The sequence below is a fragment of the Nostoc sp. UIC 10630 genome (assembly GCF_010747425.1).
Taxonomy (GTDB): domain Bacteria; phylum Cyanobacteriota; class Cyanobacteriia; order Cyanobacteriales; family Nostocaceae; genus Nostoc.
Genome location: NZ_JAAGOG010000022.1, coordinates 1 through 57,671, shown reverse-complemented (window position 1 = coordinate 57,671; position 57,671 = coordinate 1). Strand labels below are relative to the sequence as shown.

The 57,671-nt window shown below is 41.0% G+C and carries 46 protein-coding genes, 1 tRNA gene and 1 pseudogene; 25 read left to right on the top strand and 23 right to left on the bottom strand.

The annotated features are described in order from the left end of the window. Window positions 1-207: 207 nt before the first annotated feature. Window positions 208-1,830: a tetratricopeptide repeat protein gene (locus G1O98_RS08575; RefSeq protein ID WP_163928425.1), complete on the bottom strand. Its 1,623-nt coding sequence runs from the start codon at window positions 1,828-1,830 to the stop codon at window positions 208-210. A gap of 92 nt (window positions 1,831-1,922) precedes the next feature. Further along, window positions 1,923-2,174, bottom strand: a complete 252-nt coding sequence (locus G1O98_RS08570) for a hypothetical protein (RefSeq protein ID WP_163928424.1) — start codon at window positions 2,172-2,174, stop codon at window positions 1,923-1,925. Window positions 2,175-2,346: 172 nt separating this feature from the next. Here G1O98_RS08570 and G1O98_RS08565 point away from each other — a divergent pair, with 172 nt between their 5' ends. From G1O98_RS08565 to G1O98_RS08555, 3 genes are all read left to right on the top strand, one after another. Beyond that, complete coding sequence (locus G1O98_RS08565) at window positions 2,347-3,255, top strand: polyphosphate kinase 2 family protein (protein ID WP_163928423.1); 909 nt, start codon at window positions 2,347-2,349, stop codon at window positions 3,253-3,255. Window positions 3,256-3,355: 100 nt separating this feature from the next. Further along, window positions 3,356-3,982, top strand: coding sequence for a chemotaxis protein CheB (locus G1O98_RS08560; protein WP_163928422.1), 627 nt, complete (start codon window positions 3,356-3,358; stop codon window positions 3,980-3,982). A gap of 279 nt (window positions 3,983-4,261) precedes the next feature. After that, window positions 4,262-6,157, top strand: a complete 1,896-nt coding sequence (locus G1O98_RS08555; RefSeq protein WP_163928421.1) for a CheR family methyltransferase — start codon at window positions 4,262-4,264, stop codon at window positions 6,155-6,157. A gap of 163 nt (window positions 6,158-6,320) precedes the next feature. Here G1O98_RS08555 and G1O98_RS08550 read toward each other — a convergent pair whose 3' ends face one another. From G1O98_RS08550 to G1O98_RS08540, 3 genes are read right to left on the bottom strand one after another with little or no spacing between them, the layout of a single operon-like run. Beyond that, entirely contained in the window at window positions 6,321-7,403 is a 1,083-nt protein-coding gene (locus tag G1O98_RS08550; RefSeq protein ID WP_163928420.1) for an ATP-binding protein, read from the bottom strand. A 3-nt stretch (window positions 7,404-7,406) separates the two neighbouring features. Next, window positions 7,407-9,602, bottom strand: coding sequence for a WD40 repeat domain-containing protein (locus G1O98_RS08545; protein ID WP_163928419.1), 2,196 nt, complete (start codon window positions 9,600-9,602; stop codon window positions 7,407-7,409). Window position 9,603: 1 nt separating this feature from the next. Beyond that, a complete protein-coding gene (locus G1O98_RS08540) occupies window positions 9,604-11,304 on the bottom strand; it encodes an ATP-binding protein (protein WP_345940535.1) in 1,701 nt (566 codons plus the stop codon). A gap of 177 nt (window positions 11,305-11,481) precedes the next feature. Between G1O98_RS08540 and miaE the strand changes: the two genes are divergently transcribed. From miaE to G1O98_RS08510, 6 genes are all read left to right on the top strand, one after another. Continuing rightward, window positions 11,482-12,078, top strand: a complete 597-nt coding sequence (gene miaE, locus G1O98_RS08535) for a tRNA isopentenyl-2-thiomethyl-A-37 hydroxylase MiaE (RefSeq protein WP_163928418.1) — start codon at window positions 11,482-11,484, stop codon at window positions 12,076-12,078. Between the two features lie 18 nt (window positions 12,079-12,096). Beyond that, complete coding sequence (locus tag G1O98_RS08530; RefSeq protein WP_163928417.1) at window positions 12,097-12,501, top strand: VOC family protein; 405 nt, start codon at window positions 12,097-12,099, stop codon at window positions 12,499-12,501. Window positions 12,502-12,778: 277 nt separating this feature from the next. Next, window positions 12,779-13,576, top strand: a complete 798-nt coding sequence (locus tag G1O98_RS08525) for an alkaline phosphatase PhoX (RefSeq protein ID WP_345940534.1) — start codon at window positions 12,779-12,781, stop codon at window positions 13,574-13,576. A 219-nt stretch (window positions 13,577-13,795) separates the two neighbouring features. Beyond that, window positions 13,796-14,287 carry a GNAT family N-acetyltransferase gene (locus tag G1O98_RS08520; protein ID WP_163928435.1) on the top strand — a complete coding sequence of 164 codons (492 nt, stop codon included), beginning with the start codon at window positions 13,796-13,798 and terminating at the stop codon, window positions 14,285-14,287. A 79-nt stretch (window positions 14,288-14,366) separates the two neighbouring features. Further along, window positions 14,367-15,044, top strand: coding sequence for a ComF family protein (locus G1O98_RS08515; RefSeq protein WP_163928416.1), 678 nt, complete (start codon window positions 14,367-14,369; stop codon window positions 15,042-15,044). A gap of 87 nt (window positions 15,045-15,131) precedes the next feature. After that, the gene (locus G1O98_RS08510; protein ID WP_163928415.1) at window positions 15,132-15,587 is read left to right on the top strand and encodes a PPC domain-containing protein; all 456 of its coding nucleotides are present in this window, start codon (window positions 15,132-15,134) and stop codon (window positions 15,585-15,587) included. Between the two features lie 101 nt (window positions 15,588-15,688). Here G1O98_RS08510 and cobS read toward each other — a convergent pair whose 3' ends face one another. Further along, window positions 15,689-16,462, bottom strand: a complete 774-nt coding sequence (gene cobS / locus G1O98_RS08505; protein ID WP_163928414.1) for an adenosylcobinamide-GDP ribazoletransferase — start codon at window positions 16,460-16,462, stop codon at window positions 15,689-15,691. Between the two features lie 378 nt (window positions 16,463-16,840). Here cobS and G1O98_RS08500 point away from each other — a divergent pair, with 378 nt between their 5' ends. The 5 genes from G1O98_RS08500 (at window position 16,841) to psbM (ending at window position 19,511) form a co-directional block, all read left to right on the top strand. Beyond that, entirely contained in the window at window positions 16,841-17,293 is a 453-nt protein-coding gene (locus tag G1O98_RS08500; RefSeq protein ID WP_012407086.1) for a hypothetical protein, read from the top strand. Between the two features lie 134 nt (window positions 17,294-17,427). Continuing rightward, window positions 17,428-18,567, top strand: a complete 1,140-nt coding sequence (tgt, locus tag G1O98_RS08495) for a tRNA guanosine(34) transglycosylase Tgt (RefSeq protein WP_163928413.1) — start codon at window positions 17,428-17,430, stop codon at window positions 18,565-18,567. Between the two features lie 89 nt (window positions 18,568-18,656). Continuing rightward, entirely contained in the window at window positions 18,657-18,794 is a 138-nt protein-coding gene (locus G1O98_RS08490) for a photosystem II reaction center protein K (protein WP_006195022.1), read from the top strand. Window positions 18,795-18,980: 186 nt separating this feature from the next. Further along, entirely contained in the window at window positions 18,981-19,277 is a 297-nt protein-coding gene (locus G1O98_RS08485; RefSeq protein ID WP_114083568.1) for a 2Fe-2S iron-sulfur cluster-binding protein, read from the top strand. Between the two features lie 117 nt (window positions 19,278-19,394). Then, window positions 19,395-19,511 (top strand): photosystem II reaction center protein PsbM, encoded by a 117-nt coding sequence (gene psbM / locus G1O98_RS08480; RefSeq protein ID WP_012407089.1) that lies wholly within the window; start codon window positions 19,395-19,397, stop codon window positions 19,509-19,511. A gap of 365 nt (window positions 19,512-19,876) precedes the next feature. On the opposite strand, the gene G1O98_RS08475 is transcribed toward psbM, so the two are convergent. The 7 genes from G1O98_RS08475 to psbZ all read right to left on the bottom strand — a co-directional run bounded on the left by G1O98_RS08475 (window position 19,877) and on the right by psbZ (window position 26,654). After that, entirely contained in the window at window positions 19,877-20,728 is an 852-nt protein-coding gene (locus tag G1O98_RS08475; protein WP_163928412.1) for a universal stress protein, read from the bottom strand. A gap of 535 nt (window positions 20,729-21,263) precedes the next feature. Beyond that, window positions 21,264-22,832, bottom strand: coding sequence for an alkaline phosphatase (locus G1O98_RS08470; RefSeq protein ID WP_163928411.1), 1,569 nt, complete (start codon window positions 22,830-22,832; stop codon window positions 21,264-21,266). A gap of 292 nt (window positions 22,833-23,124) precedes the next feature. After that, window positions 23,125-24,390: a glutamate-5-semialdehyde dehydrogenase gene (locus G1O98_RS08465; protein WP_163928410.1), complete on the bottom strand. Its 1,266-nt coding sequence runs from the start codon at window positions 24,388-24,390 to the stop codon at window positions 23,125-23,127. A gap of 4 nt (window positions 24,391-24,394) precedes the next feature. Continuing rightward, window positions 24,395-24,802 (bottom strand): hypothetical protein, encoded by a 408-nt coding sequence (locus G1O98_RS08460; protein ID WP_041565838.1) that lies wholly within the window; start codon window positions 24,800-24,802, stop codon window positions 24,395-24,397. Between the two features lie 688 nt (window positions 24,803-25,490). Continuing rightward, window positions 25,491-25,562 (bottom strand) — tRNA-Gly (locus tag G1O98_RS08455). A 135-nt stretch (window positions 25,563-25,697) separates the two neighbouring features. Next, a complete protein-coding gene (ribH, locus tag G1O98_RS08450) occupies window positions 25,698-26,276 on the bottom strand; it encodes a 6,7-dimethyl-8-ribityllumazine synthase (RefSeq protein ID WP_094346524.1) in 579 nt (192 codons plus the stop codon). A gap of 189 nt (window positions 26,277-26,465) precedes the next feature. Next, window positions 26,466-26,654 (bottom strand): photosystem II reaction center protein PsbZ, encoded by a 189-nt coding sequence (gene psbZ, locus G1O98_RS08445; protein ID WP_012407095.1) that lies wholly within the window; start codon window positions 26,652-26,654, stop codon window positions 26,466-26,468. Between the two features lie 151 nt (window positions 26,655-26,805). On the opposite strand from psbZ, the gene G1O98_RS08440 reads away from it, so the two are divergent. Beyond that, a complete protein-coding gene (locus tag G1O98_RS08440) occupies window positions 26,806-29,520 on the top strand; it encodes a CBS domain-containing protein (protein ID WP_163928409.1) in 2,715 nt (904 codons plus the stop codon). A gap of 12 nt (window positions 29,521-29,532) precedes the next feature. On the opposite strand, the gene G1O98_RS08435 is transcribed toward G1O98_RS08440, so the two are convergent. Beyond that, entirely contained in the window at window positions 29,533-30,213 is a 681-nt protein-coding gene (locus G1O98_RS08435; protein WP_163928408.1) for a Uma2 family endonuclease, read from the bottom strand. A 522-nt stretch (window positions 30,214-30,735) separates the two neighbouring features. On the opposite strand from G1O98_RS08435, the gene abc-f reads away from it, so the two are divergent. From abc-f to G1O98_RS08410, 5 genes are all read left to right on the top strand, one after another. Next, complete coding sequence (abc-f, locus tag G1O98_RS08430; RefSeq protein ID WP_163928407.1) at window positions 30,736-32,370, top strand: ribosomal protection-like ABC-F family protein; 1,635 nt, start codon at window positions 30,736-30,738, stop codon at window positions 32,368-32,370. 138 nt (window positions 32,371-32,508) lie between these two features. Continuing rightward, entirely contained in the window at window positions 32,509-32,835 is a 327-nt protein-coding gene (locus G1O98_RS08425) for a DUF6825 family protein (protein WP_163928406.1), read from the top strand. A gap of 144 nt (window positions 32,836-32,979) precedes the next feature. Beyond that, a complete protein-coding gene (locus G1O98_RS08420) occupies window positions 32,980-34,665 on the top strand; it encodes an AarF/ABC1/UbiB kinase family protein (protein WP_163928434.1) in 1,686 nt (561 codons plus the stop codon). A gap of 18 nt (window positions 34,666-34,683) precedes the next feature. Further along, window positions 34,684-35,409 (top strand): Stp1/IreP family PP2C-type Ser/Thr phosphatase, encoded by a 726-nt coding sequence (locus G1O98_RS08415; protein ID WP_163928404.1) that lies wholly within the window; start codon window positions 34,684-34,686, stop codon window positions 35,407-35,409. Between the two features lie 665 nt (window positions 35,410-36,074). Next, window positions 36,075-36,272, top strand: a complete 198-nt coding sequence (locus G1O98_RS08410) for an NblA/ycf18 family protein (protein WP_041565841.1) — start codon at window positions 36,075-36,077, stop codon at window positions 36,270-36,272. Window positions 36,273-36,749: 477 nt separating this feature from the next. Here G1O98_RS08410 and G1O98_RS08405 read toward each other — a convergent pair whose 3' ends face one another. The 4 genes from G1O98_RS08405 to G1O98_RS08390 all read right to left on the bottom strand — a co-directional run bounded on the left by G1O98_RS08405 (window position 36,750) and on the right by G1O98_RS08390 (window position 42,503). After that, window positions 36,750-38,303, bottom strand: a complete 1,554-nt coding sequence (locus tag G1O98_RS08405; protein ID WP_163928402.1) for a serine/threonine-protein kinase — start codon at window positions 38,301-38,303, stop codon at window positions 36,750-36,752. Between the two features lie 880 nt (window positions 38,304-39,183). Further along, on the bottom strand, window positions 39,184-40,197 hold the full coding sequence (locus G1O98_RS08400; RefSeq protein WP_163928400.1) for a glycosyltransferase family 2 protein: 1,014 nt from the start codon (window positions 40,195-40,197) through the stop codon (window positions 39,184-39,186). A 485-nt stretch (window positions 40,198-40,682) separates the two neighbouring features. Continuing rightward, window positions 40,683-41,129, bottom strand: a complete 447-nt coding sequence (locus G1O98_RS08395) for a hypothetical protein (protein ID WP_114083579.1) — start codon at window positions 41,127-41,129, stop codon at window positions 40,683-40,685. A gap of 135 nt (window positions 41,130-41,264) precedes the next feature. Next, the gene (locus G1O98_RS08390) at window positions 41,265-42,503 is read right to left on the bottom strand and encodes an anhydro-N-acetylmuramic acid kinase (RefSeq protein ID WP_163928398.1); all 1,239 of its coding nucleotides are present in this window, start codon (window positions 42,501-42,503) and stop codon (window positions 41,265-41,267) included. Window positions 42,504-43,209: 706 nt separating this feature from the next. Here G1O98_RS08390 and G1O98_RS08385 point away from each other — a divergent pair. The 3 genes from G1O98_RS08385 (at window position 43,210) to G1O98_RS08375 (ending at window position 47,524) form a co-directional block, all read left to right on the top strand. After that, entirely contained in the window at window positions 43,210-44,013 is an 804-nt protein-coding gene (locus tag G1O98_RS08385) for a hypothetical protein (protein WP_163928396.1), read from the top strand. A gap of 482 nt (window positions 44,014-44,495) precedes the next feature. Then, a complete protein-coding gene (locus G1O98_RS08380) occupies window positions 44,496-45,911 on the top strand; it encodes a folate/biopterin family MFS transporter (protein WP_163928394.1) in 1,416 nt (471 codons plus the stop codon). 116 nt (window positions 45,912-46,027) lie between these two features. Continuing rightward, window positions 46,028-47,524 (top strand): carotenoid oxygenase family protein, encoded by a 1,497-nt coding sequence (locus G1O98_RS08375; protein ID WP_163928392.1) that lies wholly within the window; start codon window positions 46,028-46,030, stop codon window positions 47,522-47,524. A gap of 4 nt (window positions 47,525-47,528) precedes the next feature. Here the strand turns inward: G1O98_RS08375 and G1O98_RS08370 are convergent, their stop codons facing one another. From G1O98_RS08370 to kdpA, 4 genes are all read right to left on the bottom strand, one after another. After that, window positions 47,529-48,683: a universal stress protein gene (locus tag G1O98_RS08370; RefSeq protein ID WP_175586589.1), complete on the bottom strand. Its 1,155-nt coding sequence runs from the start codon at window positions 48,681-48,683 to the stop codon at window positions 47,529-47,531. A gap of 195 nt (window positions 48,684-48,878) precedes the next feature. After that, the gene (gene kdpC, locus G1O98_RS08365; RefSeq protein WP_012407111.1) at window positions 48,879-49,481 is read right to left on the bottom strand and encodes a K(+)-transporting ATPase subunit C; all 603 of its coding nucleotides are present in this window, start codon (window positions 49,479-49,481) and stop codon (window positions 48,879-48,881) included. A gap of 343 nt (window positions 49,482-49,824) precedes the next feature. Further along, complete coding sequence (kdpB, locus tag G1O98_RS08360; protein ID WP_163928390.1) at window positions 49,825-51,930, bottom strand: potassium-transporting ATPase subunit KdpB; 2,106 nt, start codon at window positions 51,928-51,930, stop codon at window positions 49,825-49,827. A gap of 350 nt (window positions 51,931-52,280) precedes the next feature. After that, complete coding sequence (gene kdpA, locus G1O98_RS08355) at window positions 52,281-53,966, bottom strand: potassium-transporting ATPase subunit KdpA (RefSeq protein WP_163928388.1); 1,686 nt, start codon at window positions 53,964-53,966, stop codon at window positions 52,281-52,283. A gap of 522 nt (window positions 53,967-54,488) precedes the next feature. On the opposite strand from kdpA, the gene G1O98_RS08350 reads away from it, so the two are divergent. Beyond that, window positions 54,489-55,631: a HAMP domain-containing sensor histidine kinase gene (locus tag G1O98_RS08350; RefSeq protein ID WP_163928386.1), complete on the top strand. Its 1,143-nt coding sequence runs from the start codon at window positions 54,489-54,491 to the stop codon at window positions 55,629-55,631. A 38-nt stretch (window positions 55,632-55,669) separates the two neighbouring features. Further along, entirely contained in the window at window positions 55,670-56,344 is a 675-nt protein-coding gene (locus G1O98_RS08345; protein ID WP_163928384.1) for a response regulator transcription factor, read from the top strand. A 136-nt stretch (window positions 56,345-56,480) separates the two neighbouring features. On the opposite strand, the pseudogene priA reads toward G1O98_RS08345, so the two are convergent. Beyond that, a pseudogene (priA, locus tag G1O98_RS08340) lies at window positions 56,481-57,566 on the bottom strand (primosomal protein N'); the annotation flags it as partial. Between the last annotated feature and the right edge of the window lie 105 nt (window positions 57,567-57,671).

Sequence of the window (57,671 nt, the reverse complement as noted above, 5' to 3'; positions counted from 1 at the left end):
GCTAGGTTTATTTATTACAAGCTTGTACTGTGCTTTATTTTGGGATTTTTCTGAATTTTTGTGAGTTTGCGTTAGTGTAGTCCAACCCAAGCATCGCCAACAGCATAAATTTTTGATCCTGACAAGGGGACTTTTAAAACATCCTCTGAAAATATGGGTATCTGAAACATAGCTGAAAATTGCTATTTATCCGAATTCACAAATTTTCTAGAATTTTAAAATATCTAATGATTCTTCTATTTCTAAATCTAATATTCTTTCTCGTGTATCTTTGAGTGCTTCTAGCTTACCTTCTTTACGATAGATATCTGATGCTTTCTGAAAATCTTCAATTGCTCCCTGTTTATCTGCTATTTCTAAACGAATATTGCCACGATTGTAATAAGCATCGGCATAATTATAATTAATTTGTATTGCTTGAGTATAATCTTCAATCGCTCTCTCAAAATCCCCTAAGTCAGAATGAGCATTACCACGGTTATAATAGGCATCGGCATAATTAGGATTAATCTGTATTGCCTGAGTATAATCTTCAATTGCTCCTTCAAAATCTCCTAAATCAGAACGAGCATTACCACGCTTTTTATAAGCTATGGCATCTTTTGGATTAATCTTGATTGCTTGAGGAAATCCCGGCTGAGAACCTAATAAATAACGAGCAATACCACGGTTTTTATAAGCATCAGCATAATGGGGATTAATTTTAATTGCCTGGGTATAATCCTCAATTGCTCCTTGATTATCTCCTATATGAGAACGAGCTTCAGCCCGGTTTTTATAAGCTACGGCAACATTAGGATTAATTCTAATAGCCTGAGTGTAATCATTGATTGCTTCTTCTAATCGACCTAGTTGAGACAGAGCTAAACCTCGTTTGTTGTAAGATTTAGCATCCTGAATATTCATCTGGATTGCCTGAGAATAATCTGCGATCGCAGCTTCATAATCACCTATTTGATAGTGAGTCAAACCTCGTTTATAATATAAATCAATATCGCTAGATGTAACTTTTAACGCTTTACTATAGTTAATGATCGCATTTGTATATTCTCCTTTTTCAAAATATTCATCCCCTAATTTTGCATAAAGTGTATTTAAATCTTCATTATTATTATATTCAGGTTGAAAAAAAGATTTGAGTAACTGATTATTGGTTGGCTTAGATAAAATTTCTTGCTTCGGAAGATATTTGTAAATTGATGGTTGTTGTCTAGAAGAATTATTTAGAGAAGATTGTAACTGTTCTAGATAGCACCATAAACCTCCACCATACAACAACTGGTCTATCCCAAAAGAAATTTTACCAGTCTTTAACTTAATCATCCGGGTTGGGAGAAAACCAGCCAAAAAAAGATGATACTGAGATTGTGCTTCACTTACATCTTCTTGAATCAAAATGCAAACTACAACTGCATTTTTTTCAACTTCTTCAGAACTGATTGACCATCTAACTCTATCAATATTACCGTGACGAGATTTAACCTCGATACCAATAGAGGGGTCAGAAGTCAAGGTAAAATCTATATTGCCATCGCCGCCGAATCGCTTTTCATAATCGACTTCGGTAATAAAATCTGCTAAACGTTCCTTGACAACTTCCTCACCCAACTTCCCTTTAAGATAGCTAATAAACACGTCACGGACTGGCGAAACACGCTTATATTTTTCAGCCATCAACCAGCAAAATTCCCGTAGTGCCTTTAATCTGTCTCCAGAGATTATAGTTAACTCGCTATATTGACCTTCGGTTTCACAATGAAGCAGACAACCAGATGTTAACCTTTTAATAAAATCAGACTGTAGCGATCGCAGTAGTGTAATCCAGTCCATTTATATTTCTGCGAATCTTTTGATGAGATTATTCTATTAAAATATCCAGTCGCCGTAAACCTTTTAATTAGCTTTGCAAAATTTATATCAGTTTAGGTGCGGCCATGTCTGATTATGCCAAAGTTTTGACTGCTAGGGAAGAGTGTAAGAGTGCGTAGGCGTAGCCCGTCGTAGACATCGCTGGGAGGATAGCCAAAAACGCTTATCGGGTCATTGAATCTCAACTCGTCCAAAATGCCGATTTGCGTAGGCGTAGCCCAACCTAGGCATCGCTTATATGATTTACCATGCGGGTTCGGCAGTTGCTTTCCAACGCAAGGCGACAGCAATGCCTGCCTCACCATTTTTCCTCCACCCACTTCAACTTCAAAGCATTACTGACCAATGGATAGCTATGAAAATTTGTTAAAAGTTATGAACTTTAAATCAAAATTATTTAATAAATAAATCATAATATTCAGTAATTTATAATTAACAATGTGCTTGGATATAAGCAAATATTAGGAATTTTTATATATGAATTACGATGCTTTCATTGTTCCACCAGGTTCAAAAATTTCTCTGAAAAAAAACTATGACCCAGCTTATAAAGCTGATTTTAATGAAAAAGCTGATGCTGTAATTAAATTACAGGCAGATATTGAGCGATTAGCGAATTACCAAAATATTCTCTATGCTCAGAACACCTACGCCTTGCTGATTATTTTTCAGGCAATGGATGCTGCTGGTAAAGATAGCACAATTAAACACGTGACCTCTGGGGTGAATCCGCAAGGATTTCAGGTGTTTAGTTTTAAGGGCCCCAGTGCAGAAGAATTAGACCATGACTACCTGTGGCGAACAATGAAGGCTTTGCCAGAAAGGGGTCGAATTGGGATATTCAACCGCTCATATTATGAAGAAGCGCTAGTAGTTCGTGTCCATCCAGAAATGTTAAGAAAGCAACAACTTCCTCATTTCCCTAATGGAAATAAGATATGGAAGCAACGCTTTGAAGAAATTAATAATTTTGAAAAATATTTAGTAGACAATGGTGTGATCGTTCTGAAGTTCTTTCTTAATGTTTCTAAATCAGAGCAGAAAAAACGCTTTTTAGAACGGATTGAATATCCTGAAAAAAATTGGAAGTTTTCAGATAGCGATGTCAAAGAAAGAGCTTTTTGGGATGATTATATGAATGCTTATGAAGAGGTTTTTAATAACACTAGTACAAAATCGGCCCCTTGGTATATTATTCCTGCTGATCGCAAATGGTTTACACGTCTGGTAGTCGCCAATATTATCTGCACAAAACTAGAAGAACTCAATCTGCAATACCCCATAGTTAGTGACGAACATAGGCAGCAACTTTTGGAGGCAAAACGCATTTTAGAGCAAGAAGATGAGCAAACAAGCTTAACAGACAAAGGCAAAAAATTAGTTTAAATATACTGTACAATTTATATAAAGAAAAGATGAGCAGTCGTAAATTTATTAATGCTCCCTGTAAATAATAAGTTTGGTTGGTACTTACAGCTGAAAAATCATGATTCAGATGGCAGAAGATGCCAAGAATAATCCACCCCACTTTACTAATGCTGCCTTTGATATTGTGGCGATCGCAGCCTCGGCAGGTGGTCTGACTGCTCAAATTAAAGTGCTATCGACTCTACCCTCAGAATTCCCAGCCGCGATCGTCATTGTGCAACATATTTCTCCTGAACATCCGTCATTCATGGCAGAAATTCTCAGTCGGCGCACGCATATTACCGTCAAGCAGGCACAGGAAGGAGATTATCTCACCCCAGGAACGGCTTACATTGCTCCACCCAATCGTCACTTGTTGGTTAACGATGACGGCACACTTTCCTTATCACAGTCGAAATTAGTACATTTTTTACGTCCTTCGGCAGACTTATTATTTGAATCGGTTGCAGCCACTTACAAAGAAAGAGCGATCGCCATTGTCCTTACTGGAACGGGTAGCGACGGCGCAATGGGAGTAGAAGCAATCAAAAAAATGGGTGGTACTGTCATTGTCCAAGACGTAAAGACCGCCGAATTTTCCGGGATGCCCTCAGCTGCGGTTCAAACTGGCAACGTAGATTTTATTCTCCCCCTAGATGAAATCTCCAGGGCTCTGGTGACTTTAGTCATGGGAGAATGTAACTAAGCTAAGAATTAGGGGGCAGAGGAAATATATTTTGGAATAAAAATGAGTCTTTGATACTCATTAATGAAGCTTAGAACTCCTTTAATAAGTAAGTTCGCGTAAATAATTGTCGTTGGGATAAGGCAATAGGCAATCTTGCTACAGGTATAAGGGTTTTAGCCTAGTTGATTTTTCTTTACATAGTTTGATTTTATTGTGCCAACTTACTTAAGCCTTTGATACTCGTAGACAAGTATAAAAACTTTACTCTTATGCCCCCTATCCCCTACGCTATACCTTATGACTTCCGCAGACAGAGATCCCAAATTTGAAAATCTACTGATTTATCTCAGACAAAGCCGGGGATTTGATTTTACAGGCTATAAACGCTCGACTTTGATGCGCCGAGTCCGCAAGCGGATGCAGTCATTGAACATAGAAAACTTTGAAGAGTATTTAGACTACCTAGAAGTTTATCCAGAAGAATTCAATTATCTTTTTAACACTATCTTAATTAACGTCACCGCTTTTTTTCGAGATTCATCAGCTTGGGAATACCTAGCAGAGGAAATACTGCCTAATCTGATTAGGAATAAAAATACTTCTGACCAAATCCGCATCTGGAGTGCTGGCTGTGCTTCTGGGGAAGAAGCTTACACTTTAGCAATGTTGATGGCTGAAAGATTGGGAGCAGAGGAATTTCGCCAACGGGTGAAAATCTATGCCACAGATGTAGATGAAGAAGCTCTCAACCAAGCTCGTCAAGCTACGTATTCAGCAAAAGATGTCCAGGCGGTATCTGATGAACTGCGGCAGAAATACTTTGAGATTGTCGGTAATCGCTATGTCTTCCGTCAAGACCTACGACGCTCAGTGATTTTTGGCCGTCACGATCTGCTTCAAGATGCGCCCATTTCGCGCTTAGATTTGCTAGTTAGTCGCAATACATTAATGTACTTTAATTCTGAGACTCAAGGGCGAATTCTGGCGCGGTTTCATTTTGCACTTAATGATACTGGTTATCTATTTTTGGGGAAAGCAGAGATGCTATTGATGCATTCTAGTCTCTTTACCCCAATAGACTTAAAAAACCGGATATTTAGTAAGGTATCGTCGGTTAATATACGCGATCGCCTCCTAGTTATGGCAAATTCAGTAGATGACGAATCTAGCAGCCGTGTGTCTCGACATTTACGGCTGCGAGACATGGGTTTCGACACATCACCAATTGCCCAAGTAGTCATTGATATCAATGGCTCTCTAGTAATGCTGAATGAGCAGGCACGGACTTTGTTTGCCCTTTCCCCCAAAGATTTAGCTCGTCCTTTCCAGGATCTAGAACTTTCCTATCGACCGATTGAATTGCGATCGCTAATTGAACGGGCTTATGCCGAACGCCGCCCTGTCAGCCTGACAAATGTAGAGCGCTATTTGTCTAACACAGAAACCCAATATCTAGATGTGCGAATTACACCTTTGCAAGAAACAGACACCAGTTTTTTAGGTGTTAGCATCTCCTTTCTTGATGTCACCCGTTATATTAAACTCCAAGATGCTCTGCAACGCTCCCAACAGGAATTAGAAACTACTAATGAAGAACTCCAATCTACCAATGAAGAATTAGAAACTACTAACGAAGAACTCCAATCTACCAATGAAGAATTAGAAACTACCAACGAAGAACTCCAATCCACCAATGAAGAATTGGAGACGATGAATGAAGAACTCCAATCGACTAATGAAGAATTACAGACAATTAATAACGAACTGAGTGAACGCACCACAGAACTTAATCACACAAATATTTTTTTGATATCTATTCTCAGAAGTCTCCAAACTGGAATAGTGGTAATTGACGGCAGCTTTAATATCTCAATTTGGAATTACATGTTAGAGGATTTATGGGGGCTGCGAACTGATGAAGTTCTAGGAAAGTCTATCTTCAGCCTAGATATTGGTTTACCCGTCGAGCAGTTGCGATCGCCCATCCGCGATTGCCTATCTGGTAAAAAACAATTTCAAGAAATGATGCTTGAGGCTACTAATCGTCGAGGTAGGCAAATAAAATGTTACCTGGCAATCACGCCGTTACTTGGGATGGATATACAGGGAGCAGTTTTAATGATGGCAGATGTAGAGAGAGTCCATAGTATGATTTCTAGTCAAGATATGGAGGAACGGCGGCAGCAGGAATAATTTACAGCAGTTTTCCTTTGCAATAAGTACAAAGAAAGCTACAAATTTTGATGTAGTTCTTGCTGGAGTTAGAAACTCTTTATTTATGATTTTGAGCCTTGAATTTTGTACCTAATTTACTAGTCACACTGAAAAAATATAGAGACTTAGTACTATGGCAATCTCAGCATTTAGATTCAATTTTTTGGCTCAACCAATCGCAAAAACTAGCATGATAGAGACTATAATAGATTGCTGTTGCTCTTGATTCTAAATGTAAAAATTCTCGCCACTTGTCTAAAATTACCTTGATTTCATATTCATCTGTATCTAATCTTTCTGCGATCGTTTCTATTGAAGTTGATTGCTCTTGAACTAAGATATTTAACACCTGTAAACCTATTGTTTGCTGTTTACTGGTTACTAAGTTTATCTTTTCTAAATGATTTTGATAATAAATTTGTAAGTTTTCGGGATAGATATCCTCATTAATAGCTGCTAAGATTTCCCTAACATACATAAAGTTAGTCTCCTCATCATCAAAACCTTTTTCTGTCAAGTTTAGCGAAATATTTTTTGTATTCTTATATTCGCTAAATCTACGTTCAAAAAGAGATGATTTATTTAAATAATTTTTAATATATTCTTGGATATCAGCGCGATTTTTTTCTTGGTAATTTGATAAATCTAAACATTGGGCTGGAGTTTCGATTAATAAGCCTGATTTATCTGTCAGAAACGGACGACGAGTAAGGATAAAATAAACTTTTTCTGGCAGATAACGTGGTAAATAGAATATATTGGAGCCACGTGGTTGATTGTTGATATCAATCCTATCACAGCCATCAATTGTAATAATTAACCGTTGATCGGGATGCAATTTATCGCTGATTTGTTGTAGTAATAATGATAAAAATCCACTGCCTTCTGTGGTAAAATCAGGAAATTTAGCTATAATATTTGCGCTACCTTTATTTTTGGCAATTTCTATTAATTGAGTGCCAATGTTTGTAAAAAATTCCTCAACGTGATTTTTACCTGCAATTTCCACATTGTAATAGACAACGCCAGAGTTTTGGCTGACATAATGGGCAATAATGGCACTTTTACCAATACCAGGATCGCCGATAATAGTAAAGTAACCACGGTCATATTGATTGATAAAATTTTTAATAGCAGAAAACACAAATTCACGACCGACAAAATTATAATTCTTGGCGTTGATAAATTGCTCAAATTCGGCAGTATATTTAGGGATATTATTCATTTTTTAAACCCCTTCCAAATGCAGAAAATGAACTCGGCCTGAATGTTCCCCGATGAGAAATGTTAATCCATCTGGAGAAACTGTACAGCAATATATAGAACTTTCACCGGTAAAAGTAGAGATTACCTTTCCTGTCTCTAAATCCCATAGTTTCAGGGTGGTGTCAGTAGAACTAGAAACGGCTTTTTTTCCATCTGGAGTTATGGCTACTGCTGTTACCGAGTCTTTATGACCGCTTAGGGTAGAGATTGTCTTTCCCGTCTCCAAATCCCATAATTTCAGGGTGGTGTCAGCAGAACCAGAAACGGCTTTTTTTCCATCTGGAGTTATGGCTACTGCATTTACCGAGTCAGTATGACCTTTGAGGGTAGAGATTGCTTTTCCTGTCTCCAAATCCCACAGTTTTAGGTTGGTGTCACTTGAAGCAGAAACGGCTTTTTGACCATCTGGGGTAATGGCTACTGCATTTATCGAGTCTTTATGACCTGTAAGTGTAGAGATTTGCCATCCCGTCTTCAAATTCCACAGTTTCAGGTTATTAGAAACAGAAACAGCTTTTTTTCCATCTGGGGTGATGGCTACTGCATTAACTAAACCTCTATGACCTCTCAGGGTAAAGGTTTCTCTTCTTGTCTCCACATTCCATAGTTTCAGAGTCCAAAGCTTTAGAGTCCACAGTTTCAGGGTGTTGTCACTAGAAGCAGAAATTGCTGTTTGACCATCTGGGGTAATGGCTATTGAATTTATTGAGTTGTTATGCCCTCTCAGGGTAGAGATTTCCTTTCCCGTCTTCAAACTCCACAATTTCAGGTTATTAGAAACAGAAATGATTGTTTGACCATCTGGGGTAATAGCTACTGCATTTACTGAATTGTTATGACCTCTCAGGGTAAACATTTCCCTTCCCGTCCGCAAATTCCATACTTTCAGGGTGTTGTCACTAGAAGCCGAAACTACTTTTTGACCATCTGGAGTAATGGCTACTGCATTTACCAAATCGTTATGACCAGTCAGGGTAGAGATTTCCCTTCCCGTCTGCAAATTCCATAGTTTCAGGGTGTTGTCACTAGAAGCCGAAACTGCTGTTTGACCATCTGGAGTAATGACTACTGCATTTACCGATTCCTTATGACCTTTGAGGGTAGAGATTTCCCTTTTAGTCTCCAAATCCCACAGTTTCAACTGTTTCAGGTAACTACTTAAAGAAGAAAAATCCCTACCAGTCTGCAAATTCCACAGTTTCAGGGTGTAGTCACTAGAAGCAGAAACGGCTGTTTGACCATCTGGTGCGATCGCTACTGCATTTACCAAGTTTTTATGACCTCTGAGGGTAGAGATTTCCCTTCCCGTCTCCAAATCCCATAGTTTTAGAGTCCACAGTTCCACGCTATTAGAAACAGAAACGGCTGTTTTACCATCTGGGGCGATCGCTACTGCATTTACCGAGTCTTTATGACCGCTTAGGGTAAAGATTTCCTTTCCCGTCTGTAAATCCCATACTTTTAGGGTGTTGTCAGCGGAAGCAGAAACGGCTGTTTGACCATTTGAGGTTATGGCTACTGCATTTACTGAGGCTTGATGACCGCTTAGGGTAAAGATTTCCTTTCCCGTCTGTAAATCCCATACTTTTAGGGTGTTGTCATCGGAAGCAGAAACAGCTGTTTGACCATCTGAGGTTATGGCTACTGCATTTACCGAAGCTTTATGACCAGTCAGGGTACGTAGTAAGTTTCCTCCTGGAGTAGTTAAGGTGGCTGTGATGGGGTAAAAGCGAGGATTTTCACTTTTACTTTGGACTGCATCTGCCAATATTTTCTGAATTTCTGGTTCAGGAAAACTTTGTAATCTACCCCATAATTGCCCTATTAATTGATTTGGGTCTTGATTTAAAACATGGGCTGATAACTGTAGGGTACGTTCAATTAATTTCAGGATTTTGACTTGCCCATAATCTATTCTTTCGTCTTCCTCTAAGCCATCTAATATTTCTGGATCATCAATCAAATAATAATCTCTAATTAGGGTTTCTATTCCAAATTGATGATATTGAATTTTTAGAGAAATAAAATCAAAATCAGTGAGGGTTTGATAATATTTTTTTGAGTTGCCTACTTTTAATTGTTGCTCAGGAAATTGACCCAAAAACAAATTTTTAAATTCTGCCGATTTTGAAGCTAATTTAGTGGCAATTTCTCCCATATTATGCCATCTCCTTCAGCATATAATTAGCCATACTCTTATTAACTTCTCTAAACAGCTTTCGACCTTTACCTAGTTTGTCTTGAGCTTTCAGAAATTCCAGAAAACTGCGATGATAAATACTATAGTAAGTTTTTTGTTCATCTACATTTACTTTCGGTGTTACATATTCAACCCAATCATTTAACACCGATTTCACTTCATATTCTTCCTCATCAAGAATTTCTGCAATCATGTTTATGGATATTGGTTCACCTCTTTCTACCAATATATAAAGTATTTTTACCTTTTTTTCATTGGATTCTTTATCCATCCCCATACGATTCCAATGAGTTGTATAATAGTCTTGAAGTCCTTGTGGTAATCCTTTTAAATTTAAATCATTGTATTTACCTTCAGAGATTCCAGGTAAGAGATAGCGTAAATATATAAAATTATTTTCACTCTTAACAGCTATTTCTTGAGTGAAACTATCTTCAGAAATATGGCGTTCATTAATCCAATTTTTCAGGTATGAATCATTATTCAGATATAATTGAATATACTCTTTAACATCTTCCTGACTCAAAGCTGTATAATCACCTTTTGTTAAATCTAATTCATATACAGGAGTATCTGGAGACAAACTTAAACGTTTTGTCTCTTGATTATAAAGTCTTCTAGTCAGTAAGAAATAGACTCCATCAGGAAGACTTTGTGGTAAATCTAAAAGATTACCATTCCCTTCTTGTTCTACTTCATCTAGTGCATCCACAACAATTACAAGTTTTTGTCCTTTTAGTTCTTCACTAGCTTTTTGCAGTAAAGTCCTTAAATCAGCATTGTCTGCATTGTGGAGAGAATAACGCTTAATTAATTGTTGACGAATACTAGCTAGAAATTTCTCTGGTTTGTTACGTCCTTCTGCGAAAACATTAAAATAACAAGGGAATTTATAAGCTAAAACATATTTAGCAGCAATGGCACTTTTACCCATCCCTGCATCCCCAACTATACTAAAATAACCTTTTGCTTGAGTTGTAAAAAAATTTTGAATAGCCTTAAAAACAAAATCACGTCCGCAAAATAAGCGAGTTTTTTCAAAGATTAATGCTTTGAATTCTTTGGAATAAACATCTAAATTCCAATCTGGGTAAGGCTGATATTTTGAGGCTTTTGTTTGTTTGGCAACTGCAATAAAAGCTTCACCAAATTCTTCTATTTCAGCTAAAAAGTTTATTTTAGCATTGATTAACTGTGTTTTAAATTTGCTGTTTTGATTAAGAAGCTTTTTTATATTTTCGACGAACTTAAAAGGAGCATTAGAACTGTAAGCATCCCAAAAATAACCTTTAATTTCTTTTTCTCTAAACAGGTTTAAAATTGCTTCAGGCTTAAATACACCATATCGGATCAAAGCGTAAACATAAACAGTATCAATATCATCAGAAATTTGGGTAGGATTGAGTTTTAATTCCTGCAAAATATTAATAACAGCTTCGTTTTTTTGAGCTTGTTTAATGATTAGTTGACTAGCTTGAGGAGCATATTTACTAATTACTGAAGTAATGGCAGCAAATTCTATCATTTTTATTACCGAAAATTTACTATTTTGGTGATAAGTAATATTACAAATATTACACAGTAAGTAATACTGCGTAATATTAATCACGCATCTGCCAAAATTTGCTTGTGCTGCTACAGCTATAGCTTCTGTGGGCAAAGCCTAAGCACAAGATTGTAATTGTGATGCTGATATCAAACGTTATTTTTAACACATATTGTTTAGGGACGTACAGCTAGCTGTGCGCCCCTACTATAAACAAATTGCCCCATCCACGATTAAAATCAATTTGCTAAGGTACTCAGCTAAATTAAAATTCTGGAGTTTTGTGACTCTGTGCTTACTCAGTTACCGACTATCAACGTCCTAAAACAGCCCACTAGCTCTGCTTGGGTTGAACACGCGATCGCTAACCTAGACATCATCTTACTCGACCACTCTCACTGTGAACGCAAAGCAGCAGGTGTGGCTTTGAATATGATGTTTCGCTACCCTTCCAATACTAAAATGGTGCGGGAACTAACTGCGATCGCCCGTGAAGAACTAGAACACTTTGAGCTAGTTAACCAATGGTTAGAACGCCGGAATATTCCCTTAGCTCCCTTACCACCGCCTCCCTACGGCGCAGGTTTAAAGGCTCAAGTCCGCCCCAAAGAACCTGAGCGATTTCTGGATTCCTTACTAGTCACTGGTTTAATTGAAGCTCGTTCTCACGAACGTCTGGGACTATTAGCTGCTCACTGTCCAGAGCCAGAGTTAGCAAAATTTTATCGTGGCCTAATGGCATCCGAAGCGCGTCACTACGGTATATATTGGGTTTTAGCTGCTACTTATTTCGACAGAGAAATTGTCATGCAACGGCTTGATGAATTAGCAATTGTCGAAAGCGAGTTGCTGGCGACTTTGCACCCAGAACCTAGAATTCACAGTTAGTAGACTAAGGCAACAGATATGAAGCTTCAGCTAACACACCTGAGACTACTTGTCTCCAACTACAAAGATTCTTTTCTGTTCTACCGGGATCTGCTGAAATTTGATGTCGATTGGGGCGATGAAGATAGCGGATATGCTGAGTTTAATACCGGATATCTGAAGATGGGTTTGTTCAAAAAAGAATTAATGGCCGAAGTTGTCCCAAGAATCGAACAGCCTTCTTATGTTGTTAATCGAGATAAAGTTGTCTTAATTTTCGCAGTTGATAACGTGGATGAGGTCTATGAGTTAGTAAAGCATCAGAATGCGATCGTTGTGACAGAACCGCAAGATCGCCCAGACTGGGGAATTCGCACCGCTCATTTTCGCGATCCTGATGGCAATCTCATCGAAATTTACAGCAATCTAGGAATTGTCAGTTAAAAATTGGCTGTCAAAAACTATCCCATATCTAAACTGCAAATTTAGCTCTAACAGTAAACGTATTGCACTATAAATAGGGGACATATTCTCAATCCGTCCCCTACAAGTTTTAGGTATTTCTAGCCTTTCAAATTCCTTGATCGTTAAAGTTAGAATAATATTTAATTACAGTTCTAATCATGCTAGCTTCGACTATTCAGGTTCACTGTCTATATAGATGCTGGCTTTGTTTTGAGGACTCTATTTATAAACTTCATATAGGAATCCACTTTGATTTTTGTTCGCGCAGTTTGGAGGCACCTCTCCTGTTGAACCAGTACCTCTAGTTGAAATGGGACGGTTTAATCATGAGGCTGTAGCTGTAGATCCTAAAACTGGAATTGTTTATCAGACTGAAGATAGTGGAAGTAGCCTCTTCTATCGTTTTATCCCGAAACAGTATGGCAATTTAAAGGCAGGAGGCACTCTCCAAGCTTTGAGGATTAAGGATAAACCAGAGGTTAACACCACTACTGGTTTCGTAGTTGGACATAAATGGGATGTAGATTGGGTAACTATTCCTGAGCCAAACCCTACTACTGTAGATAATCTCAGAGTCCAAGGTCGTAGCTTAGGTGCAGCCCGGTTTAACCGTGGGGAAGGCATTTGGTACGATGACAACAAAGGCAAGAAAGACAAAAACGGCAAGGATGACAAGAAGAGCAAAGGTGAATTTTACTTCACTGCTACAAGTGGCGGACCTGTAGGGGGTGGTCAGGTATGGCGCTACATTCCCGGTGAAGAGACAATTGAACTGTTTGTCGAGTCTCAATCTAAAGATGAACTCGATATGCCCGATAACCTAGTTGTTGCACCTTTTGGCGATCTTATCCTCTGTGAGGACGGAAGCGGTGACAATTTCTTGATAGGTATTACTCCCAGTGGTGAAATCTACAAATTTGCACGTAACGCCCTCCAAACTGGTGAGTTTGCTGGAGCCTGCTTCTCACCCGATGGTGATACTTTGTTCGTTAACATTCAAAGCCCTGGTATTACTTTAGCTATCTGGGGCCCTTGGACAGGTTATAGAGACTGATATCAAGTCGTAAAATCAATGTCAGCGCTCGCTACTATATCGCTGAATTATCCTTGGTAAAAAGACAAGGGGAGGGGAAGATAATTCCCCTCTCCTTGTTCCTTTATTGACATCTTGAGAGTACCGCCTGAAAATGACCATGCAAGAATTGCTATTTGCTGGGTAAATTGGGATATAGAACCAGAAAATTTTCTGTGTAAACTTGACCAGCAAATGGTAATGAAAAACTATTATCAAGATTTTATAATTCGTGATTGGGTCGCAAGCGATCGCACCAGAGCCGCCGAAGTCATTAGTTATGTATTATCAGAATACGGTCTGGGTTGGGAACCCAACGGCGCTGACCGAGATGTATTGCGAGTAGAGGAATATTATTTAGCTACTGGGGGAGAGTTTTGGGTAATTGAACACCAAAGCCAGTTAGTAGGAACTGGGGCATACTACCCCATACACCGAGGTCAAAAAGCTGTAGAAATCCGCAAAATGTATCTTTTGCCCAGCATTAGGGGTTTGGGATTAGGGAAATATTTGTTACAACAGCTAGAAGCAGCGATCGCAGAGCGTGGTTTTGGGCAAATTTGGATTGAAACCGCCAGTGTTTTGGTGGAGGCAGTCAAGCTGTATGAAAGCAACGGCTACACTCCATCAACGGGAGTAGAAACAACACGCTGCGATCGCGTGTATTTTAAGTCATTAGTCATTGGTTATTAGTCATTGGTCATTGGTCATTAGCTAAGAACAAAGGACAAGTGACAAAGGACAAGTGACTAATGCCAAAGGACAATTCTAAATGCACACTTGGATTAAAAATCTCACAGGCTTACTTAATCTTTTTCTCCAATCTCATTGTCCACTATGCCAACGCGCAACTTCCCAAGAATTTTGTCACAACTGCACCAGACAACTTCAAAAATGTCAACGTAAAGACCCAATGTCTCTATGGAAAGGGCCAATACCAGTGTTTGGCTGGGGGGAGTATGGTGGCCCAGTGAAACGAGCGATCGCTGTGATGAAATACGAAAATCAACCCCAAATAGCTCGCTCTTTGGGTCAATGGTTAGGAGAAGCATGGTTGTTAAATTCGCCTAAGCGAGATAGCCAGCCTGTGGTGGTTCCCATTCCACTGCACCCTAGCAAACAAAAGCAACGTAAATACAATCAAGCTGCACTAATAGCACAAAGCTTCTGTGAAATAACTGGATTAAAATTGAAACTAAACGGTTTAGCCAGAGTCCGAGAAACTGAAGCGCAATTTGGTTTATCGGTATCTAAGCGAGAAAAAAACTTGGCTCAAGCTTTTGCTGTCGGACAAGAATTTCGCGATCGCCCCCCAAATGTTCCTGTGCTGTTAGTGGACGACATTTATACCACTGGTGCTACTGCCAGGTCTGCTGTGCAAACTCTTCGTCAGTATGGAATAGTGGTCTTAGGATTAGTAGCAGTAGCCACTGCCGTTAAAGACGGATAAATTCCAAAATTAATGAGCTAAATTGAACAGATAAGCGCATAAATCGACCGAATTACTCTATTTTTGTGGAAAAATTTCTTGAAATGTATGAATAAAGTTTTTGCGGCGGGTTTAAAACAACTCATAATTATTCCTGCCACATTGCTGGCAATAGGTGTAAGTACAAGCGCAGCTTTTGCTCAAAATAAGTTGTATAGTCCAATTCCTTTATCTAACAGTACTGAACTTTCCGATAGCCTCTCAGATAAAGACATTCCCACAGGTCAAGGTGGGTTTGCTCGTGATTACACTGTGAAGTTACAAAAGGGCGATAATTTAGCAGTTGACCTGTCATCTGAGAATTTTGACAGCATTATCACACTGCTAGCACCTGATGGATCGACTCTGGCAGAAAATGATGATGGCCCCGATGGTAGTAGCAATTCCCTACTATTTACTCGCATCATAGAGACAGGGAATTATGTGATTCGTGTCCGATCTTTTGGAGAAACAGGGGTTGGGACTTTTAAACTCAAGGTGACAAAGCTGCAACCGATTAAATGAAGTAGTCATTGGTCATTTGTCATTGGGGATGGGGCATTGGGCATGAAACATTGATCAATAATTAATAGTTATTCTTCCCCTACTCCCCACTCCCCCATTGATTAAAAAACGGTCAATACGCACAGAAATAAGGCTTCAGTCCACTCGACGACTGCGCCGTAGGTGTCTCCGGTGTGTCCGCCTAATTTGTGGTTGAACCATGCACCAGTTAAAGTGGCGATCGCACTTCCAGCAATTATCATTGTCAGTGCCAGAAATAATTGCTGTTTATCTATCAGCACAAGTAAACCACTCAAACCCAAGAGCAAAAACAATCCTGGTAACAAATCTTTGTAAGAACGAATGGCTTGTTTGTGAAATGCACCTTTGCCAGTTGGTTTTAAATAAGGATATCGTGCGATCGCTACCTGTTGTCCCCAACGTCCCCAGCCACAAGCCGCCATCAGTAACAAACAACGGTTTTCTGGCATATCTGTTAAGGCTGTTATTTTGAGTAGGACCAAGGCGATCGCAGTCATTGCTCCAAATGCACCTGTAGCACTATCTGCCATCACCTCCAGCCGCCGATTTGGGTCGCCCACTGCTAAACCATCGGCAGTATCCATTGCCCCATCTAAGTGCAGTCCTCCAGTTATGCCAATCCAAATGCTTACTACCAAAGCACTACGAGTTAACACTGGCATCCCAAGATAATCGATCCCCGTATCCAGTAACCCTAAAATTCCCCCAATTATCAACCCTACATGCGAAGCAAGACGTGCCACTCCCTGAAAATCTAATCCGTTCAAATACGGCAACGGAATACTTGTGTAAAATATAATACTAGCTGCCAGCTTTAACAGCAGCTTTTTCCACCACTGTTGCTGTTTCGTCATCGTAGTTACATTAATATTTGGCTAATTGCTGGATAATCATCATAATTTGACTACAATTGAACATCAGTACACTTTAAAGCTTTAGATAAGATTTACTTCTGTTAGACATTATCACTGAAAATTTTGTTATGCTGGTCTAAGTAGTATATAAAAAATTTTGAGTAGTTTTTTATACACAAATCTAATGATTCAGGAAATTAAAATTCCATCAGGAATCAAAATTTGTGTTTTGTATTCGTTAACTAAAAACTTCCTCCAAATTGTTAGACGATTGCCTCACAAAATTGATATTTTTTTAAATGTAGGGAGTAAACAAGCTATTCAATTATGACTGTTTAGCTCTGTTGTTGCTCTCCTTAGCTCAATCGCTATTTTCCTATGAGTCACCATCTACCCGACACCAGGATACCAGCTCCGTGCATTATTAACACGGGCATCATTGTGAATAAGCTCGACATCCGGCGATTGCTGGCAGATTTAGGTCGAGTCCACTACATCTACACCCAAGAAGATAAGGTACTGAGCGAGGGTGAAGGGGATGTGATGGAAGTTTTTGCTAATCCACAAAGGTCTACCTTAGTGGCTAATCATGCGCTATATTTGAATGTTTGTAGTTTTGATTACTTGGAACTCAAACAGTCATCGCAACAAGAAACTTACTTCGATTTGATGCAAGAAGGAGTGTGTCTGCGGTTGATTCCCCGCTCAACCCCCATACAAGAGCGACGAGAGCGAACCTTCAATGTCAGCGCCATAGAAGCGATGATGGAGCAAGTCCTCTCAGCCAGATGGGATGCAGAAATTGACGATGACTGTTCTGATTCTTTTTAAAATAGCGACTACTATACCAATTTGATGTAAGTAAGGCTGCGCTTTATTTATGTAGGGGCAATTCATGAATTGCCCCTACATCGTATAGTTTTGCATAAGTCTTAATAGGCGCATCTTCAAAAATCTAAAATGGCATGAGTGCGAATTTTTCCTTTGAATGTCTTGCTTGCTGTAGTCAGACAAAAGCTAGAGCTGGAGTGTTTTTCACTCCTCACGGGGTTGTAGAAACCCCCAGATTTATGCCAGTGGGTACACTGGCAAATGTCAAAACTATCACCCCAGCCCAGCTACGAGATACTGGGGCGCAAATGATTTTATCCAATACTTATCATCTTCACCTACAACCAGGTGAAGCGATCGTGGCTGGGGGTGGAGGATTACACAAGTTTATGGGTTGGAACGGCCCAATGCTCACAGATTCTGGTGGGTTTCAGGTGTTCAGTTTAAGTGAGATGCGAAAAATTACTGAAGAAGGTGTAACTTTCCGCTCACCACATGATGGACGAATCATTAACTTGACACCAGAACGCTCTATTGAGATTCAAAATACTTTAGGGGCAGATGTGATCATGGCCTTTGATGAGTGTCCGCCTTACCCAGCGACTCGCCAAGAGGTGGAAACTGCTACTGAACGGACTTATCGCTGGTTAGAACGCTGCATAACGGCTCATCAACGTAGTGAGCAGGCTTTGTTTGGGATTGTGCAAGGGGGCGTGTATTTGGATTTGCGTTGCCGTGCGGCGGAAACTTTGGCTAAGTTAGATTTGCCTGGATATGCCATTGGTGGCGTGAGTGTGGGAGAACCGCCAGAATTGATGGCTCAGATTGTAAAAGTGACAGCACCGCTTCTACCACCCGAAAAGCCGCGTTATTTGATGGGCGTGGGTACTTATCGGGAAATGGCGATCGCGATCGCATCTGGGATAGATTTATTTGATTGCGTAATTCCCACTCGCTGGGCAAGACATGGAACGGCAATAGTCCAGGGCGGACGGTGGAATTTAAAAAATGCTAAGTTTCGTGAAGATTTTACGCCATTAGATGAAACTTGTCCGTGCTACACGTGTCAAAATTTTAGCCGAGCTTATGTATCTCATCTGGTGCGATCGCAAGAAATTTTAGCTTATACGTTGTTGAGCATTCACAACATTACCGAGCTAATTCGCTTTACCCAAAAGATTAGAGAAGCAATATTGAGCGATCGCTTCACCACAGAATTTGGCCACTGGCTCAACGAAGAAAGTGGAGATGAAGAGTGGAGAATCGAAGAATAGGGTATTAATAACAAATGACCAATGACCAAACCATGTTAAGATATTTCTCAATTATGAAAGCTGTGTTGGATAGGTGGATTTAAACAAACATGGAAGCAGCACTTTTATTAGCAAAACTGCCTGAAGCTTACCAAATTTTCGATCCTTTGGTAGACGTTCTCCCAGTCATCCCTGTATTCTTCTTGTTGCTTGCTTTCGTTTGGCAAGCAGCCGTGGGATTTAGGTAAGTTAATCTATTTTTCAATTGAGTAGGACAGGTAATATACCTGTTCTATTTTTTTGTGGCACTATGTTTTATAAAATTAACATTTATTAATATTTTGTAATGTTTTAATATAATAAACAAGATGTGAATCAAGCCATGTCAATATGAAGCCTTGAAAGCCAAGCTTAGAGTCAAGGAGGAATAAATTATGGGTAATATCAAATTCGTTAAAGAGAATAAAGAAGTAGTAGCGGCAGATGGTGCCAATCTCCGACTCAAAGCAATGCAAAATGACATTGATATATATACATTCATTGGCAAGATGACCAATTGTGGCGGTAATGGTCAATGTGGTACTTGCATTGTTGAAATAGTCGAAGGACTAGAAAATCTTTCCCCCCGCACAGAAGTAGAAAACCGGAAATTCAAGAAAAAGCCAGAAAATTACCGCCTTGCGTGTCAAACTTTAGTGAATGGCTCAGTCAGCGTAGTCACAAAGCCTTAAATTTTTTGGGAGCATTAGTAGTTAGCATTTGAGAAAGTAAAAAATTTGGGCTAACTCTGTCATTGATAATGGTATCCTAATGTTGTTGACTGGAAAACTAAGAGAGGCTTTCTTGCCATGCAAGTTAATGACCTGGGGTTCGTAGCGAGCATTTTGTTCGTATTAGTTCCCACTGTGTTTTTACTAATTCTGTACATCCAAACTGCTAGCCGCCAAGGTGGAAAAGATAGTTAAGAATTTGTGTATAAAATAAATAACCCCTGCACTAGTAATGTGGGGGTTTTTATTTATCAACGGCTAACTGGTAACGCGATGTGCAACTCATTTTTCAAACCCCACTTCCATTCCTCACCCTCTGGGGGAGAGGCTTTGATTCTTGCTCCCCAACGCTAGTAGGGAAGGGATTGGGGGTTAGGTTTGAAAGAAAGTTGCACACAGCGTAACTGCTAGCATTTTTGTAGGAACAATTCATGAATTGCCCCTACAGTCAAATAATGGCAGTTTTAAACAAAAATAGTATGAGTGCTGAGTATTAGGAAGAAAATCTTGCTTCTCTAGTATCTTAATTACAACAAATCTGATACTCAGAACTGCTTAGTTTAAGCGATCGTCCGCGCCAATAATACCGGACAAGTGGCATTGACTCGAACATAGTCAGACAAGGAAGATCCGATAAGTCGATCTATATCAACAAAACTCTTAGCGATGGATGGACGACGATCTGGAGAACCGAGCAATAATAAGTCTATATTCAATTCTTCTGCTAACCGACAAATTTCTTCACCAGGTTTCCCACTGCTGATATAAGCACGAGATTGGATACCTTGTTTTTGAGCTTCTGCAACTGCGGCTGCTAAAACTGGATTTTTATCTGAGTTAACCTCGGTTATTTCCGATTTTTTACCACCTAAATCTGTACTAATATTTGCCAAAATTAACTGGCCTCCCTGAATATCTCGCAGTAAAAATAGTGCCAATTTCAAGCAGTTTTTTGCAGAATCAGAGTTGTCTATTGCCACCATAATGCGCTTAATTTTTTTCACATAAATGTCATCTTTTACCAGCAACATGGGGCGAGAAGATAGCTGGAAAACATACTGACTAACTGAGTTCGATAAAATAGATTGTAGTCGCTTCAGTCCGCGTGAACCCATAACAATCAAGTCAGCGTCGATTTCATCAGCTACTTGGCAAACTACATCTTTGGGGTCGCCTTCGCGCAAAATTGAAGAAACCTGGCTAGGATCTAAGTTCAAAGTTTGAATAGCATTAGCCAGAATTTTACCACCATTTTCCCATTTAGTTGTCATGGTAGCAGCAGTATTTTGTGCCTGAACAACATGCAAAATTGTAACTTTTGCAGATTCAATTGAAGGGATTTCTCTCAGGGTTTTGAGCATTTCTTCTGCGTGTCCCAATCCCGATACAGTCAGCAAAATTTTTCTTATCATCTTACGTAGTTGTTGTTAAGTTTACTTTTGTTTTCGCTGTTGTTAGTATTTGGCTTAGGTCGGATTTTCACCACCTCGCTTGATAACCTAGTTAGTAAGTTGACACAATAAACTTTGTTTTTTAGTATTTAATACTTAAAAAAATGGCAAAGTACAAAATACTCAACAAATATTTAAGTTTGTTTGCACTTAGTTACTTAAATTGTCAACTAGACTTCAATTGTTAAGCATACTCTCTATTTAGCCTGATGAACTTAATAAAATATGATGTTAGTTATCATTGTTAATCTATATTCACTTTTTTTAATTAGAAGTTAGTTAAGTATTGCAAAGAGATTGCCAAATAACTTTTTAGAAGAATTGATTTGCTATAACGCTTAATAAGCGATCGCTTCTGGCTTGAATAATCTAAAGTCATATTTCATACTACAAAGACCTCTCCCTAGTTTTACTATGCAAAATCTTCCCTCTCCGAGTCGGAGAGGGAGAGACTTGAACTTGAGTTAAAGTCAAGGAGAGGTTGATCGAACTCACGTTAACTCAGTTGCGCTCCTGGTTGTCCGTTTTGGACTGTAAACGAAGCTAGAGTTTTGACAGAGGCATTCAAGTCAACGATGCTTGATACAACGCGGTAGTCACTTTGCCAGCGTTGTGGGGTAAGGTTGCAACGGACATATCCCCGAAAAGCACCATCAAAAAACTTGGTATGGGGATTGTTACTTAGTGAAGCTTGAACTGGAGCGATAAATGCTGTGGGAAAGTCAGAGGTAATTGAGGTTCCTACGAACTCAGTACCTACCGTGGCTGAATTGGGGTTATTAAAATCAAGCTTTAGATCGTGTACCCAACTAGAATGGATGTCTCCGGTAATCACCACTGGATTAGAAGGCTTGCGCTGGTTTAGAAAACTCAAGAGCCGATTACGTGCAGCTACGTAGCCGTCCCACTGATCCACATTGAAGACACCTACGCCTGGATTACCATTGAAATTGTACTCGGCTAGCATGGTCTGTTGAGCAATCACATTCCAGCGCGATCGCGACTGATCTAATCCTTTTCGTAGCCACTGCTCTTGTTCTGAGCCGGTCATGGTAGCATTTGAATCAAAAGCATCTGGGCAGCGAGGCTTAAGTCCATCATTACAAGGTTGGTTAGTGCGGTACTGTCTGGTATCTAACACATTGAACTCAGCTAAATTACCGAAAGTCAACCGCCGATAAAGCAGCATATCTGGGCCTTTAGGCAGCGAAGACTGACGTAGAGGCATGTGTTCGTAGTAAGCCTGGTAAGCATTAGCTCGGCGTTTTCTAAAAGCCTCTTCGGTTTGGTTATCTTCGGGGATTAAGTTGGCATAATTATTGTCAACTTCATGATCATCCCAAGTGACAATCCAGGGAAAAGCAGCATGAGCAGCTTGGAGACTCTGGTCTGTTCTGTACAGGGCGTAGCGATCGCGGTAGTCTGCAAGAGTGATGATTTCTGGACTGTTATGCTGGCGTGGACCACCAGATTGTGGCCCATATTCGTAAATGTAATCACCTAGATGAACTACAAGGTCGAGGTTTTCTTCAGCCAAATGGCGATAAGCCGTGTAGTAGCCATTTTGCCAGTCTTGACAGGAGACAAAAGCAAAGTTTAGTTGTTGGGTATAGCTATAAAATGCTGGTGCTGTGCGAGTCCGTCCAATGGGGCTAACTTCCCTACCCGCTTCAAATTGATACCAGTACCAACGGTTAGGGTCTAGCCCACGCACATCAACGTGGACTGAGTGCGCTAACTCTGGTGTTGCCAGCACTGTTCCTCGCCGCACAACCCGTTTCATATTTTCATCAAGGGCAACTTGCCACCGCACTGGCACATTTACCACTGGCATTCCACCTCCAGAAAGTGGATTTGGAGCCAGCCTCGTCCAAATAACAACACCATCCGGCAAAGGATCGCCAGAGGCAACACCAAGACTGAACGGATAACCAGAAAACCTTGAGCTAGCCAATACCGGATGCCACTGGCTAGCAATTGTTAACCCAGTTAAGAATCCTGCACCCAACAAAAAACTCCGCCGTCTGCACCGATTTGCTAGCAGTCCGCCATCCATAAGTTCCATATTCACCTCTACCCAGATGTAAATACAGTTGGCAAACTTTAGGAGAGTCAGTTGTAAAAAGCATAGGTAATGGCTTGATTCAACTTGTCTCCTAATTGCTGCTCAACCAAACACAAGGAACCTAGCAAACTCGGATCAAGCAGAAATTAAGATTTTGTTAAGTTTAAGATTGGATTGGGACATTGGGAATTTAGACCCCAACTAAAACAGATTACAAATTACGAATTACGTTAGCGTTCGCGTAGCGTCTCGTAGAGAAGCGGGGCGTAGCCCATTACGAATTACGAATTATTTAAAACCTGCCATTTCCCTGAACAATGTGCTTAACGGTGGTCAAAGTTTCTAGGCTGATAAATCCTCGACGATGACCTTTTTGGTTAGACATACCGAGAAACACTGAATCTCCTCGCGAAGGGTTGCGGGAAAAACGCGGGGAAGTATTGATGTAGGTAGAGGCACTGTTAACTCCCAAGGCAAACTGCCGACTTTCTTGGTAGGATTCAGTCACGATGGAGTCAGCATGACCACTGCTGTGTTCATTAATCCAAGCGATCGCACCCTCTAAGCTATCTACAAGTTTAAAAGCTACTGTTTTTGTTAAATAAGGATTTCCCCATTCGCCCTCCTTCACCAGCTGCAACTGGGGAAAGGCTTGTACTAGTTCTGCATCCCCTTTAATTTCAAAGCCTTTTTCCATCAAGCTGTTCCACAGAACTGCTAAGGATGATGGTAAGGCTTGGCGGTGAATGAGTACCTTTTCAATGGCATTAACTTGATCGGGTTCACTTTGATGGCTATCAAGAATCATCCAGCGCACCATTTCTAAGCTGGAATTTAGCGACCAGTAGAGATAACAGTTACCCATCGCGGACTTTAAGACTGGGCAAGTTGACTGTCGTACTACCTGCTGTACCAAGCTAGAACGTCCGTAGGGAATAACTAGATTCACGTACTGGTCTTGGGTGACTAAATCCCGAATTGAAGCACCATGTTCGGCTGTGATCAGCTCTACACAGCCGGGAGCTAGACCAACTTCTGCGATCGCATTTTGCAGTGCCTCAGCGATGGCGGCGTTGGAATGGCTAGCTTCAGTACTGCCTTTGAGAATTATACTATTGCCAGTTTTAATGCAAAAGCCTGCTGCGATCGCTCCTAAATCGGGAAAGGCTTCATAAATAAATCCAATCACTCCCAAAGGCATTAACTGGGTGTAACTCTGGGAATCTTCCAGTTGATAATCAGCCGTTCTGACGCGCCGTAGCGGATCTGATAATTCCCCTAACCGTTGTAAAACGTCTACTGTCATCTCTAGCCTTGTGGGAGTCAGCTTCAGCCAGTCCAATATCAACTCTGGCACTGCCATTTCTCGACTGGCTTCTAAATCCAGCGTGTTGGCTTCTAGAATGTCGTCAAATGAGCGCTCAAGAGCTTGCGCCATCGCCAATACTGCACGACTTCGGTCTGCTCCCTTTGTGATCCCCAACTTTAGGGAAGCTTGATAGGCTCGTTGGGCACTGGTAATCGGTTCGGGGTGGTCATCTAAAACTTCAACAGTCATTGAGTTAACGTCTGTAGGTAAGCCAGACCATTAATGCTGGCAGAATAGCTAATAGCACCGCCACCATTGCCCAAGCAATAATGCTGGAACCATTTGCTAATCGCAGTGCTAATGGCAGCCATATAATCACTAGCACGAAAATAATGCCAAGTGCTATAGGCAGATAGCTTTCTCCCAAGCGGGGATGGACAACGTGCCAACTATTTCCCATCCAACGCCAAGCCCGTTTGTAGGGATAGGTGGTAGAAAGCTGTTCTAGGACATGACCATTATCTTCTACAACAAAAATTTGCTGACAGCGATCGCAACCAAATGCTTCTGTCAACGTAATCGGAATTAACTGACCCCGGCGACGACAGGGACAGGGGTATTCAGCATTGAAATCTATTTTTTCGGGTTTTTGAGATTGCACAAGCGTTCTAGTAACTTGAGCGTGTTTTACACGAACTACGACAATATAATCTTTTGGTAAATGCAATAGAAGCTTCTGCTACTATAGATTGCTCTCTTTATATACATATACTGGCAATACAAATATCGCCATGATTGCAAACAGTAGATGCAGCAGACTCTAAATATCCTAATTTTCATATCAGTACGGAGTTTTTTATTTGTAGTCTTTCTCCGAAGCTGACAATCTTATTTAAAATTTCCTTCTACTAGATAAAATCTAGCTTCGTCTAGATTTTACTTGACGTTTGAATGGGAGCATAGGAGCGGTTATCCCTTAACGTCGAGACACGATTTAGCTATCCGTGCATAAGTTTCAAGGTTTTTAGATGTATTTAACACTTCGGCTACGCTCAGTGTGAAATCTTAGTCAGAAGTGTCAGCACACTGCTGACATACATAAACCTGTTTTGAGAGACTAAGACCCTTGAATTCCCCCATAATTTGAACAAGTTTTACTAGATGGGTAAAATCTATCCACGAATACACAGTTCCACCATATCTAAATTACTTTATATTCTAGCTATCTATGAAATTCATAAAAATTTGGAACGATTCAGAGGAATACAGCGCGAATCGCCAAAAACTTCAATGCACCCTAAAAACACTAAACCCCTTGAGATTTTTAACTTCAAGAGGTTTTAGTTGGAAGCGGGTGACGCGATTCGAACGCGCGACATTCACCTTGGCAAGGTGACGCTCTACCACTGAGCTACACCCGCAATCAATTGCCATATATCAATATCTCAGATTTATCTCTGATTGTCAACCCCTTTATTTATTAATTTGTCATTGGTCATTGGTCATTGGTCATTGGTCATTGGTGAATGACAAAGGACAAATGACTAATGACTCATTTAGCCCAGTTCTTCTGACTCCGCCGTTAAATTGCCAATGCTGGCACTTTGAAAAGAGGCTGGCAAAGACTGGCTATTACGAGAATATGGCTCTGCTAGGTTAGAACGCAATTGCCGCATCAGGCTTGCCATTTCTAGGGCGTTTAGGGCATAATCCCAGCCATGATTACCTTTGATACCTGCCCGTTCTAAGGCTTGCTGCATAGTATCTACTGTCAAAATGCCAAAAATTACTGGCACTCCAGTTTGAAAGCTAGCGGCGGCGATGCCTTTAGAAACTTCGGCGGATACATAATCAAAATGGGGTGTTTGCCCACGAATGACTGCACCTAGACAAATTACAGCATCATAACGATGGGAAAGTGCTAGTTGGCGAGCTACTAAAGGTACCTCAAAACTTCCTGGAACCCAAACATAGTCCACCTGATTACCTTGGGGGTTAGGATCTACACCGTGGCGTTTCAAGCAATCTTGACATCCCTCTAGCAGCTTTCCGGTAACAAGGTCATTGAATCGACCAATCACCACTGCAAACCGCAAAGGCTCCGTTTGGGTAAAAGTTCCCTCGAAAACTGCCATGACTGCCTCTTAATCAACTATAGTTCTGGCCAATATACATTTCTTATTTAAATGTAGAGGAGCAGGAAAGCACGGTTAAAAAAAAGGAAATTGGAAAAAATTTCTTCTTTTCTCCTTTGGTCTTTGACCTTGGCTTTTCTGCCCCTCTAGTTCTTATATTATGTGCCTGCGCCAGAGCAAAGCCGTCGTCTACACGACAAAAAAGTTTAACAAACCAACTAAAAAGACCAAAGCAATCCAGACGGCAGAACCAACCCAGAGTAGTTTTTTAGATTCAACCCAATTTTGGGGAGTAGCGTAAGCAACCGGAACGCCTACAACCAGGACAAAGGACAATAGGACTAGACCTATCAAGGCAAATTGGAATATTATGGTCATTTTTGCTTCTCCCAATACAGCGAAATACTAAGGATAGAATATCCTAAAGGGCGACACTGACACTTTCTTATTATTTTTAAGCTAGCAGAAATTGCAACATTTTAGTCATTTGTCCTTTGTCTAAGTACCGATGACTAATGACTCTTAAATTATGGATTTAATTCTTTGCCACACAACCGCAGATTTTGACGCACTAGGGGCAGCAGTAGGGTTAACGCGCTTACTACCGGGAAGTAAGATTGTGCTGACTGGCGGTTCTCATCCTCCTGTACGGGATTTTTTAGCATTACATCGGGATGAATATCCTCTAATTGAACGCCGTTCGGTGAATCCTGAAAAAATTCGTTCTCTGACTGTGGTGGATACGCAACAGCGCGATCGCTTGGGTAAAGCTGCTGAGTGGTTAGATTTACCCCATCTTGGGGAAATTATAGTTTATGACCATCACTTAGGACAAGAATCAGATATTCCCGCCACGCGATCGCATCTTTCTTCGGTAGGAGCCGCCACAACTTTAATTGTGGAGCAATTGCAACAACAGCAAATTTCCTTGACTTCTGCTGAAGCGACTGTGATGGCTTTGGGTATCCACGTTGACACTGGCTCCTTGACCTTTGACCAATCCACACCACGGGATGCCTTAGCTTTGGCTTGGTTGATGCAACAAGGTGCAAGTTTATCGGTAATTTCTACCTACCGTGACCCTGGCTTGTCTTTGCAATTGCAAAAGTTATTAACTGAATCTCTAGAAAATTTAGAATATATTTGCCTGCGTGGATATACTGTTGCTTGGGTAGTTTTGAAAACAGATGCTTTTGTGCCAGGGCTATCGAGTTTGGCATTAGAACTCGTGGAATTAACCGAAATTGATGCCATTCTGTTGGCTAATGAGTATCCTTTGAGTGAAAATGATTCACGCTTAACTATAATTGGGCGATCGCAAATTCCCAAAACAAATCTTAATCTATTATTCCAACTCTTGGGCGGCGGCGGTCATTCACAAGCCGCATCGCTAAATCTAAGAGGAGTTGATTCACAAGCAATATTAAAACAACTCCTTGACGGGGTAAAAGCACAAATTCCCCACCCCCTCACCGCTAGGGATTTGATGTCCTCTCCTGTCCGCACGATTCTACCTGAAACCACAATTGCTGAGGCACAGCGTATTTTATTACGCTATGGACACTCTGGTTTATCTGTAGTCGATGCCCAAGGGCAATTAGTAGGTATTATTTCGCGCCGGGATCTTGATATCGCTTTGCACCACGGATTTAGCCATGCGCCAGTCAAAGGCTACATGACCACGAATCTGAAAACAATTACACCAGATACGACACTGCCACAAATTGAGTCGCTGATGGTGACTTATGATATTGGACGCTTGCCAGTATTGGAAAATGAGCAGTTAGTTGGTCTTGTCACTCGTACTGATGTTTTACGCGAATTACATCAACAAAGGGATGAAGATGGAGAAAGGGGAGAGCAAAAATTCAAAATTCAAAATTCAAAATTCAAAATTCCTCTTAGCACTGAGTTGCAAAATCGCCTTGCTCCTCAATTATGGCAACTACTCACCACAGCATCGCAAGAAGCCGAAAAACGGGGTTGGCATCTTTATCTCGTCGGGGGTGCGGTGCGGGATTTGCTATTAGCGGAAGCAACATCGGACACTTTGATGATTAAAGATATTGACCTAGTAGTTGATGGCTTTCACAAATCAGCAGATGTTGGCGCTGGTGTGGAACTAGCAAAAGCCCTCCAACAACTTTACCCTGCGGCTCGTTTAGAAATCCACGGGGCTTTTCAAACTGCTGCTTTGTTGTGGCACAAAGACCCAGAATTAGATTCTCTTTGGGTAGATATTGCCACGGCTAGAACAGAGTTTTATCCTTACCCGGCGGCGAATCCAGAAGTTGAGGCGAGTTCGATTCGTCAAGACTTATATCGTCGAGATTTTACCATTAATGCGATCGCTTTGCGGCTCACTTCCCCTCGTTCCGGTGAGTTACTCGATTTCTTTGGGGGTTTACTCGATTTACAAGCCAAGCAAATTCGGGTTTTATACGCCAACAGCTTTATCGAAGATCCCACCCGCATTTATCGCGGCGTGCGCTTTGCTGTGCGCTTCGGATTTGAAATTGAACCACAGACTGAAGAGTTTATCCGCTATGCCATCAACAGTGGTGTTTACGATCGCACTTCCCAAGAGAATAGCAGAACCCCAGCTCTGCAAACTCGACTGAAAACAGAATTAAAACACATCCTAGAAGCGCCCTACTGGAAATCAGCTTTGCAGTTACTCGATAACTTAGGGGCGTTGCAATGTATCCATCCTACCCTCAAGCTAGATGAGTCACTCCTACGGCAATTACGTTTGTTAGAACGCTGTTTGCGGCGATTTGATGCTGAACAAACTCTCATTCACTGGCAAATGCGTCTAGAAGCATTAATCGCCCACCTAGCACCTGAATATCGGGTGAAAGTAGCACAAAATTTGCAATTACAAGAGGATAGCATTGTTAGGTTGAAGAACTTAGTCCAAAGCTTTAGTCAAGTGATGGAATGTTTACCCACTTTGCAACACCCCAGTCAAGTAGTACAGTTGTTGCGACAATATGATTTACCAATGCTGATTTTAATTGCTTTACAAAGTCCGCAAGAGATTAGACATCAAATTTGGGAATATTTAACAGTTTGGGCGAATGTGCAGCCACTGTTGAATGGCAATGATTTAAAGAAACTTGGTTACAAACCAGGGCCACTGTATCGACAAATATTAGATGATATACTTGCTGCTACCTTAGATGGAGTAATTAAATATAAGACTGAAGCTGAGGACTTTTTAGCGCAACACTATCCTAAATGAAATAGCTGTGGTCTAAATTGTATCTGGATCTATATTTAACTCCCGTAGTTTTGCTGCTAAACGTTCAGCCTTTTGTTCGGCTTGTTCTGCCTTTTCTTCCGGTGTTGGTACTAGTTGCCCATCTCGTGTAAAAAACCGCAATAGTCCCTGATAAAGTCCCAAATATAACCCTAGCTGATGACTCCACAAATATCCTTCTTCACTTGGTTGTAGAGGTTGATATTCTCCATCTATTAAATGAAATCCTGCAAATTCTTGTGTGTAAGGGTCGAACCAAAAATAATCGGGTGTACGAAAAGTATCTTGATAAATTATTTTCTTTAAATCTTTGTCAGTACTTGCTGTTGAGTCAGATAAAATTTCTAGAATTACATTCGGATATTTGCCATCTTCTTCCCACACTACCCAACTTTTACGGGTTTTGCGTTCAGTTCCCAACACTACAAAAAAGTCTGGTCCTCGGAAGTGTTCTGATTTGCGTTGGCGTGGACTATAGTAGATAGTCAGGTTTCCAGCCGCATAAAAGTCATTTCTGTCTCGCCACAACCATTCCAGACATGTCAACAGTAGAATTATTTGCCGTAGATGAAGTTCGCTTTCCAAGGGAGGCTCATCACTATATAGATCACCAGGGGGAAATATAACATCTTGGCAGATGCCTTTTTGATCATCTAATTCTTGAGCTATGGTCATAGAATGGATACGGCATCAAGTAGTTATGGATTTATTTTAACAGTCTTGTAGTTAGCGATCGCGCGTAGCTAATCATCTATTTTTAGGGTACAGGTAAATTGTCCAATTCAGGCTTTATCATCTCAGTACCAATTTCATAAAGATGAATATCTTACCTCTGCGTTCTCTGCGCCTCTGCGGTTAAAAATCTTTATTTACCACTGAAAACGAGCGATCGCTACTTTTGCGAAATACCTTTATGCTACACTGTAGTCAATATCAAACCTCATCACAACTCCAACGAGATAGCTGAAATGAAGTAGTACCAAACACCTGTTGTGCCAAAGCAACAAATGTCAACGAAGAATAAACGCAACTAGTTTGACAGGGTTACTTCACATAGTCATGCACTAAGAATATTGCCATCATTCATATTTACATTTAACCGCTTGGCAAGTGTCTGCGGCTAAGTTTTTTGTATCTAATATCCCGTAATTGTTGTGAACATGCGGGTAGAAGTTTGCGAATTGAGGTTTGAAAATAATGCAGAAAAAATCAATCTTATTAGCTGAGAATTTAGCCTACGAACTCAGCTTAGATCAAACTTTGTTTCAAAAAATACAAGTGAGTATCGAGACCGACGATCGCATTGCTTTAGTCGGTCGCAACGGAGTAGGAAAATCAACCCTATTAAAGATACTTGCAGATCACATCAGACCCAGCGTCGGTTCTGTTTGGTCTAACAGTGTTGTCTACTATTTGCCACAAATTAGCACTATCAGACAAGAGATTACAGCAGATACAGTACTTGATTTTTTGATTTCCATCTCAGATGAATGGTGGAAGATTGAGGAGATTTTGCAAACACAATTCGATACAAATATTAATCTTTATCTACCAATTACTAACTTGAGTGGTGGAGAACTGACAAAACTATTTATAGCAATCGGATTATCTCAACAGCCCAATTTGCTGTTGCTAGATGAGCCAACTAACCACATGGATTTGCAAGCTTTAGAAAACTTAAAACAATTTCTGCAAAATTTCACTGGTGCGTTTGTAATTGTCTCACATAAACCTTTTTTCTTAGACCAAGTTACAGATGTTACTTGGGAACTCACACCTGATGCTTTGAAAGTATATGGAGGAAATTTTTCTCAATATCGAGAACAGAAACAAATCGAACTAGAAGCAGCATTGCGATCGCACGAAATCGCCAGAAAGGAACTAAAACGTACCCAAACCACAGCTATACAAGAACAGCAACGCGCAGCTCAATCTAGCCGCAACGGTCGCGCCAAGTTTCTTAATGGCAGTATTGATAGAATGGCAGCAGGACTAATTAAAAGCAAAGCTGAAGTGTCTACTGGAACTGCGAAAAAAAAACACGAATCAGCAGTAGCAAAGGCTAATGAAAAGGTTGCAGAGACGAAAATCAAAACTACGAAAGTCACAAGTATTCAACTAGAGGAAAAAAATCAAAAGCACCGAAATCTAATTAATATCCAGGGTGCAAATCTTAGGGTATCAGAACGTCTGTTGATTCAAAATATTCAATTGCATATATCATCTGGCGATCGCATAGCCATTATCGGCGCAAACGGTTCTGGTAAATCGAGTCTGGTAAAGGCTATTTTAGGAATGGAAAACCAAACAGTAGTTTTGGACTCAGGTGAGGTTTTGCTTGCACCAGCGATGAAAGCTGTATATCTCGATCAAACCTACGAATTGGTAAATCGACAATGCACAATTCTGGAAAATATGCAAGCTGCTAATGCTAATCTTAGCTATCAGCTTTTGCGTCAACAGTTGGGACACTTTCTCTTTAAATATGATGATGTTCACAAAAGCGCCTCTGTGCTGAGTGGTGGTGAATTGGCAAGATTAGCGATCGCTATGATCAGTATCTCAGAAATCGATCTGCTGATTCTCGATGAGCCAACTAATAACCTAGATATTGAAACCGTTGAACAAATGGTAGTAGGTATCAATGACTATCAAGGAGCTATTTGGGTAATTTCCCACGATCTAGATTTCCTCAGCCGGATTAACATTACTCAAAGTTTCAAGTTGAGAGAGCAAGCTTTGCAAATGACAACCTATTTACCCAATACACCAGAGCAATATTATCGAGAGTTGCTGGAATGTCATGATATATGTTATTCCAGACCGGTGTAGCTGTCGCTTGTATGTCTGTCAACTCCGCGAATGATTGAATTGGCATATTACTAACTCTAAATCTCTAACTCCCCAGCAGAAGCCGTAAAGCATACAGGCAAGTTATAATTCTCTTGCGGATCAACGTAACAAAAATTTATGAGTAACCCACTAGTACAAGCCTTTTTCGTAGGCAGAGCAGTAGCCGAAGTAGTTAATGAGCGTTTAGAGGTCGCCTTGACCGATGCTTTGAGTGATCTGGGCAAATTTGATGCAGAAGCTAGAGAGCAGTTGCGCCAGTTTACAGAAGAAGTCCTAGAGCGAGCAAATCGGTCAGCAGAAGCAGCTAATTCTGGTCAAGCTACCACAGGTGGTAGACAAACCAATTCTGATTCAGGTGACTTGCAAGCAGATATTGATGAATTACGAGCAGAAATTGCCCTGTTACGCACAGAATTGCAACATCATCGCCGAACTTCTGCGTAAATTTTAGTCATTGGTCATTGGTCATTGGTCGAAAATTACTCACAAATGACAAATGACAAATGACACTTAAGAAAAAATAGTTTAGGAATCAGAGTGTCTTCTTTTTCAAGTGATTCGGTTGCAAACCAACGGTACACAAAGGATATGGAACAAGGTTATTCAGATAAGGCATACCGTTGGAATCGGGAAAAATACTCTAGCAGACGGCGTTTTGTGGACATTTGGTCTTTTGTCTTGACCTTATTGTTCAAACTTTGGCTATACAACAAATCTTGGAGTTATCCGGGTGGCGTGACTGAGGTAAAGCAAACTGCAAGACGCAAAACCCAAGCGGTTTGGATTCGCAATACCCTGCTGGATTTAGGCCCAACCTTCATCAAAGTTGGGCAACTGTTTTCCACCCGTGCTGATATCTTCCCTGGTGAATATGTAGAAGAACTAGCCAAATTACAAGACAAAGTACCGGCATTTAGCTATGAGCAAGTAGAAGCGACCATTGAGAAAGAATTAGGCAAAAAAATTCCTGAACTCTTCCATAATTTTGAACCAATTCCCTTAGCTGCTGCTAGCTTGGGGCAAGTACACAAAGCTGTGCTGCATAGTGGGGAATCGGTTGTTGTTAAAGTGCAACGTCCTGGATTAAAGAAGTTATTTGAAATAGATTTACAAATTCTCAAAGGAATTACCCGCTACTTTCAAAACCATCCTAAATGGGGACGGGGAAGAGATTGGTTAGGTATTTATGAAGAATGTTGTCGCATTCTTTGGGAAGAGATTGATTATCTTAACGAAGGTCGTAACGCCGATACTTTTCGCCGGAATTTTCGTGGCTACGATTGGGTGAATGTCCCAAGAGTATTTTGGCGTTACGCCAGTTCCAGAGTGCTGACTTTAGAATATCTCCCTGGAATTAAAATTAGCCAATACGAAGCTTTAGAAGCAGCCGGTTTGGATCGAAAGGCGATCGCTCGTCAAGGCGCTCAAGCTTACTTACTACAGTTACTAAATAGTGGTTTTTTCCACGCCGATCCTCACCCAGGCAATATTGCTATTAGTGCAAGTGGGGCTTTAATATTCTACGATTTCGGCATGATGGGGCGGATCAAATCCAACGTGCGCGAGGGACTGATGCAAACACTGTTTGGCATCGCTCAAAAAGATGGCGATCGCGTTGTGCAGTCTCTGATCGATTTAGGCGCGATCGCCCCAACAGATGATATGGGCCCAGTGCGGCGTTCCGTCCAGTACATGCTGGATCATTTTATGGATAAGCCCTTTGAAAATCAGTCTGTGGCGGCAATCAGTGACGACCTTTATGAAATAGCTTATAATCAGCCATTTAGATTTCCAGCAACCTTCACTTTTGTGATGCGAGCCTTTTCTACCCTAGAAGGAGTAGGCAAAGGTTTAGATCCAGAGTTTAACTTTATGGAAGTTGCCAAACCTTATGCAATGCAGCTTATGACCGATATGAATGGTTCTGAGGGGAATACCTTTATTAATGAATTAAGTCGTCAAGCAGCTCAGGTAAGTAGTACCGCTTTTGGTCTACCACGTAGATTAGAGGATACGCTAGAAAAGCTAGAACGCGGAGATATGCGCCTCCGCGTTCGGTCTATAGAAACTGAACGGCTATTGCGGAGGCAGAGCAGTATTCAGCTCTCAATGAGCTATGCTCTGTTAATCAGTGGTTTCACACTTTCAGCTACGATCTTAGTGGTTAGCAATCATGTCTGGTGGGCACTGCTGCCTGGTTTAATAGCACTAGGGATTTCAGTGATCCTGATCCAACTACTTTTGCGCCTTGACCGTTACGATCGTATGTATTAATTGTTGCAAAAAAAAATTATGAAACTTAATTTCACGGGTTTTAGCGATCCGGGACTTATTCGTTCTAATAATCAGGATGCTTACTATGTCGACCCAGAAGGGCGGTTTTTTGTTGTTGCCGATGGAATGGGTGGTCATGCTGGAGGTGAAGAAGCAAGTCGTATAGCCACGGCAGAAATTCAGGCATATTTGCTGGCAAATTGGGAATCTTCTAAATCTTCTCAAGAATTGCTAGAGCAAGCTTTGTGGGGTGCCAATGAAGCGATTTTGCAAGATCAGCAAAATCATCCCGAACGTGCCGATATGGGCACAACAGTTGTAGCAGTAATTTTTCGCGCCCCAGAATCGCCCTGGTGCGCTCATGTTGGCGATTCGCGGCTGTATCGCTTCCGAGAATCGCACTTAGAGCAGGTAACAGAAGATCACACTTGGGTTGCACGGGCAATCAAAATCGGTGACATAACCTTAGATGAAGCGCGATCGCATCCTTTTCGTCATGTATTATCGCGCTGTTTGGGGCGTGAAGACTTGCATCAGATTGATGTGCAACCACTAGATGTCAAAGCTGGCGATCGCTTGCTTTTATGTAGTGATGGTCTTACAGAAGAACTTGTGGAACAGAAGATTGCTAGCTGTCTCTTAGATGTTCCTTGGCTTGATAAGGCCGCCATCTCTCTAATTGAGGCTGCTAAGGAGCATGGAGGGCACGATAACATCACAGTTGTCATCGTCTCACTAGAATAAATAGTCATTAGTCGATGCTTAGTAAGCTTAAACAAAGGACAACTGACAAATGACAAATGACAATTCTGGTAGATATACTCAGCAATTTGTTCAGTGTGAGCATTTTTAGTTTTTACAATTTGATACAAATATTTTTAGCCTCCAAAGTCACCTAATGAGGCTGAATTTGCATCAAATTGATAAATTGACATCTTGCACATAATAAGGTAGAGCGACTATAATTCACGCTTATTACCATTCATTTCCCAACCTCCTTAAAGTCCTAGCTTCCGAAGCTTCCTCCATATTTATTTGTGGAGACAGAGTGTCTTAATGTTTTTCTCAAACAGGAAAACGTATAGGACTCAGGACAAAATCTGCTTATCTCCTCAAAAGAGATCAGTGCAAAGCAGAAATGGTTGAGAGGTAGTTATATCTACACTTCGTTCAAACAGAGCTTATTTTCCGGAATACGGCTCGGCTGACTTGGGTAGTATATCAGCAGGATTAGGTGCAAGATATCATATCAAAAAAAATCCACACTTAGGATGTGGGCAACGTGTCAAACAATTGTTATCTTTCTTAATACGGAGGAACAAATGTTGGACACATACAAGTCCAATTATTATCCCATTTGGACTTCTGTAAGCGATATCACCTTTACGCGTTTTTTTACGGAGTTAAATATGAACCAACCAATGAAACTATCCTTGGAACAGCAATTCAGCATCTGCTCATTTGCCACTCAAGTACAGAATATGAGCCACGACCAAGCTAAAGACTTTCTAGTAAAGCTCTATGAGCAAATGGTAGTGCGCGAGGCAACTTACCAGGAGCTTCTTAAACACCAGTGGGGCTTAGATTCCGGTTCCACTATGGCATAGAGTCGTTCTACTGTCGCAGTGGACGACCTCCTTCTCTTGCTTGGTTCCAAGGAGGAAAAGAGCTGGGGATGTCGGGGCGTCAACTTCGATAAACAATTCTAAAAGAGCGGCGGAAGAATTCAATTCAATAAATTAACTAACAACTAGTAAAACTTTCGACTGCACATCTGCTGGAGTCTAGACATAACTTTAGCTTTGTAGGCTAAACTTACTGTTCACTTGAGCAAAACTCTTTTACTGTCTCTTTTGTCTAGTCAGAGAATTACGCCTGCGTAAATTTACAACTCTCTGAAAATATCTACGCAATAATATTCAGAGATGATTTAGACATCCTTGATTTTGCAGCTTGTGTTTTTCACTCTTTATACATATAACTAGAACTTACATCTTTATATATATTTTGTTTATAAAAGTTTACATTCTTTGAGTTAGTAGCTCTTAGCTACATATATTACATGTAATATTAAGAAATTCTTCCTAGCTGGAAAGATCGTATGGAGAATCTGTATCAATGCTTTCCAATTTTGCCAGAATTTGAGGCTTAATTTTTTCGTACTCATTTTTGAGCAAGCTTTTACTCATTTGCGGGTCGGCAGAAGACATCAATGTGTTGCTCATTGCGACCCACTCTTGTAGTCGTTGACGCTGGGCAGAAGCGACGCTGGAAGGTAAGATGTGTGTACAACGATTTGGTGTTTCTCGTGCAAAGAACAACAGTCGGTAGTAACCTGTGTGCTGTAATAACCGAGTAATTTCTTGACCAAGACTGGTTTTAAGATCAAGGTAGTAAGGTAACCATTTGGCACCATGCTTGCGGTTGTAGATGACAGTAATCCATAGCAACATGGGATGGGGAATAGAGATGAAAAGAAATTGGTTATAGCGGGTACAGAGTAAGCGCTTCTGAATTTCTTCTTGCGGTAGCATCACCCATAGCGCTGGTAAAACTTCCCCATTGCTTTGAATGGACTGAGGAAACACAATATCGGCAATTGGTTTATTTTGGGGCCAAGAAATAGCACGAGCGATTTCATCGTTAGACAAGGATGCCCGCAAATCGGCTTTAGTCTTCTGTTCAAGCTCAGGACTAGCCGTAGTAGTAGGAATTAGGGCATAGCTATCTTGCTTAACTTTGCGTGTATGCTCAGGTTTTTCTAGAGATGCTAGAACTCTCAGGATTTCGGTGATACTTTGGGGGCGATCGCGTGCTACCTTAGCGAGACAACTCATCACCAAATTTTCGATTTCTTTTGGTAGTTCTAACCCAGGTACAACCTCGGCAAAAGAACGTGGTTTTTGATAGTGATGTGTTTTATACCATGCTCCAAAAGAATGAGTTTGTGCCACTAGTGGCATTTTGCCTGTGAGCATCTCAAACATCATTACACCCAAACTATAAATATCAGCACGGTTGTCTAATTCCTTACCCTCCATCTGTTCGGGAGAAGAATAAGCCAATGTCCCCAAATAGAATTTTGTATGGTCGCCATCCGACTGTAATAACTTAGCAATACCAAAATCTAGAACCTTGACCAATTCTCCGAAACTAGGATCTTGAATCACTAGCATATTGCTTGGCTTGACATCCCGATGGATAATTGGGCAAATTGTGCCCTCAACTGGGATGCCATCATGAGCGCACTGTAACCCCAGACTTAGTTGACGCGCCATACTCAGAAATCTTGGTAAAGGCAGTCGTTGCTTACGAATAATATTGTTTAGGCTTTGTCCTTGTAGATATTCCATGACGTAGAACGGGGTATTATTCTCATCTACGCCATAGTCCATAACTCGGACAATGTGGATACTTTTTTGACCTAGTAAAGCACAGGTTTTTGCTTCTCGCTCAAAGCGGTCTTGCAATCGCATCTTTTCATTTTGAATTGATAGAGCGAGAAACTTAACCGCGACAGGTACGCCTCCCAACAAAGTATCTTTAGCACGATAAACTCGACCCATTGCTCCAGTACCGATTAACTCCTGGAGTTGGTAGCGTTTGCTGAGTAAGCGACCAATGTTGGGGTCTGACATAGAGAATTTGAATCCAAAAGCAGGTTGTAAGTGTTTAGGAGAAAAAGTGCATTCAAACTGATATCTGAATTATTGCGCCCAGAAATGACTTGCTAGATTCGTACCATAAGGCAGAAATAGAAGTCAAAAGACAAAAAGCTTATAGGATAGGCTGTTGGATGATTTCCAGTCGTTGCTCTATCTACACAGTTCTGTGCTAGTACACTGAGGTGGAAATTTGCCTACCTTTAAGAAGAGGATTTTGCCCCAAGTCTTGTTTAATTAAGATAGTAAATACATTTACGCAGTGCTATCTAGCTTTTTCTAGCCCTCTTTTAGAAGATTGCAGCCATCCTGTGGTAGTTCGCAACAGAGATGGTAATTACAACTGGTGCAATATGCCAGAGCAAACAAGCGGAAAGAGTAGATAATGAAGCTTCATATCATTTTGCACTTTAATTATGTTGTAGTTTTAGTTTGCCCAATTTTGAGTCAATAGATAACTCTAGCATCTGCCAAAAATCTTAATTGGGAACTACCACACTCACTACAGAGTTATGATAACTGAGTGATGAGTCAGGGTTTTGAATATCAATAAAGCATCAAGAAAAGAGATGAGGGCTTCCTATCTAGCTTTTATCAGCTCCAAGCCCTTGTGTCTCATACATCAAAAGTTCTCTAGTTTGCTAGGATTTGTAACTGTGATTTTAGTGGTCAATGACTCACAACTAAAGTTTTACTTGATTAACACTTTCATTCTACTTCCAGCAAAACTGTCTTCTGTCTTTGTTTTGTTCAGTAGGAATAACAACAGATACTTATTGCTTGACCAGGTTTTTAACTTTCAGACTTATTATAACTAGGTGAAGATGTATTATTTACGCATGAAATTGAGATAATATCAATTCGCTATTGTTCGCTTTTTCTGTAGGTTATAAGACATATCAAAAACTGATTTATTACCCATTACATAGTATTGTATTCGACGTTTAATAATATTGTTCAACTGGGAAATAAAAACAGAAAAGAAGTGCGGATTTTTAATGATTTCTCTTAATGCTGTCAACCATCTTCTTTGCTTTATAGGCACTACAACTTGATAGTAAGCTAGATGTTTTTTATAGGATGCAAGATTATAAGATAGAGCAAGCATTAAAGCTGGATTGTTTTTCACCCTTTCTTGTTGCATGAAAGAATTAGTAGCTATGCAGCATTGATTTAGACGTGATAATATACTTTGACGTACAAGAGAAATAGGGCGTGAGCGGTAGAAATAATAGGGTTCTGGCACAATAAAAAAGCGGGCACCATTGATTAGGCATTCCACATCAAACCAAAAATCTTCAGCCATGCTCACAGTTTCATCGTATAGAATGCCGTGCTTAAGTAAAAATTCTCGTTTGAATATAGGCTTGCTTAAACCAAAAGGCAACACTGGTTCTCCATAGACACCACTTTCTACAAAAGAAATGAGATCAATTTGGAGAGCTTCATCTAGATACTCTCCATTTTCTTGAATAAATGTACTCCAAGGAGATGTTGCGCCATCGTGGATTAAATAGAGATCGTCAGCAATTATGTCTGCATTTGTTTTTGCTGCCAGCAACAGAAGTTTTTCTAATCTTTCAGGAGCATACCAATCATCTGAATCAAGAACAGCAACCCATTCTCCTTTAGCTGCTTTGATGGCACGATTACGCGCAGCAGAAACTCCAAGGTTTTGTTGATTAACTATTACTTTGAGGCGTTGGTCAGTAAAACTTTTAGCGACTTCTACAGTTTTATCACTTGAACCATCATCGACTATGATGACTTCAATATCATTGAGCGTTTGCTCTAAGGCTGACTGTATCGCCTTCGCAATATAAGCTTCAGTATTGTAAGCAGGAATAATGACGGATACTTTAGGATTCATAAAACTGAACTCCTGATTACACAGTTAATTAATAGTCCTAAGATTATGAAGATAATTTTGATAACTTCCTCTTTACTATACAACTAAGTAGTCGGTAGGGCAAACGCATCTAAAATTACTCTTTATCGCAACCAACATTAAAAACCAACGTAAAATGCTTATTTTTCGTTTGGTTTAGTTTGCAAAATCAAAGCGATGTCTAGGACGGGCTATGACACTCTCTACGAGACGCTGTGCGTAGCTTGCTTCTTTGCAGCAGGACGAATACTCGCTATCGATGTCGCTTAAATTTTTATCAATAAATAAGTCTTAATGAGATTTTTAACTTTATTGAGAATAAATTAGTTTTGTTGATATTATGTGTTGCCTTAAGTAAGTTGGTGAAAATAAACTTGAACATTGCCAAACCATTACGTTGCTAGAGTTAATTTAGACAATATGGCTTCAGTTTACAGGTTAGACTTACAGCAGTGAGGTCATTGCTCTTAGGTTGATTGACGCTCTAGGCTAACTTCCATTGTGTTAGTTAAAAAATGACCAGCCAAGATACCACTACTTAGGTAATATCTATCTTCGGAAATCCGATGTAGGGTTTCAAAGCCACTACGACGTTGACGATCGCCTAGTACCCAGTAACGCTGCACAATAGTATCTAGACCAATCCAGCCTTCACCTTCAACTTGCCCCAAAATATTATGTTGTAGTAAAAAAGTATACTGGCGCTCTCCCTCATGCAATCGTCCTTTGTATTGTAGAGAGATTTCTGAGCGATCGCTACCAGGAAATATCAGCTTTGTAGCCATAGTGAACCAGTTATCTCGATTCCAAGCTACCAAGGTCATACCCTTGACGCTGATTGGCATACCATTTCGTTCCAGCCAATTTCCTTGCATTGCCCAGCGTCCTGGTTCCAATAAAAAAGTATGAGCCACCTTATATATTCCCTGTCTTGATCGAGTACCGCCAAGATTACAGTTATAGCAGTGCTGTACATGAATAGCGGGGCGTTTAGTCCGTCCTGAGTGAATAATGAAGAAATTTTTTATTGTTTCTGTCTGTTTCAGAACTCAGGACTGACTTTGGTGAATTTCTCCCAAAAGCACTTCTTGAGGTGCCCCAGTAGCAGTAGGTAGATTGCCAGGAATGCCCAAATGCCGCCAGTAGGCTAAAACTGCAAAAGCGATGGCTTCTTTAAAATCTGCATTTAACCCAACTTCATCTGTAGCCAATACTGGGATTGATGCCAACAATAACTCTAATCGACGTTTCAAATAGAGATTGCGGCTACCACCACCACATAATAGTACTCGTTGTGGCATTTCTGGCAAAAAAGTGCGGTAACTATGAACAATCGAAGCAGCTGTCAGTTCCGTCAGAGTTGCCAGTATATCAGCAGCATTGAGTTGGTATTCTTGGGCATCTTTTAAACACTGATGTAGATAAGTCACACCAAATAACTCCCGACCAGTAGATTTGGGCGGTGATAAATGAAAGTAATCTTGGTTGAGCCATTGTTCTACCAAAGGATGGCAAGGAGTACCACTTGCTGCCCAATTGCCATTTTCATCGTAAGTTTTAGCACCAGCGCTTAAATGCTCTACCGCCAGATCCAACAGACTATTTCCTGGGCCAGTATCCCAAGCGCGAATTTTTGAGAGCCAGTCACCATGCCGAGGCGGAATATAAGCTACATTACCTATACCACCAATATTTTGAATACAACGCCCTTCTTCAGGATGACTGAGCAAATAGGCATCTACTCTGGGCACGAGAGGCGCACCATGACCACCAATAGCGATATCAGCAACGCGGAAGTTGCTCACAGTTGTAATGCCCGTAAGATAGGCAATCAATTCACCCCGCCCTAGTTGGAGACTATAACCCAAAGGAGTGCTAAGTGCTGAATGAGGAGTGAGCATTTCTCTCCCCCTGTTTCTCTGCTTCCCTGCTCCCCCTGCTCCTTCTTTGGGTGGTCGATGATAAACCGTCTGACCGTGAGAGCCAATGAGAGTAGCTAGCTGATGACCAATTTGAATATTTTGGGCGGCTTGGGCAAAGACTTGGGCGATCGCATCATCTATTTCTGCCAATTCTGCCATTGAGATGGCAACGCCTGCACCAACCGCTAGTATTTTCTCTCTGAGTTCAGATGGATAAGGATATGTTTTACCGGCTAGTAACTCAACTTTAAGATCCAATTCTGTACCGGAAATCTCTACCAACACAGTGTCTATGCCATCTACGGATGTGCCACTAATTAAACCGATAACGCGAGTAGAGACAGCAGCTTTTTCAGTCGGATGCATTGTTCAAGATTTTTTTTGGATTGCAAGAGGTAGTTTAATTCATGCTACTACCCATGTCAAAAAAAGTAAGGTGGCATAGTTGATTGGAAAAAGATGAATTTTGGGGGAAAGGGTAAGAGGCAGTCGACAGAATAACGTCGTATTCCCTTGAAGTCAAAAGAATAATTTTGAAATTACAGCAATTCCAGAGTTATGAAATGTATGAGACCTATCTGGATGTATTGTGAAAAATGATGTAATTGGTTCTCATAAAAAGATTATGAAGTTAATCACACAGCAAAATGCAGGTTATTTAATAACCTTAAAGAAGAAAGACGCAAGTTAATCTTGAGCTTGATGTGGAAAAACTATTGAGCCAATGGATAAGCACGGATTTTCATGTGTTTGGTATAGCAAAATGCCTAATCTAATCTTGATTTCGAACTTTAAAAATATAAACTGTGTGCGAATCAAAAAATAGCACTTTTTATAAATAAAGCTTATTTACAATTGTTCACTGATAACTTCGCAATTTCTACATAAAGCTATAGACATCGTACAACATAACATCAGTGATTATCCTCTAAATAAAATCCAATAGCCTGCATTTCTATCTGGTTATAGTCAAATCAAAAAAGTAGTAATACTTCTGATGTTGGAATCTAGAAGTACATTGCACAATGAGGCTATGAACACGAAAGATTAAAAAACGAAAAAGGATTGTCAAATGAAAAATCTTTTAATTAAGTCTGCGATCGCTTCTGGTGTTGTTTTGTCCTTAGCTACTGTTAGCCGTCCTGTAATGGCTGCGTCTTTTGCGGTATCAATAGAAAACGCAGGCGTACAAAATGCACAATTATCAAATCTTGTTAATGCTAATGTGCAAACTTTTGATGCACAAACACAAGGTTACAGTGCAACAGGATTTCAATGGAATAATGGAACAACAAATATTGGCAGCTATCAGAATACTCTGGTCATGGATGCAGAACAATATGGTGGTGCTGGTGGAACAGGCAAGTATTTTGATGTAGACACGAATAGATCGGGTAATGGTCAAAAAGTTTCTACCCTCAATTTGACAACCCCACAAAGCTACTTTGGGCTTTGGTGGTCTGCTGGAGATGCTAGCAACGTACTTACATTTCTTTCACAAGGTCAGGTTGTTTATACTATGACCACCGCTGACGTGGTTAACTATATCGCAAAACTACCAAATAAAGATAGCTACTACGGTAATCCTAATTCGGCATTCCTAAATCAGGATAAGGGAGAACCCTTTGCTTTCATCAACTTCTACGATGTTGGTGGAACTTTTGATCAAGTTCAATTCACCAATATTGGCGGAACTGGTTTTGAATCAGATAATCACACAGTCGCCAGTAGTTACAAGAGTATCACTGGTAATATTGTTACTCAAGCAGTGCCTGAGTCTTCTTCTTTATTAGGAGTTTTTGCAATTGGTTTTGTGGGTGCTGCTTCAGTTATGATTCGTCAAGTCAAGAAAAAGTCAGTTTTGCAATTATCATAAGTCTAGTGGCTTGCAAACAAGATAATTTTTAGCTTACATTAAGTATCTTCTGCACTTCTGATGATAATTAAGAGAATATCACTCTCAAGTGAGCGCCACTTTAATAGCACTGCTTTAAAGCAATTCTATTAAAGACACCAATTTTAGCTCAGTAAGATTTGCCTGATTTTCTCTATGCCTTACTCCCAGGCTCCACTTCGCGTAGTGTGCCGTAGGCAGGATTTCAGAAGTTCCAGCAAAAAGTCAACATTAAACACAAGTTAGGGTGAGCTTACTTAGGTAAACTCACCCTAATTGTTTTGCTATTTATTTTATGGGCAACCACTCTACAACATTTAGATAATGCCTAGATTGCCTTCTGCTTAAAGATATTGGCATTACCCAGCCTAAAAGCTTAACTTGGCATAGAACTGATCCTAAAGCCTAAGTTTTAAGAATCGATATCATAGAAAAGTAGATAAAACTTAAAAAATATTTATCGAATGGCGTTTCAATCATCTGGCTTGTCCAAGGTCAAAGACTCATTCACACAAAAAATCTTCTTGGGTAATGAACCCAATGCGGAGTTAATTGCAATTCTCACCGTTTACTTTGTTCAAGGAATTTTAGGGCTATCGCGTTTAGCCGTGAGCTTTTTCCTCAAAGATGAACTGTTGCTGAGTCCAGTCCAGGTGTCGGCGCTATTGGGAATTGTCTTCCTACCTTGGATGATCAAGCCAGTGTTTGGTTTTATCTCTGATGGCTTACCTATATTTGGTTATCGTCGTCGTCCTTACTTGATTTTATCTGGGATACTGGGAACTGCTTCCTGGATGAGTTTGGCCACAATAGTTCATACTAGCTGGGCGGCTACGTTAGCGATCGCTCTTGGTTCTCTTAGTGTCGCCATGAGTGATGTGATAGTTGACTCGCTAGTTGTGGAACGTGCCAGAGGTGAATCCCAAGCAAAAGCCGGTTCACTACAATCTGTATGCTGGGGTGCTTCTGCGATCGGAGGTTTAATAACAGCATACTTTAGCGGTCTGCTGCTTCAATACTTTACTACCCGTACTGTCTTTGGAATTACCGCCTTATTCCCTCTTATTGTCTCAGGGGTAGCTTGGTTAATTGCTGAATCTCCCGTTAGTAAAGATACTAATGAGAGTAATCAAACTAACCCTTTACCAATCAAACATCAACTGAAGCAACTACGCCAAGCTATTACCCAAAAAACAATTTGGCTACCAACGGCTTTTGTCTTCATCTGGCAAGCTACCCCAAATGCTGAATCAGCCTTTTTCTACTTCTCTACCAACGAATTACACTTTGAACCAGAATTTTTGGGGCGGGTAAACTTGGTGACAAGTTTCGCTTCTTTAGCAGGTGTTTGGATTTTTCAACGTTTCCTCAAAAGCATTCCTTTTCGCGTGATTTTTGCTTGGAGTACCGTCCTTTCTTCAATGTTAGGGATGACGATGCTGTTGTTAGTGACTCACACAAATCGGCTGTTGGGTATAGATGACCACTGGTTTAGTTTGGGCGATAGTCTTATTCTCACTGTGATGGGGAAAATTGCCTTTATGCAAGTCATGGTTCTAGCAGCAAGGCTTTGTCCCTCTGGAGTGGAAGCAACTTTATTTGCCTTGTTGATGTCGGTATTTAATTCAGCAGGAACGGTTTCCCAAGCATTGGGGGCATTACTCACCTATTGGCTAGGGATCACTGCAACTAATTTTGAGTCACTTTGGCTATTGGTGATAATTACTAACCTTAGTACACTGTTACCCCTACCATTTATCAACTGGCTACCTGCTGCTGAAGAGCAAGCTGAGACATCCAAAGATGGGGAACAAGCTTTCTTACCTGATTTGATGTCTGAGTTGGTACTAACAGAACCAGAGTCGGAAATAGTGGAATAGTGTAATAAATCCAAAGTCGAGTCAGTGCGCTGCCTCCCTGTTGCAACCTTGCTGCAACAAAATTTTTTTTAGGTGCTACATATTTTTGTACAAGATAACAATAAAAAACAAAGCTTATGCATTTGAAAAGTCAAGAAAGCCCGGTTACAGAAAAATCTTATACTCGTGCAGATTGGCAAGGTGGGTATCAATCTCTCACCCAAGAATTTGATTATTGGATTGATGAAATAGAAGGGCAAATTCCCAGAGAATTAGAAGGCACGCTATTTAGAAATGGCCCCGGTTTACTGGATGTAAATGGGCAATCTTTTCATCATCCGTTTGATGGAGATGGGATGATTAGCAAAATTACTTTTACCAACGGTCGTGCCCATTTTCGTAACCGCTTTGTTCGTACAACTGGGTATTTGGCAGAACAAAAGGCAGGAAAAATTCTTTATCGCGGTACTTTTGGTACTCAAAAACCCGGTGGTTGGCGAGCGAATATCTTTGACTTCAAACTCAAAAATATAGCTAATACAAATGTTATCTATTGGGGTGGTAAACTGCTAGCACTGTGGGAAGCTTCTGAAGCATATCATCTCGATCCCAACACTCTTGAAACTTTGGGAAATGAATATTTTAATGGTGCTTTGTCAGCAGGTGAAGCTTTCGCTGCTCATCCGCGCTTGCAAAAGAATTGTGAACAAGACGGGGGCGAACCTCGCCTAGTAAATTTCTCGATTAAGCCAGGATTATCTACCACCATTACTATTTTCGAGCTAAACTTAGTGGGTGAAATTGTTAGACAGCAAGCTCATAAGGTTCCCGGCTTCTGTTTCATTCACGATTTTGTTATTACTCCCAACTACTGCATCTTCTTTCAAAATCCTGTCACATTTAATCCCATACCTTTTGCCTTGGGAATACGTGCGGCAGGAGAATGTATCAAATTTCAACCAAATCAGCCAACTAAAATTATAATTATTCCCCGCTTTCCCAAAGAAGGGCAAGAAGAGATAAAATTTCTGGAAACTCAGTCGGGTTTCGTCTTCCACCACGTTAATGCTTTTGAGGTAGGAGAGGAAGTTTTGATTGATTCTATTTGCTACCAAGATTTACCAGAAGTGGAGCCTAAAAGCGATTTTCGACAAGTTGATTTTGAAGCTTCTTCACCTGGGCAACTTTGGCGATTTTATCTAAATCTCAAGAATGGGACAGTCCAGCGAGAATTGATTGATAGTCGCTGTTGCGAATTTCCCAGCATCCATCCGGCGAATGTGGGACACCCTTATCGATATCTATATATAGGTGCGGCTCATGCAGAGAGTGGTAATGCTCCCTTACAAGCGTTACTGAAAATTGATTTGCACTCTGGAGAAAAACAGTTTTGGAGTGCTGTACCCCGTGGTTTTGTGGGTGAACCGATTTTTGTCCCGCGCCCAGATTCTGAAAAGGAAGATGATGGTTGGGTATTAGCTTTAGTTTATGATGCTGCCCATCACCGCTCAGATTTGGTAATTTTGGATGCTAGTGATTTCTCTAAAGGAGTGATTGCAAGGCTACATCTTAAGCATCATATTCCCTATGGTCTGCATGGAAGCTTTACTTCTGAAGTTTTTGGAGAAATTTAATCTCTTATTTGGATGAAACCATTTTTTCACTGGCAATGATATGCAAATCGATATTTTTGAGCAAGCGCACCAATTTTTGCGTCAAAGATCCTTTGAGGAGCATTTGCCAGCGCGATCGCTGACTCTCTCCAATTACAATTTGGGTAATCCGATATTTCTCGGCGACTTCTGCGATCGCATTAGCTACGTTACTGTTGGTAACACGAAGAAAAGTACCTTCAAATTCGTTACAGAGTTTCTCACAAGTGTGGATGTGTAGGCTTTCCTCCTTGGTGAGGAACCGTTCTGGATCGGCAACAAACAAAGTATAAAGTGGGGCATTCATGTAGCTAGCTAACCTCGCACCCCGGCGTAACAACTGTACTGAGTTGGGATAGGTAGATACACACACCAAAACGCGCTCATGAATATTACAGGATTGTCCATTGTGGGTAGTAGCGATCGCATTTTCTTCTACGTTGTCTGCGACTTCGCGCAAAGCTAACTCTCGCAAAGCAATCAGGTTACGGCGTTGGAAAAAATTATCGAGGGATTGCTGGATTTTTTCGGATGCGTAAATCTTGCCTTCTAATAACCGTTCTTGCAGTGTTTCTGGCGTAACATCTACCACTAATATTTCATCCGCATCATCCAGAATTCTGTCAGGAACACGCTCACGGACTACAACCCCAGTAATTCTAGCTACTAAGTCATTAAGACTTTCCAAATGTTGCACATTCATTGTGGAGTAGACATCAATACCTGCTGCCAAAACTACTTCTACATCTTCGTAGCGTTTTTCGCGTGGGGAACCAGGGACGTTGGTATGGGCAAGTTCATCGATTAAGGCTAATTGGGGCGATCGCTTTAAAATAGCATCTGTATCCATATCCGTTAGTGTCAACTCACCACAAAGATATTGCTTACGGGGTAAAATCTCCAGTCCCTCTGCCTTCTCCTCCGTATCCTTGCGTCCGTGAGTTTCCAAAAGCCCAACGATGACATCAATTCCTTCTTGTTTAAGTGCGTGTCCCTCTTCTAGCATCCGGTAGGTTTTGCCTACTCCAGGAGCCATACCAATAAATATTTTATGTTTACCCCGCCGTCGTGCCGGATAAAGTGAGTAACTTCTAGAATTTAAAGGTGCAGTGCCATTCGAACCAGTATTATTATCTGACATTTCATTCTTGGTTTCTATCGCAATCCTATTTCATCGGAAAACAGCGCTTTCCCCATGCTTCTTATAAATACTGTTAGCAGTAGTAATGCGTTTAGCCCGTGGTGAATAGTAAATCTGATTTCTTTGCTCACAACTCGCAACTGTTTTGCCCAATGCCCAATGCCCAATTCCCAATGCCCTATGCCCTATGCCCATTTATTGATTTTGCTGACGATTAATATCTTGCAAGTCAAGAGCATAATTCAATCGGAGAACATTGACTCCTGGCTCACCAAAAATCCATAAAAATCTGCCATCGGTATACTTGTTAATTAAACGTAGAATCTCATCTTCTTTAACTCCCCTTGCACCTGCAACCCGCGTCAATTGCTGTCGTGCTGCTTTGAAGGAAATATGCGGATCTAAACCAGAACCAGAGGTATAAATCATATCAGCGATCGGTTGAAGATTTTCGTCTCGCAATTGATTTGCCTCTTCTAGAATCCGCTTTAGTAGCTCTGGATTACTAGCAGCAAGATTGCTGGCTCCAGATATGCCAGTTGGCTTTGCTTTTTTTCCTTGGCTATATCTAACAGTACTGGGACGAGGATGGAAATATCGCTCAGATGTGAATAGCTGACCAATCAAAGCTGAACCAATTGGTTCATTATTTAGATTCAGCATAATGCTGCCATTCGCTTGATAGGGCAAAAAAACTTGACCCACTACAAGAATGATCAGAGGATAGATGATTGCAGTCAACAACCAAAGCATTAGAGTTATAAAAATTGCTCTGATAGTTTCTCGAATAATAGCCATAAAAACTTTTCCAATTATTACTAAAATTAATTTTTAATTTTAATTCTTTTACCCAATTAGAACGATGTTCAAAGATGCTGCTGCTAACAGCATAAATATCTAGGGCAATTACCACATTCAAGCACAGCAGGATAAAAATAGCGAGTGTGAGTGTTGTTTAAGCAATTGCGACCAAACAAAGAACATCGCCTGTATCAGATTTATCGACAAAAACTTTTCCCAAACATCGACCTGTTTATTCATATTCTTTTGGTTCTCTCTCTCAACGGTAAAAGTAAAAATGTTTATTATTTTACTTTGGTCAAGATGCGCTCGTTTCGCAGCGTCTCTACTTTTTCTATCCTTAAGCCAAACCTACAAGTGTAATCAGTATGTCTATCAACTTAATGGCGATAAATGGCGCAATCACCCCACCTAAGCCATAAATTAAGATATTGCGTTGGAGTAGCTGATTAGCTGTCAGTGGCCTAAACCGCACACCCTTCAATGCTAAGGGAATCAAAGCTGGAATAATCAAAGCATTATAAATCAGCGCTGATAGTACAGCAGACTTAGGGCTAGTCAAATTCATAATATTCAGGCTTTGTAGATTAGCAGCGACAAATATCACTGGGATAATTGCAAAATATTTAGCAATATCATTAGCGATAGAAAATGTCATCAAAGCTCCGCGAGTAATCAACAATTGTTTACCAATGCTAATAATATCGATCAGCTTTGTCGGATCGGAGTCCAAATCTACCATGTTGGCGGCTTCTTTTGCAGCTTGTGTCCCTGTATTCATGGCAACGCCGACGTTAGCTTGGGCTAATGCGGGAGCATCGTTAGTCCCATCTCCTGTCATGGCAACTAGTTTACCTGCTGCTTGTTCCTTTTTAATGACACTGATTTTGTCTTCTGGTGTGGCTTCAGCGATGAAGTCATCCACTCCAGCTTCTTTAGCAATGACAGAAGCTGTAATTTGGTTGTCTCCAGTTAGCATGATGGTACGCACTCCCATCCGTCGCAGTTGCTCAAAGCGATCGCGGATACCAGGTTTAACTATATCTTTGAGATAAATAACCCCATAGATTTCGTTATCTAGGCTAACTGCTAAGGGCGTACCTCCCAAGCGAGAAACTCGTTCGTAGGCAGCATCCAATTCTGGCGTATCGCGTCCGTTGCGAGAACGGACAAATCCTTTAATGGCTTCTACTGCTCCCTTCCTTGCCTCATACCCACCAGGTAAGTTAGTCCCACTCATCCGTGTTTTGGCGGAAAAATCAACTCCTTCTGCCTGGTTGGAGTCGAAATCAAACCGTGTTACTAGTCTTTCTGCCAGTCGAATAATGGATTTACCTTCTGGCGTATTGTCAAAAACACTAGCTGCCCACGCAACATTAGCAATTTCTGATATTGAATGACCGTTGATAGGGATAAACTCTTCCGCCAAACGGTTGCCGAGGGTAATTGTACCTGTCTTATCAAGAACTAAAGTGTTTACATCACCACAGGCTTCGACTGCTTTTCCGGAAGTGGCAATGACGTTAAATTGGGCAACTCGATCCATACCAGCAATACCGATGGTACTGAGTAAGCCGCCAATGGTTGTAGGAATTAATGCCACTAATAGGGCAATTAAAGTTGGTATGCTGACTGGACTATTGACATAGTAAGCAAGTGCGGGCAGAGTTACCACGACTAACAAAAATACTAAGCTGAGAACTGCCAACAATACTGTCAGGGCAATTTCATTGGGTGTTTTGCTGCGTTCTGCCCCTTCTACTAAGGCAATCATCCGGTCAATAAAGCCTTTACCGGGGTCAGTAGTGATGCGGATAATTAATTCATCTGAGATAATCCGCGTCCCACCAGTGACAGAACTGGAAACATCAGAGCCTGATTCTTTTAATACTGGTGCAGATTCTCCAGTAATTGCCGATTCATCTACTGAGGCAACGCCCATAATTACCTCGCCATCGGCGGGAATGATATCGCCAGCAACGACGTAGATGTTATCGCCCTGTCTCAGGCTGGTGGATGAAACTTCACTAATTGTGCCGTCGGGAGCGAGTTTTTTAGCGATCGCCTCTGATTTGGTTAATCGCAAGGCATCAGCTTGAGCTTTACCCCGCCCTTCTGCCAATGCTTCAGCAAAATTGGCAAACCAAACTGTAAAGAATAAAATCCCCGACAGTAAGCCATTGAAAAGTTGCGGGTTCTTTTGTAGGGCTGGGCCAAATAAATTGGGATCAATCGTGAGCAATAGAATGATGATTGTCCCCACCCAAACCACAAATATTACTGGATTTTTGATTACATACTTAGGATTGAGCTTGACAAAAGCATCTCTAATTGCCCTTAAGTACAGCCACTTTTTACTTGTCCTTGCTTTTTTACGTCCTTGACGGCGATCGCCAGAACGAGGATTTGGCCGTCTAGCTCTGAAGTTAGTTGCCACTTGATTCATGAATAAAGTTAGGAGTTAAAAGTTAAAAATTAGGAGTTAGGAGTTAGAAGTTAGGAGTTTCCAATAAAAAATACATCCAACCTTTAGGGCACACTATGCGATCGCTAACACAATGCCAAAGCGATGCTCGTTCCTACCTACCTCTGTTCGCGTTCGATTGTCACCAGAAGGACGGACGATCGAACGCGAACAAGGTGTCGTAGACAAGACTCGCTAACACCAGTCGCCTACGGTAGGAAACCCTCCTACAGCGATGGATTCAGCACAAAGCACTGGCTCCCCTACAAAACAGGATAATTTATTTATTTTTTGGTATTCTCTTAATTCCAGACTTATAACTCATAAATTTTCTAATTGCCAGATGCTAGTTTCAAACCCTCAGCTATGGGGCCTAAAGCTAAAACGGGAAAGAAAGTCAATACTCCCAAAACCAATGTCACTCCAGCAGTGATACCAGTAAATACTAGAGAATCAGTTCTTAGGGTACCAAGGGTTTCTTGTACTTGTTGTTTGCGAGACATACCGTCAGCTAACAGCAGGATGGCAATTATCGGAATGTAGCGTCCTCCTATTAAGCTAACTAAAGTACTCAAGTTCCACCACAGGGTGTTATCTCTCAACCCTTCCAAGCCGGAGCCATTATTTGCGGCGGCTGAGGCGTATTCATAAACTACTTGAGAAATACCGTGATAGCCAGAGTTACTAATTCCAGAGAGAGAGATGGGATAAGCCAGGGCGATCGCACTGGGAATCAAAACTAGAATTGGGTGAATCAACAACACGACGCTGGCGAGGACAATTTCGCGTTTTTCAATTTTGCGTCCTAAAAACTCTGGGGTGCGTCCTGCCATTAGTCCAGTTAGGAACACTGTAAGAATTAAGTAAATAAATAAGTAAGCTGTTCCAGTGCCCTGACCACCCCAAATAACCTGGATAAACAAGTTGAAGAGAGTCGAAAATATTCCTTGGGGCATCAAAGAATCGTGCATCCCATTCACAGCGCCAGACATAGTAGCAGTAGTCATAACTGCCCAAAATGCTGTTTGTAACCAGCCAAACCGCACTTCTTTCCCCTCTAAATTGGGTTGTTCTAATCCAAAGGCGTTATTAACTAGGGGATTACCTTGCAATTCTCCCACGGCTGTCACTCCCACCAGAACGACAAAAATCACAAACACCATCCAAAAAAGCAGCCAAGCTTGTTTGATGTTGTTGGCGAATATACCGTAGGTGTAAATTAAGGCTGCTGGGATAGAAATCATGGCGATCATTTCTATCAAGTTAGAAGCGCCATTGGGATTTTCAAAAGGATGTGCTGAGTTTACGCCAAAAAAGCCACCGCCATTCTCGCCCAAAAGTTTGATCATTTCAAAGGATGCCACCGGGCCTCTGGCAAGATATTGTGTCCCGCCTTCTAAGGTTCTCACATCCATAGTCTTCGCTAATGTTTGTGGTACACCTGTTAGAAGCAAAGCGATCGCTCCAATAATCGAAATCGGTAGCAATATGCGCGTAATTGCACGGACAATATCGACATAAAAGTTTCCTAACCTTCTACCCGTCAGCCCGCGAATAAAGGCAATTCCCACAGATAAACCGGTGGCTGCGGAGGTAAACATCAAAAAGCCTAAAGCAGCTACCTGGCTAAAATAGCTTAAGGTTGTCTCACCAGCATAGTGCTGCTGGTCGGTATTAGTTACAAAGGAAATGGTTGTATGCAGTAATACATCCCAACTGGGCGCACCGAAACCGTTAGGATTCCAGGGCAACAGCCTCTGAAAATATAACAGTAAATACACTGAAATACCCATAATCAGGTTGCTGTACAGCACAGCCCGAATATACTGCGAACCCGTCATATCATCTTTTCTGCGAACACCCGCTAGTACGAACATACTTCGTTCTATGGGGTTCATTAAAAAATCCAGTAGTGTTCTTTCTCCCAAGAAGACATGGGCGATGTATCTACCAAGTAGCGGAGTAATTGCTATGACAATACACAGCGTTAAGCCAATTTGCAAAAAACCTTGTCCCATATATTTCGCGCCGGGTAAAATTTAAGTGCTAGCAAGCCAATTATTAGAAATAACAGATTAACTGTTGAAGTATTTGATTTGGAGGAATTTAGTGATATCTCATATCACCGCCATTTTTTAATCTAGATTTACTATTTTCAGTTATTGCTATCCAGATACTTGTTTAAATTATTGTTAAAAATATTTAATCTTTACTTTTAATTCATCTATTTTGCTAGTTAGTATTATTTGTTTATACAATACATTTTGGAAGTTTGCTACGTTCAAAGAATATAAATATTTAAGAGGATCTTATTAAATAAATGACGGTATGGGAAGGTTGTGTTAGATACTCTGGCCCTTGTGGACAACTACCCAGTCCCCAATCCTCAGCCCCCAGTCCCCTTTTTTGCATCTGGACAATCGTAATTTTCGGGTTAATGCTCAAGTGAATATTTGCAGATATAGATTGCAGATAAATCATAATCGCTGAATTAAATAGTTGTAAAGATTGTAGGATAAAGATTTTTTAGTAAATCAGAAATGACGATATTAAGTCGATTAGTGGCTATGAAAGAAGCTATAAATGGGCGTGGGGAGACTTATGGGCTAATAGCGATCGCCTTTGCGATCGTCATAGGCTTAGAATATTTGACACCACCTGAGTACGTATTTGGCTACCTCTACACAGGGACAATTTTGTTAGCAGATTCTCGATTGAGTCGGAAAGCAGTATTGGTGATCACTCTTGCCGCTACAGGATTAACATTATTGAATTTGTTTATCCCCGGAAGAGAAATAATTGATCCCCCAACGTTGGCAAATCGGCTGATTGCAGTATTGGCGTTGATGGTAACGGGTTGGTTAAGCGATCGCAACCACCGCAATGAAGAAGCGATCGCTTATACCCAAGCACAATTACGCTCCCAAGAACAACTAGCTATTATGCGTGAAGATTTTGTTTCTACCCTAACGCATGATTTGAAAACACCCCTATTAGGAGCAATTGAAACGCTGAAATATTTTCAAAATGAGCAATTTGGTGAAATCACGCCAATGCAAGCAAAAGTCCTCCAAACTATGGCTCGTAGTCATCGGAGTACACTGCAATTAGTCCAAACTCTTTTAGATGTATACCGCAATGATGCCGAAGGGCTGAAACTACAGATATCACCCGTTAACTTGGCAACTGTGGCAGAGGAGGTAATCGCTACCCTGGCTGAACTAGCGAGAACACGTCAGGTTTATATTTCTCTACACTATGGCGAATCAGATTTTCGTAGCTTTCTCTGGGTAAATGGCGATCCTTTGCAACTGGGGCGAGTCTTCACCAATCTCCTGAGTAATGGTATTAACCATACCCCCCGTGGCGGTAAAGTGGAAGTGGTACTTGAAGGTTATTCTAGCGATCAAGTGGTAAAAATACTTGATACTGGTTCCGGCTTTACAGAAGAAGAATTACCCCACTTATTTGAGAGATTTTATCAAGGACATAGCGATCGCCACGTCTCAGGATCGGGACTAGGGCTTTATTTAACCAGGCAAATTATCGCTGCTCATGGGGGTACAATTTGGGCAGAGAATCGCTCACCACGGGGAGCAATGTTTGGTTTTCGACTCCCAGCTTGTCCACCACCGGGAGTAGGGGAGCAGGGGAGGCAGGGGATATTGACCAATGACCAATGACCAATGACTAATGACAAATGACCAATGACCAATAACAAATGACAAAAATCTTACTAGTTGAAGACGATGAGTTGTTTCGGCTTGGTCTGCGGATGCGTTTGCAGCAAGAAACTACTTTGGAGATTGTTGCAGAAGCAGAAGATGGGGAACAAGCTGTAGAATTGGCAAATCGCTATCCCCTGGATTTGGTTTTGCTAGATATAGGTTTACCGGGCATTGGTGGGATTGAAGCTTGCCGCCAAATCAAGCAGAAGCACCCAAATTTACCAATTCTGGTTTTAACATCTCGTTCTGAGAAACCTCTGATTTCACGCTTAATTGCGGCTGGGGCCCAAGGTTACTGTCTGAAAGGTATTCCTGCTGAGTCTCTGATCTTGGCAGTGCGATCGGTTGCAGCTGGCGCTTCATGGTGGGATCAAACGGCAACAACAGAGATTAGAGCAGCTTTTGAGGGCAATTCTACTGCGGCGCTGCCTGCAAAAACTGAGGGAAACCTAGAAAATCCCCTAACGAAGCGCGAGCAAGAAATTTTGGCACTGGTAGCAGCTGGCAAAAGCAATCAAGAAATTGCTGATATTCTCTACATTGCCCCTGGTACAGTGCGGGTTCATGTTCATGCTATTTTGCAGAAACTAGAAGTACGCGATCGCACTCAAGCCGCAGTCTTAGCGATCCAAAAAGGATTGGTAGCACCAGAATTGTTGATTAATTAGATTAAAATTCAATCTTAAATACTTTTGTAGTAAGGACTTTAGTCCTCAGATATTCAAGCACTGAAGTGCTTACTACAAACCTATCAATGGACTATTTCAGATAAACCAGATTTCTCAATCTTTTAGCCCAAGAAAATCACATAATATTTAATGGGTCTACATCAATAGTTAGGCTAACAGACGAAGGACAAAGCGATCGCACTTCTTCCCAATCTGGCAATTGTGGTAATGCATCGGGAGCAAATTTAATCAATATTTGCCAGCGATAACGATTAGCTACTCTTAAAATACTCGCTGGTGCTGGGCCTAATATCTCGAATTCTTCTTCTGTACTCAAGGCTGTAGCAATAATTTGCGCGGTATTTTGCACTTGAATGGGATCGAGACTACTTAAGCGCAACAAAATTAACCGCCCATAAGGGGGATAATTGAGGGCTTGGCGTTGTTCTAACTCAGCTTGGGAGAAAGAGTGATAATCGTGCGATCGCACTGCTGCAATTACCTGATGTTCTGTAGTGTAAGTTTGTACAATCACCCTCCCCGGATCATCGCCTCTACCAGCACGTCCAGCGACTTGAGTCAAGGTTTGAAATGCCCGTTCACTGGCGCGATAATCTGATAAATTTAGCAATCCATCGGCGGCGACAACGCCCACAAGTGTCACCTGTGGTAAATCCAAACCTTTGGTGAGCATTTGTGTACCCACTAATAAATCTGCTTCGCCGTTGGCAAACTGGGTGAGTAGGGTACGGTGTGAGCCTTTATTACGCGTGCTATCGCTATCAAAACGAATATATTTTAAGTCTCGGAACTGTCGATCTAATTCCTGCGTTACTCGTTGAGTACCGCTACCGAAAAATTTCAGGTAAGGGGAACTACAATCGGGGCAGAATTTGGGATGCGATCGCGCATAATTACAATAATGACAGCGCAATAATTCCGGCGCTTTTTCTTCGGTGTGGTGGTACGCCAGTGACACATCACAATGCGGGCATTCCAACACATACCCACAACTGCGGCATGAGACAAAAGTACTGTGTCCCCGACGATGGATAAATAAAATTCCCTGTTGTTTTCTCTCTTGCAACTGTTGCAAAGCTTCTTGCAGCGATCTACTAAATATAGAACGATTTCCCTGCTGCAACTCTTGCCGCATATCGACTATTTCCACAGGCGGTAAAGGGCGAGAATTGATGCGTTCGGGCAAACTTAAATAATGAGTGCTGAGTGATGTTAGCGGTAGCGGGGCGTTTAGCCCGTGCTGAGTTAAGAGTTGTTAGTTATGAAGCAGCTTTCCATTCAAAACTTTTAACTCCTAACTCCTCAC

Bases quoted from the DNA above. Each gene is read 5' to 3' on its own strand.
- G1O98_RS08400 (WP_163928400.1), bottom strand. From the start codon at position 40,197: ATGAATCCTAAAGTATCCGTCATTATTCCTGCTTACAATACTGAAGCT.
- G1O98_RS08345 (WP_163928384.1), top strand. From the start codon at position 55,670: ATGACAAAAATCTTACTAGTTGAAGACGATGAGTTGTTTCGGCTTGGT.
- G1O98_RS08385 (WP_163928396.1), top strand. From the start codon at position 43,210: ATGAAAAATCTTTTAATTAAGTCTGCGATCGCTTCTGGTGTTGTTTTG.
- G1O98_RS08370 (WP_175586589.1), bottom strand. From the start codon at position 48,683: ATGTCAGATAATAATACTGGTTCGAATGGCACTGCACCTTTAAATTCT.
- G1O98_RS08560 (WP_163928422.1), top strand. From the start codon at position 3,356: ATGATTCAGATGGCAGAAGATGCCAAGAATAATCCACCCCACTTTACT.
- G1O98_RS08565 (WP_163928423.1), top strand. From the start codon at position 2,347: ATGAATTACGATGCTTTCATTGTTCCACCAGGTTCAAAAATTTCTCTG.
- G1O98_RS08440 (WP_163928409.1), top strand. From the start codon at position 26,806: ATGGATTTAATTCTTTGCCACACAACCGCAGATTTTGACGCACTAGGG.
- G1O98_RS08410 (WP_041565841.1), top strand. From the start codon at position 36,075: ATGAACCAACCAATGAAACTATCCTTGGAACAGCAATTCAGCATCTGC.
- G1O98_RS08415 (WP_163928404.1), top strand. From the start codon at position 34,684: ATGAAACTTAATTTCACGGGTTTTAGCGATCCGGGACTTATTCGTTCT.
- cobS (WP_163928414.1), bottom strand. From the start codon at position 16,462: ATGACGAAACAGCAACAGTGGTGGAAAAAGCTGCTGTTAAAGCTGGCA.
- G1O98_RS08475 (WP_163928412.1), bottom strand. From the start codon at position 20,728: ATGATAAGAAAAATTTTGCTGACTGTATCGGGATTGGGACACGCAGAA.
- G1O98_RS08510 (WP_163928415.1), top strand. From the start codon at position 15,132: ATGAATAAAGTTTTTGCGGCGGGTTTAAAACAACTCATAATTATTCCT.
- G1O98_RS08470 (WP_163928411.1), bottom strand. From the start codon at position 22,832: ATGGAACTTATGGATGGCGGACTGCTAGCAAATCGGTGCAGACGGCGG.
- G1O98_RS08420 (WP_163928434.1), top strand. From the start codon at position 32,980: ATGGAACAAGGTTATTCAGATAAGGCATACCGTTGGAATCGGGAAAAA.
- G1O98_RS08435 (WP_163928408.1), bottom strand. From the start codon at position 30,213: ATGACCATAGCTCAAGAATTAGATGATCAAAAAGGCATCTGCCAAGAT.
- G1O98_RS08520 (WP_163928435.1), top strand. From the start codon at position 13,796: ATGAAAAACTATTATCAAGATTTTATAATTCGTGATTGGGTCGCAAGC.
- G1O98_RS08380 (WP_163928394.1), top strand. From the start codon at position 44,496: ATGGCGTTTCAATCATCTGGCTTGTCCAAGGTCAAAGACTCATTCACA.
- psbZ (WP_012407095.1), bottom strand. From the start codon at position 26,654: ATGACCATAATATTCCAATTTGCCTTGATAGGTCTAGTCCTATTGTCC.
- G1O98_RS08350 (WP_163928386.1), top strand. From the start codon at position 54,489: ATGACGATATTAAGTCGATTAGTGGCTATGAAAGAAGCTATAAATGGG.
- G1O98_RS08555 (WP_163928421.1), top strand. From the start codon at position 4,262: ATGACTTCCGCAGACAGAGATCCCAAATTTGAAAATCTACTGATTTAT.
- psbM (WP_012407089.1), top strand. From the start codon at position 19,395: ATGCAAGTTAATGACCTGGGGTTCGTAGCGAGCATTTTGTTCGTATTA.
- G1O98_RS08465 (WP_163928410.1), bottom strand. From the start codon at position 24,390: ATGACTGTTGAAGTTTTAGATGACCACCCCGAACCGATTACCAGTGCC.
- G1O98_RS08490 (WP_006195022.1), top strand. From the start codon at position 18,657: ATGGAAGCAGCACTTTTATTAGCAAAACTGCCTGAAGCTTACCAAATT.
- G1O98_RS08530 (WP_163928417.1), top strand. From the start codon at position 12,097: ATGAAGCTTCAGCTAACACACCTGAGACTACTTGTCTCCAACTACAAA.
- G1O98_RS08485 (WP_114083568.1), top strand. From the start codon at position 18,981: ATGGGTAATATCAAATTCGTTAAAGAGAATAAAGAAGTAGTAGCGGCA.
- G1O98_RS08390 (WP_163928398.1), bottom strand. From the start codon at position 42,503: ATGCATCCGACTGAAAAAGCTGCTGTCTCTACTCGCGTTATCGGTTTA.
- G1O98_RS08515 (WP_163928416.1), top strand. From the start codon at position 14,367: ATGCACACTTGGATTAAAAATCTCACAGGCTTACTTAATCTTTTTCTC.
- tgt (WP_163928413.1), top strand. From the start codon at position 17,428: ATGAGTGCGAATTTTTCCTTTGAATGTCTTGCTTGCTGTAGTCAGACA.
- G1O98_RS08545 (WP_163928419.1), bottom strand. From the start codon at position 9,602: ATGGGAGAAATTGCCACTAAATTAGCTTCAAAATCGGCAGAATTTAAA.
- kdpA (WP_163928388.1), bottom strand. From the start codon at position 53,966: ATGGGACAAGGTTTTTTGCAAATTGGCTTAACGCTGTGTATTGTCATA.
- G1O98_RS08425 (WP_163928406.1), top strand. From the start codon at position 32,509: ATGAGTAACCCACTAGTACAAGCCTTTTTCGTAGGCAGAGCAGTAGCC.
- G1O98_RS08375 (WP_163928392.1), top strand. From the start codon at position 46,028: ATGCATTTGAAAAGTCAAGAAAGCCCGGTTACAGAAAAATCTTATACT.
- G1O98_RS08575 (WP_163928425.1), bottom strand. From the start codon at position 1,830: ATGGACTGGATTACACTACTGCGATCGCTACAGTCTGATTTTATTAAA.
- G1O98_RS08405 (WP_163928402.1), bottom strand. From the start codon at position 38,303: ATGTCAGACCCCAACATTGGTCGCTTACTCAGCAAACGCTACCAACTC.
- kdpB (WP_163928390.1), bottom strand. From the start codon at position 51,930: ATGAATCAAGTGGCAACTAACTTCAGAGCTAGACGGCCAAATCCTCGT.
- G1O98_RS08500 (WP_012407086.1), top strand. From the start codon at position 16,841: ATGAGTCACCATCTACCCGACACCAGGATACCAGCTCCGTGCATTATT.
- kdpC (WP_012407111.1), bottom strand. From the start codon at position 49,481: ATGGCTATTATTCGAGAAACTATCAGAGCAATTTTTATAACTCTAATG.
- ribH (WP_094346524.1), bottom strand. From the start codon at position 26,276: ATGGCAGTTTTCGAGGGAACTTTTACCCAAACGGAGCCTTTGCGGTTT.
- G1O98_RS08550 (WP_163928420.1), bottom strand. From the start codon at position 7,403: ATGAATAATATCCCTAAATATACTGCCGAATTTGAGCAATTTATCAAC.
- abc-f (WP_163928407.1), top strand. From the start codon at position 30,736: ATGCAGAAAAAATCAATCTTATTAGCTGAGAATTTAGCCTACGAACTC.
- G1O98_RS08570 (WP_163928424.1), bottom strand. From the start codon at position 2,174: ATGGTGAGGCAGGCATTGCTGTCGCCTTGCGTTGGAAAGCAACTGCCG.